Source organism: Mesorhizobium sp. B2-8-5, assembly GCF_006440675.2.
Classification (GTDB): domain Bacteria; phylum Pseudomonadota; class Alphaproteobacteria; order Rhizobiales; family Rhizobiaceae; genus Mesorhizobium.
This window is the reverse complement of the sequence record NZ_CP083951.1, coordinates 735,688-790,798: the sequence shown is the minus strand read 5'-3', so window position 1 is coordinate 790,798 and position 55,111 is coordinate 735,688. Positions and strand designations below refer to the sequence as shown.

General features: G+C 64.1%; 57 protein-coding genes and 1 pseudogene (2 of these 58 running past the window's edge). 24 read left to right on the top strand and 34 right to left on the bottom strand.

What is annotated here, in order from left to right; all coding sequences use genetic code 11:
• Both FJ430_RS03715 and FJ430_RS03710 read right to left on the bottom strand, forming a co-directional pair.
• Positions 1 to 1,055: the 5' portion of an ABC transporter substrate-binding protein gene (locus FJ430_RS03715; protein ID WP_140709259.1), read on the bottom strand. 601 nt of this gene lie to the left of the window's left edge; the window shows 1,055 of its 1,656 coding nt (coding positions 1-1,055); its start codon is at positions 1,053 to 1,055; the stop codon falls past the left edge of the window.
• Positions 1,056 to 1,988 (bottom strand): nucleoside hydrolase, encoded by a 933-nt coding sequence (locus FJ430_RS03710; RefSeq protein WP_226892215.1) that lies wholly within the window; start codon positions 1,986 to 1,988, stop codon positions 1,056 to 1,058. It abuts the gene before it with no gap.
• Between the two features lie 231 nt (positions 1,989 to 2,219).
• Here FJ430_RS03710 and FJ430_RS03705 point away from each other — a divergent pair, with 231 nt between their 5' ends.
• A complete protein-coding gene (locus FJ430_RS03705) occupies positions 2,220 to 3,215 on the top strand; it encodes a LacI family DNA-binding transcriptional regulator (RefSeq protein WP_181175535.1) in 996 nt (331 codons plus the stop codon).
• Between the two features lie 227 nt (positions 3,216 to 3,442).
• Here FJ430_RS03705 and FJ430_RS03700 read toward each other — a convergent pair whose 3' ends face one another.
• The 4 genes and pseudogenes from FJ430_RS03700 to FJ430_RS03685 all read right to left on the bottom strand — a co-directional run bounded on the left by FJ430_RS03700 (position 3,443) and on the right by FJ430_RS03685 (position 7,959).
• Positions 3,443 to 4,507 (bottom strand): glycosyltransferase, encoded by a 1,065-nt coding sequence (locus FJ430_RS03700; RefSeq protein WP_140709253.1) that lies wholly within the window; start codon positions 4,505 to 4,507, stop codon positions 3,443 to 3,445.
• Between the two features lie 64 nt (positions 4,508 to 4,571).
• Positions 4,572 to 4,910, bottom strand: a pseudogene (locus FJ430_RS03695) (glutathione synthase); the annotation flags it as partial.
• Positions 4,911 to 5,120: 210 nt separating this feature from the next.
• Positions 5,121 to 6,863, bottom strand: coding sequence for a putative bifunctional diguanylate cyclase/phosphodiesterase (locus tag FJ430_RS03690; RefSeq protein WP_181175534.1), 1,743 nt, complete (start codon positions 6,861 to 6,863; stop codon positions 5,121 to 5,123).
• A gap of 208 nt (positions 6,864 to 7,071) precedes the next feature.
• Positions 7,072 to 7,959, bottom strand: coding sequence for an MEDS domain-containing protein (locus FJ430_RS03685; RefSeq protein ID WP_181175533.1), 888 nt, complete (start codon positions 7,957 to 7,959; stop codon positions 7,072 to 7,074).
• A 186-nt stretch (positions 7,960 to 8,145) separates the two neighbouring features.
• On the opposite strand from FJ430_RS03685, the gene FJ430_RS03680 reads away from it, so the two are divergent.
• Positions 8,146 to 9,036: a LysR family transcriptional regulator gene (locus FJ430_RS03680; protein WP_140642016.1), complete on the top strand. Its 891-nt coding sequence runs from the start codon at positions 8,146 to 8,148 to the stop codon at positions 9,034 to 9,036.
• Positions 9,037 to 9,084: 48 nt separating this feature from the next.
• Here FJ430_RS03680 and gshB read toward each other — a convergent pair whose 3' ends face one another.
• The 3 genes from gshB to FJ430_RS03665 form a co-directional block, all read right to left on the bottom strand.
• Complete coding sequence (gshB, locus tag FJ430_RS03675) at positions 9,085 to 10,026, bottom strand: glutathione synthase (RefSeq protein ID WP_140709249.1); 942 nt, start codon at positions 10,024 to 10,026, stop codon at positions 9,085 to 9,087.
• Between the two features lie 224 nt (positions 10,027 to 10,250).
• A complete protein-coding gene (locus FJ430_RS03670; RefSeq protein ID WP_140709247.1) occupies positions 10,251 to 10,625 on the bottom strand; it encodes a GtrA family protein in 375 nt (124 codons plus the stop codon).
• Positions 10,625 to 11,629 (bottom strand): glycosyltransferase, encoded by a 1,005-nt coding sequence (locus FJ430_RS03665; protein WP_140709245.1) that lies wholly within the window; start codon positions 11,627 to 11,629, stop codon positions 10,625 to 10,627. The genes FJ430_RS03670 and FJ430_RS03665 overlap by 1 nt, the downstream gene beginning before the upstream one ends.
• Before the next feature lie 126 nt (positions 11,630 to 11,755).
• Between FJ430_RS03665 and FJ430_RS03660 the strand changes: the two genes are divergently transcribed.
• From FJ430_RS03660 to FJ430_RS03625, 8 genes are all read left to right on the top strand, one after another.
• Complete coding sequence (locus FJ430_RS03660) at positions 11,756 to 13,552, top strand: GtrA family protein (protein ID WP_140709243.1); 1,797 nt, start codon at positions 11,756 to 11,758, stop codon at positions 13,550 to 13,552.
• 258 nt (positions 13,553 to 13,810) lie between these two features.
• Entirely contained in the window at positions 13,811 to 15,160 is a 1,350-nt protein-coding gene (locus tag FJ430_RS03655; RefSeq protein ID WP_140642085.1) for a putative bifunctional diguanylate cyclase/phosphodiesterase, read from the top strand.
• A 152-nt stretch (positions 15,161 to 15,312) separates the two neighbouring features.
• Positions 15,313 to 16,080, top strand: coding sequence for an SDR family NAD(P)-dependent oxidoreductase (locus tag FJ430_RS03650; protein ID WP_140709241.1), 768 nt, complete (start codon positions 15,313 to 15,315; stop codon positions 16,078 to 16,080).
• Positions 16,077 to 17,009, top strand: a complete 933-nt coding sequence (locus FJ430_RS03645) for a 2-dehydro-3-deoxygalactonokinase (RefSeq protein ID WP_226892061.1) — start codon at positions 16,077 to 16,079, stop codon at positions 17,007 to 17,009. The genes FJ430_RS03650 and FJ430_RS03645 overlap by 4 nt, the downstream gene beginning before the upstream one ends.
• Positions 17,009 to 17,647, top strand: a complete 639-nt coding sequence (locus FJ430_RS03640; RefSeq protein WP_140654573.1) for a 2-dehydro-3-deoxy-6-phosphogalactonate aldolase — start codon at positions 17,009 to 17,011, stop codon at positions 17,645 to 17,647. Before FJ430_RS03645 ends, FJ430_RS03640 begins: the two co-directional genes overlap by 1 nt.
• Positions 17,647 to 18,519, top strand: a complete 873-nt coding sequence (locus FJ430_RS03635) for an SMP-30/gluconolactonase/LRE family protein (protein WP_140709237.1) — start codon at positions 17,647 to 17,649, stop codon at positions 18,517 to 18,519. Before FJ430_RS03640 ends, FJ430_RS03635 begins: the two co-directional genes overlap by 1 nt.
• 112 nt (positions 18,520 to 18,631) lie before the next feature.
• Positions 18,632 to 19,690, top strand: coding sequence for a D-alanine:D-lactate ligase-like protein (locus FJ430_RS03630; protein WP_140709235.1), 1,059 nt, complete (start codon positions 18,632 to 18,634; stop codon positions 19,688 to 19,690).
• Positions 19,691 to 19,773: 83 nt separating this feature from the next.
• Positions 19,774 to 21,042: a low temperature requirement protein A gene (locus FJ430_RS03625; protein WP_210242111.1), complete on the top strand. Its 1,269-nt coding sequence runs from the start codon at positions 19,774 to 19,776 to the stop codon at positions 21,040 to 21,042.
• A 17-nt stretch (positions 21,043 to 21,059) separates the two neighbouring features.
• Here FJ430_RS03625 and FJ430_RS03620 read toward each other — a convergent pair whose 3' ends face one another.
• The 9 genes from FJ430_RS03620 to FJ430_RS03580 all read right to left on the bottom strand — a co-directional run bounded on the left by FJ430_RS03620 (position 21,060) and on the right by FJ430_RS03580 (position 31,133).
• Positions 21,060 to 21,347 (bottom strand): DUF1330 domain-containing protein, encoded by a 288-nt coding sequence (locus tag FJ430_RS03620; protein ID WP_040986451.1) that lies wholly within the window; start codon positions 21,345 to 21,347, stop codon positions 21,060 to 21,062.
• A 41-nt stretch (positions 21,348 to 21,388) separates the two neighbouring features.
• Entirely contained in the window at positions 21,389 to 22,072 is a 684-nt protein-coding gene (gene pyrF, locus FJ430_RS03615; RefSeq protein ID WP_140709428.1) for an orotidine-5'-phosphate decarboxylase, read from the bottom strand.
• A gap of 23 nt (positions 22,073 to 22,095) precedes the next feature.
• Positions 22,096 to 22,692: an NADPH-dependent FMN reductase gene (locus FJ430_RS03610; RefSeq protein ID WP_140709233.1), complete on the bottom strand. Its 597-nt coding sequence runs from the start codon at positions 22,690 to 22,692 to the stop codon at positions 22,096 to 22,098.
• Positions 22,693 to 22,771: 79 nt separating this feature from the next.
• Complete coding sequence (gene pmtA, locus FJ430_RS03605) at positions 22,772 to 23,374, bottom strand: phospholipid N-methyltransferase PmtA (RefSeq protein WP_140709231.1); 603 nt, start codon at positions 23,372 to 23,374, stop codon at positions 22,772 to 22,774.
• Positions 23,375 to 23,539: 165 nt separating this feature from the next.
• On the bottom strand, positions 23,540 to 24,670 hold the full coding sequence (dnaJ, locus tag FJ430_RS03600; RefSeq protein WP_140641991.1) for a molecular chaperone DnaJ: 1,131 nt from the start codon (positions 24,668 to 24,670) through the stop codon (positions 23,540 to 23,542).
• A gap of 222 nt (positions 24,671 to 24,892) precedes the next feature.
• Positions 24,893 to 26,809 carry a molecular chaperone DnaK gene (gene dnaK, locus FJ430_RS03595; protein WP_140709229.1) on the bottom strand — a complete coding sequence of 639 codons (1,917 nt, stop codon included), beginning with the start codon at positions 26,807 to 26,809 and terminating at the stop codon, positions 24,893 to 24,895.
• A gap of 464 nt (positions 26,810 to 27,273) precedes the next feature.
• Positions 27,274 to 28,242 (bottom strand): substrate-binding domain-containing protein, encoded by a 969-nt coding sequence (locus FJ430_RS03590; protein WP_140709227.1) that lies wholly within the window; start codon positions 28,240 to 28,242, stop codon positions 27,274 to 27,276.
• Between the two features lie 18 nt (positions 28,243 to 28,260).
• Positions 28,261 to 29,556 carry an ABC transporter permease gene (locus tag FJ430_RS03585; RefSeq protein WP_140641985.1) on the bottom strand — a complete coding sequence of 432 codons (1,296 nt, stop codon included), beginning with the start codon at positions 29,554 to 29,556 and terminating at the stop codon, positions 28,261 to 28,263.
• The gene (locus tag FJ430_RS03580; RefSeq protein ID WP_140709225.1) at positions 29,553 to 31,133 is read right to left on the bottom strand and encodes a sugar ABC transporter ATP-binding protein; all 1,581 of its coding nucleotides are present in this window, start codon (positions 31,131 to 31,133) and stop codon (positions 29,553 to 29,555) included. Before FJ430_RS03580 ends, FJ430_RS03585 begins: the two co-directional genes overlap by 4 nt.
• Positions 31,134 to 31,352: 219 nt before the next feature.
• Between FJ430_RS03580 and FJ430_RS03575 the strand changes: the two genes are divergently transcribed.
• A complete protein-coding gene (locus tag FJ430_RS03575; RefSeq protein WP_140709223.1) occupies positions 31,353 to 32,372 on the top strand; it encodes a LacI family DNA-binding transcriptional regulator in 1,020 nt (339 codons plus the stop codon).
• On the opposite strand, the gene FJ430_RS03570 is transcribed toward FJ430_RS03575, so the two are convergent.
• The 5 genes from FJ430_RS03570 to FJ430_RS03550 form a co-directional block, all read right to left on the bottom strand.
• Positions 32,362 to 33,162: an inositol monophosphatase family protein gene (locus FJ430_RS03570; protein ID WP_140709221.1), complete on the bottom strand. Its 801-nt coding sequence runs from the start codon at positions 33,160 to 33,162 to the stop codon at positions 32,362 to 32,364. The two genes, FJ430_RS03575 and FJ430_RS03570, sit on opposite strands and share 11 nt — an antisense overlap.
• 71 nt (positions 33,163 to 33,233) lie before the next feature.
• Complete coding sequence (locus FJ430_RS03565) at positions 33,234 to 34,232, bottom strand: LLM class flavin-dependent oxidoreductase (protein ID WP_140709219.1); 999 nt, start codon at positions 34,230 to 34,232, stop codon at positions 33,234 to 33,236.
• A 3-nt stretch (positions 34,233 to 34,235) separates the two neighbouring features.
• Positions 34,236 to 35,057: an arylamine N-acetyltransferase family protein gene (locus FJ430_RS03560; protein WP_140709217.1), complete on the bottom strand. Its 822-nt coding sequence runs from the start codon at positions 35,055 to 35,057 to the stop codon at positions 34,236 to 34,238.
• Between the two features lie 91 nt (positions 35,058 to 35,148).
• Complete coding sequence (locus tag FJ430_RS03555) at positions 35,149 to 36,318, bottom strand: AI-2E family transporter (RefSeq protein WP_140641971.1); 1,170 nt, start codon at positions 36,316 to 36,318, stop codon at positions 35,149 to 35,151.
• A gap of 440 nt (positions 36,319 to 36,758) precedes the next feature.
• Positions 36,759 to 37,820: an LLM class flavin-dependent oxidoreductase gene (locus FJ430_RS03550; RefSeq protein WP_140709215.1), complete on the bottom strand. Its 1,062-nt coding sequence runs from the start codon at positions 37,818 to 37,820 to the stop codon at positions 36,759 to 36,761.
• Between the two features lie 231 nt (positions 37,821 to 38,051).
• Here FJ430_RS03550 and FJ430_RS03545 point away from each other — a divergent pair, with 231 nt between their 5' ends.
• Entirely contained in the window at positions 38,052 to 38,480 is a 429-nt protein-coding gene (locus FJ430_RS03545; RefSeq protein ID WP_140641967.1) for a DUF6481 family protein, read from the top strand.
• Between the two features lie 117 nt (positions 38,481 to 38,597).
• Here the strand turns inward: FJ430_RS03545 and sugE are convergent, their stop codons facing one another.
• Positions 38,598 to 38,912, bottom strand: a complete 315-nt coding sequence (sugE, locus tag FJ430_RS03540; protein WP_140709213.1) for a quaternary ammonium compound efflux SMR transporter SugE — start codon at positions 38,910 to 38,912, stop codon at positions 38,598 to 38,600.
• Positions 38,913 to 39,105: 193 nt separating this feature from the next.
• A complete protein-coding gene (locus FJ430_RS31560; protein ID WP_095819016.1) occupies positions 39,106 to 39,231 on the bottom strand; it encodes a hypothetical protein in 126 nt (41 codons plus the stop codon).
• Positions 39,232 to 39,454: 223 nt separating this feature from the next.
• Between FJ430_RS31560 and FJ430_RS03535 the strand changes: the two genes are divergently transcribed.
• Both FJ430_RS03535 and FJ430_RS03530 read left to right on the top strand, forming a co-directional pair.
• On the top strand, positions 39,455 to 40,414 hold the full coding sequence (locus FJ430_RS03535) for a cation diffusion facilitator family transporter (protein WP_140709211.1): 960 nt from the start codon (positions 39,455 to 39,457) through the stop codon (positions 40,412 to 40,414).
• A gap of 37 nt (positions 40,415 to 40,451) precedes the next feature.
• Positions 40,452 to 40,856 carry a GFA family protein gene (locus FJ430_RS03530; RefSeq protein WP_140641961.1) on the top strand — a complete coding sequence of 135 codons (405 nt, stop codon included), beginning with the start codon at positions 40,452 to 40,454 and terminating at the stop codon, positions 40,854 to 40,856.
• 56 nt (positions 40,857 to 40,912) lie between these two features.
• On the opposite strand, the gene FJ430_RS03525 is transcribed toward FJ430_RS03530, so the two are convergent.
• Positions 40,913 to 42,166, bottom strand: coding sequence for a DNA recombination protein RmuC (locus tag FJ430_RS03525; protein WP_140709209.1), 1,254 nt, complete (start codon positions 42,164 to 42,166; stop codon positions 40,913 to 40,915).
• Positions 42,167 to 42,269: 103 nt separating this feature from the next.
• Here FJ430_RS03525 and def point away from each other — a divergent pair, with 103 nt between their 5' ends.
• Genes def through truA form a run of 4 tightly spaced genes read left to right on the top strand, consistent with a single transcriptional unit; the run spans position 42,270 to position 45,076 of the window.
• Positions 42,270 to 42,800 (top strand): peptide deformylase, encoded by a 531-nt coding sequence (gene def / locus FJ430_RS03520; RefSeq protein WP_140709207.1) that lies wholly within the window; start codon positions 42,270 to 42,272, stop codon positions 42,798 to 42,800.
• Positions 42,801 to 42,858: 58 nt separating this feature from the next.
• Positions 42,859 to 43,794, top strand: coding sequence for a methionyl-tRNA formyltransferase (fmt, locus tag FJ430_RS03515; RefSeq protein WP_140709205.1), 936 nt, complete (start codon positions 42,859 to 42,861; stop codon positions 43,792 to 43,794).
• Positions 43,791 to 44,297, top strand: coding sequence for a GNAT family N-acetyltransferase (locus FJ430_RS03510; RefSeq protein WP_140641953.1), 507 nt, complete (start codon positions 43,791 to 43,793; stop codon positions 44,295 to 44,297). The genes fmt and FJ430_RS03510 overlap by 4 nt, the downstream gene beginning before the upstream one ends.
• Before the next feature lie 23 nt (positions 44,298 to 44,320).
• Positions 44,321 to 45,076 (top strand): tRNA pseudouridine(38-40) synthase TruA, encoded by a 756-nt coding sequence (gene truA, locus FJ430_RS03505; RefSeq protein WP_140709203.1) that lies wholly within the window; start codon positions 44,321 to 44,323, stop codon positions 45,074 to 45,076.
• Positions 45,077 to 45,178: 102 nt separating this feature from the next.
• On the opposite strand, the gene FJ430_RS03500 is transcribed toward truA, so the two are convergent.
• Both FJ430_RS03500 and dapE read right to left on the bottom strand, forming a co-directional pair.
• The gene (locus tag FJ430_RS03500) at positions 45,179 to 45,784 is read right to left on the bottom strand and encodes a transporter (RefSeq protein ID WP_140642079.1); all 606 of its coding nucleotides are present in this window, start codon (positions 45,782 to 45,784) and stop codon (positions 45,179 to 45,181) included.
• A 2-nt stretch (positions 45,785 to 45,786) separates the two neighbouring features.
• Positions 45,787 to 46,986 carry a succinyl-diaminopimelate desuccinylase gene (gene dapE / locus FJ430_RS03495; protein WP_140709201.1) on the bottom strand — a complete coding sequence of 400 codons (1,200 nt, stop codon included), beginning with the start codon at positions 46,984 to 46,986 and terminating at the stop codon, positions 45,787 to 45,789.
• 176 nt (positions 46,987 to 47,162) lie between these two features.
• Between dapE and FJ430_RS03490 the strand changes: the two genes are divergently transcribed.
• Positions 47,163 to 48,197 carry a 2-dehydropantoate 2-reductase gene (locus tag FJ430_RS03490; protein WP_140709199.1) on the top strand — a complete coding sequence of 345 codons (1,035 nt, stop codon included), beginning with the start codon at positions 47,163 to 47,165 and terminating at the stop codon, positions 48,195 to 48,197.
• Here the strand turns inward: FJ430_RS03490 and FJ430_RS03485 are convergent.
• Genes FJ430_RS03485 through dapD form a run of 3 tightly spaced genes read right to left on the bottom strand, consistent with a single transcriptional unit; the run spans position 48,157 to position 50,131 of the window.
• On the bottom strand, positions 48,157 to 48,873 hold the full coding sequence (locus FJ430_RS03485) for a hypothetical protein (RefSeq protein WP_140709197.1): 717 nt from the start codon (positions 48,871 to 48,873) through the stop codon (positions 48,157 to 48,159). The two genes, FJ430_RS03490 and FJ430_RS03485, sit on opposite strands and share 41 nt — an antisense overlap.
• Positions 48,874 to 48,880: 7 nt before the next feature.
• Positions 48,881 to 49,252 carry a DUF805 domain-containing protein gene (locus FJ430_RS03480; RefSeq protein ID WP_140641942.1) on the bottom strand — a complete coding sequence of 124 codons (372 nt, stop codon included), beginning with the start codon at positions 49,250 to 49,252 and terminating at the stop codon, positions 48,881 to 48,883.
• Between the two features lie 24 nt (positions 49,253 to 49,276).
• Positions 49,277 to 50,131, bottom strand: a complete 855-nt coding sequence (gene dapD, locus FJ430_RS03475) for a 2,3,4,5-tetrahydropyridine-2,6-dicarboxylate N-succinyltransferase (protein WP_140709195.1) — start codon at positions 50,129 to 50,131, stop codon at positions 49,277 to 49,279.
• 144 nt (positions 50,132 to 50,275) lie between these two features.
• On the opposite strand from dapD, the gene FJ430_RS03470 reads away from it, so the two are divergent.
• Positions 50,276 to 51,115 (top strand): LOG family protein, encoded by an 840-nt coding sequence (locus FJ430_RS03470; protein WP_140641938.1) that lies wholly within the window; start codon positions 50,276 to 50,278, stop codon positions 51,113 to 51,115.
• Positions 51,116 to 51,150: 35 nt separating this feature from the next.
• On the opposite strand, the gene FJ430_RS31725 is transcribed toward FJ430_RS03470, so the two are convergent.
• From FJ430_RS31725 to FJ430_RS03455, 3 genes are all read right to left on the bottom strand, one after another.
• Positions 51,151 to 51,258, bottom strand: a complete 108-nt coding sequence (locus FJ430_RS31725) for a hypothetical protein (RefSeq protein ID WP_413467859.1) — start codon at positions 51,256 to 51,258, stop codon at positions 51,151 to 51,153.
• Between the two features lie 24 nt (positions 51,259 to 51,282).
• The gene (locus FJ430_RS03460; protein ID WP_181175532.1) at positions 51,283 to 51,774 is read right to left on the bottom strand and encodes a response regulator; all 492 of its coding nucleotides are present in this window, start codon (positions 51,772 to 51,774) and stop codon (positions 51,283 to 51,285) included.
• Positions 51,775 to 52,032: 258 nt separating this feature from the next.
• Positions 52,033 to 52,674, bottom strand: coding sequence for a sensor histidine kinase (locus FJ430_RS03455; protein WP_181175531.1), 642 nt, complete (start codon positions 52,672 to 52,674; stop codon positions 52,033 to 52,035).
• Between FJ430_RS03455 and FJ430_RS03450 the strand changes: the two genes are divergently transcribed.
• The 4 genes from FJ430_RS03450 to FJ430_RS03435 all read left to right on the top strand — a co-directional run.
• Positions 52,633 to 53,442: a hypothetical protein gene (locus tag FJ430_RS03450; RefSeq protein ID WP_181175530.1), complete on the top strand. Its 810-nt coding sequence runs from the start codon at positions 52,633 to 52,635 to the stop codon at positions 53,440 to 53,442. The two genes, FJ430_RS03455 and FJ430_RS03450, sit on opposite strands and share 42 nt — an antisense overlap.
• A gap of 175 nt (positions 53,443 to 53,617) precedes the next feature.
• Positions 53,618 to 54,070 carry a hypothetical protein gene (locus FJ430_RS03445; RefSeq protein WP_140709189.1) on the top strand — a complete coding sequence of 151 codons (453 nt, stop codon included), beginning with the start codon at positions 53,618 to 53,620 and terminating at the stop codon, positions 54,068 to 54,070.
• On the top strand, positions 54,070 to 54,537 hold the full coding sequence (locus FJ430_RS03440) for a hypothetical protein (protein WP_140709187.1): 468 nt from the start codon (positions 54,070 to 54,072) through the stop codon (positions 54,535 to 54,537). The genes FJ430_RS03445 and FJ430_RS03440 overlap by 1 nt, the downstream gene beginning before the upstream one ends.
• Before the next feature lie 330 nt (positions 54,538 to 54,867).
• A protein-coding gene (locus FJ430_RS03435) for an IS110 family transposase (RefSeq protein WP_226892214.1) crosses the window boundary here: on the top strand, positions 54,868 to 55,111 show its beginning. It continues 683 nt past the right edge of the window; the window shows 244 of its 927 coding nt (coding positions 1-244); its start codon is at positions 54,868 to 54,870; its stop codon lies off the right edge, out of view.

Genomic DNA, 55,111 nt, shown 5'->3' with positions numbered 1-55,111 from the left:
AGCGTCAGCACGGCTTGATTGTCGGTCGCCATTTGCAGGGCGCGGCGCACGCGTATGTCGTCATAGGGCTTGTTGGTCACATTGGTGCGGGCAAGGATCGTCGCCGCCGTCACCACTTCCGACTTCACCAGCCCCAGGCCGTCCATGATCGCGACATAGTCGGCGGTGGTCTCGAAATTGGTGTCGATCTCGCCGGCTTCGAAGGCGCTTACCCAGGCGGCCGGATCGGTGCCGTAGTCGATGAACTCGATGCCGTCGAGATAGGCCTCGCCACCCCACCACTTGCCGTTCTGGCGCCGCTTGACGACAGCCTTGGTGCCGACGTCGTAGGAGACCAGTTCGAAAGCGCCGGTGCCGACCGGATGCGCGATGAGATTGGCGCCGGCCTTCTCGTAGCCGCGATGCACGATCAGCGCCGAATATTCCGTCATCGACGGTATGATCGAGATGTCGGATGAGGACAGTTTCAGCACCACCGTGTGGTCGTCGGTCCTGATGATGGCGCCGTCGCGCGCCTTGCCGGTCTTGGCGTCGATCAGCGCGGTCATGCGGCCGGCCATGGAATTGCCTTCGGCCGCCTTGTCGCACCAGCGTTCGAGGTTGAAGACCACGTCCTCGGCGGTGAAGTCGTCGCCATTGTTCCAGGTCACGCCGCGCCGCAGATTGAGCGTGTATTCGGTGGCGTCGTCATTGACCTTCCAGCTTTCCACCAGCGAAGGCTTGAACGTGTAATCGGTGTCGTAGCGCACCAGCGTGTCGAGGAACTGGCGCGCGATATTGGCCATTTCCGGCCAGTCATAGGCGCGCGGGTCCTTCTGCTCCTTGACGAAGGTGGAAACGCGCAGCACGCCGCCCTTCTTCGGCTCGGCGGCTCGCGCCGGCGTCGGCGCGGCGAGCCCGATCAGGCCATAGGCGGCCACCGCCGATGCGCCAAAAATGCTTGCCATCGCCAGGAACTCGCGCCGGTGAAGGCATCCGCCCCGGACCTCCGCCGCCAGGCCCTCGACCAGCGCATGATGGCGGTCGAATTCGCAATGCTCGCTATCCTGCCCCATTTATCTCCCAGCTCCGAAAAGATCGACGAACCAGTCCCAGAAGCCGTCGACGTCGATATCGACGGCCACCCGCGCGTTTGGCGGCCTCTTTGATACATTGTTGAAATCGGCGATGGTCATGCCGCGGGTGACCTCGCCGCCGGTTTCCAGATGCACGTAATAGCTTTCGAACCTGAACAGCGACGGTTTTACGATCGCGGCGAGCGCAATCACGTCATGCAGGTTCGGGTCGTCGGCGCCGAATTCGTCCTTGCGCCGCATCATGAAGTCCAGCACGCGCGCCACCACATCCGCTTGCGGACCTGATGCAGCCCTTATCCGGTCGAACACATGGCGCGGCAGCTCCGGCTTCAGCGTGACGTCGAGGCCGACCATCGTCAGCGCGCAGCCGGATTCGAAGACGATGCGTGCGGCTTCGGGATCGCAATAGAGATTGAACTCCGAGGCCAGGGTCATGTTGCCGCCGCGGATGGCGCCGCCCATGATGGTGATGCGTTTGATCAGCGACGGCAGCTCAGGGTGTTCGATCAGCGCGGTGGCGATGTTGGTCAGCGGCCCGACGGCGAGGATCTCGAGCCTGCCCGGGTGCTGCTTCGCCGCCTCGTGGATCAATTCCGTTACGCCGCCCTCGGCAAAGCCGCGCCGCGCGGCGGGCAGCACCACGTCGCCCAGTCCGGTCGTGCCGTGGCTGACGGCGGTGCACAATGGCCTGGCGAGCGGGCGAGAAGCGCCGACATGCACGGGCGCGTCGCAGCCGAGAAAATCGATCAGATCCAGCGTGTTCCTGGCCGTCTTCTCGATCTCGACATTGCCGCAGACGGCGCCGATCCCGACCAGCTCGATCCTGTCCGCGCAGAGCGTCGCCGCCGCGATGCAGACGGCATCGTCGGTGCCGGTGTCGACATCCATCACCAGCGGGATTCTGGAAGGCATGGTCACGTCGCGGTCTCTTGCGTTGCCGGGCTTGCACTGTGGGACAGCGGAACGGGCATTGGAAAGTCTCATATATCGAGGGAGTTAAACGTTTACCTACGGCAATGCCAGCCAGCTGTCAACACGATCGACCGGCCGGAGCCCCTGCTCGCCACCTGTGCCGGTCGACTTTGCCGACGTAAGAGGCTACGGGATCAGGACGACGGTGCTTGGCAAGCAATGCGAGGACATGTGGCGGCGACCATCAAGGATATTGCGAGAGGTGCCGGCGTATCCATCGCCACCGTCTCCAAGGTCCTCAACCGCAAGGACGCCTTCATCAGCGAGGAAACGCGCAGCCGCATCTGGTCGCTGGCGCGGGAGCTCAACTACACGCCCAACTCCATCGCCCGCTCGCTGGTCACCCGTCGCTCGCAGGTCCTCGGCATCATCGTTCCGGATATTCTCAACCCCTATTTCACCGAGCTGGTTCGCGCCTGCGACGACGCTGCCCGGCAGCGCGGCTATACAACGATCCTGTGCAACTCGGATGGCATTCCGGATAAGGAGGAGGCGCATCTCGCCTTCCTCGCCGGCCATGGCGTGGACGGCATCGTGCTGGCGGCGAGCGGCGTGATCCCGAATGCCGGCCTGCTGCGGGGCCTGAACATCCCGTTCGTGTCGATGGACCGCGAGGTCCCGGAGCTCGATTGCCTGGCGGCGACCGTCGATACCGACTATCGCAACGGCGCCTTCCAGTCGGCCGGCTACCTGATCGCCAAGGGCCACACCCGCATCGCCTTCCTGAGCGGTTCGGCGGAAAGCTCGAACACCAGGATCAGGCTCGCCGGCTTCGAGGAAGCGCACCGCCAGGCTGGCATCGCCGTCGATCGAAACCTCGTCCGCTGCGGCGAGTTCCAGCACAGTTTCGGGCGCCAGGCGACGCGGGAGCTGCTTGAAAGCACGCGGTTTTCGGCCATCTGCTGCATGAGCGACATGCTGGCCATCGGCGCCACGGTTGCGCTCCGCGAAAAGGGGCTTGTTGTCCCCGACGACTGCGCCGTCATGGGCTTCGACAACATCTATCTGGCGCCGCTGCTGGAACGCCCGCTGTCGACGATCGACCGCCGCATCTTCGAAGCAGGCACCATCGCCATCGACGCGCTGGTCGACTTCCTCGATGGCCCCGACCGCCGCCGCGCGGCGATCGTGATGGAGCCGAGCGTGGTCGTGCGCAAGACGGCGTAATTGGCGCAGTGGGACGACGCCCGGACAGCTACCTGGCCGGCCGCCCCCCTCGCTTCGCATCGCAATGGGTCGCCACCAGGCCGAGGACGATCGGCAGGTCGTAATGGCTGCGTTCCTTGGTGCAAAAGCGGAACATGGTTAAGACAAAATGAAAACGGCTATCGCCGCGTGCTCTCGACCCGTTGAAAAGGTGAGCAGTCCCTCCGGCAATCCGAGGCTGTTCCCGTCTAAGCGGTGATGAAGGCATCGACCGTACCTGAAAGCGATCGATCGATTGCGATGTGGGGTGGAAGCCACTCCATGACAGGAAATCGGAAAGGCCAAGGCATGGCGATCCGGCGCAAAGAGCCGCTTTCCAGAAAAATCTCATTTACAAGGTCTATGAACCGCCCGCGGTCTCGTTCAACTCGTTTCAAAGTTTGCGAACGAATATAAGCCCGGGGGATTCGTCGCTCCTTCAGCGCTAAGACAGCCTCCGCGATGGATCGAGGATCGGGTGGAACTGTAAGCGAATAATCGTCATCCAGATAAAGGTCTCGGCCACCATGGTTCGGGGTCGTGACAACAGGTAGCCCAGCGAGAAGATATTCTGTGCTGGCGAACATTGGTCCCTCCATTTCAGAGAGACAAATTCCCACGGCTGCACGATTTAGATGCATGTTCACGTGAGCCGGCGCCAATCGGACAGGCTTGCCGGTGCTGTCAAACTCATTGATAAACACGTGACCCGGCGCGAACTCCTTGTGCCGATTTATTCGCGCCCTTTCCGACTCCGTCGTAGATGACCCGACTAAATCACGATAAAAGATAAATGCGCAACGCTCGATGGCAAGAGACAAGTCGTGGCGTTTCCACGAAGCCAGTTGCGCATTGTAGATTGCATCAAATTCTACAGGGACGTTCTTGAGAGGCCTGAATATGTATTCGGAGGTTGTTGAAGTCTTGTTGTGCAGGACGGCCGCCTCACCGGACTGGTTCAAGAGGTCAGCCTCGGCTTGTGTGTTGCATAGGAAGATCAGCGAGTGACGGGGGTTCCTAAGTCTATGCAGAACGGCATAGGTCCGGATCGTTTTGACGCTGGAATTGTTTTCGATGGACCAGGTTGGCGAGATGAGAAACCAGGCACGGTGGCTGCGTGGAAGGAGAGGCATGTGACTTGCCAATCCGAGGGGCGTACCGGACATTCCCGAATAGGATATGAACGGATCGTCCGACAGCAAACTTGCCTGAAGAGCAGGTTGCGACTTCGCCGAAGGGTACCCTTTCCGGAAATAGCGGCGATGACGCAGCATTGCTCCGACAATCTCGAATACGGTAGGAGGGCGATACCCGTGCTGTAGAGTCAACATGCGGCAATTACGCGGCCGACTTCAGCCGCTTCTCCTCCACGCAATCCCAGAACAGGGCAGCTATATCGGCGCCGCCGAAACGCTGCACCTCGCGCACGCCGGTCGGCGAGGTCACGTTGATCTCGGTCATGTAGTCGTCGATCACGTCGATGCCGACCAGGATGAAGCCGCGTTCCCTGAGCGCCGGCCCGATGCGGGCGCAGATCTCGCGCTCGCGTTGCGTCAGCTCAGTTTTTTCGGCGCGGCCGCCGACATGCATGTTGGAGCGGGAATCGTGATCGGCCGGCACGCGGTTGATCGCGCCCACCGGCTCGCCGTCGATCAGGATGATGCGCTTGTCGCCCTTGAGTTCCGAGAACTCGGTGACGAAGATCTTTTTCCGGGCGACCGTGCGAATCCGCGCCACCATCTTTTCTCAAGCCCCCGGATACCGGCTCGCTCGCGGCCCTGCGTCAGGTTGCGAGCGAGATCAAGCCAGACAACCACAGATTTTTGCTTTGGGCAAGAACATTACGGGAACATATCGACGCTGAGGTTATGCCAGCCACGCACGATCCTAACGGTGTCCAAGCTGGGGCGGGAGGCACGCGAAAGTCGCGGCATCAACGGCCTCGCCAAAGAAAAACCCTTGTCCGAAGCGGCAATTCATATCCCGTAGACGTGCGCAGTCATCGCCCGTTTGTATCCCCTCCGCTACGACACGAAATCCGAGTTCGTTCGAGATCCTGATGATCGATTCGACGATGATCTGCTTGGAGCGGCTCTCTCCAAGCCCCGTGATAAAGGTGCGATCGATTTTGATCTCCGTAATTGGAAGCTCTTCCAGGTAGCGCAGGTTCGCGTAGCCCGTCCCGAAGTCATCGATCGAGAGCCCGACCCCAAGTTGACGAAGGTCTCTCATTATCGACAGCATTTCAGCGGAGCTTTCGACCATCAAGCCCTCGGTAAGCTCAAGCGTGATCCAGGCGGGATTGACCTCGCGTTCCGACAGAACCTCGGAAACGAATTGCGGCATATCGCGAAGCTTGAATTCGATCGCCGAGACGTTCATCGAGAACTTGAGCGCAGTCGACCGGCCGTCGTTTGTCCGCTGCGCATAGTCCACGACTGCCCGCAAACCGCGGAACCCGATGTCAAGTATGAGGCCCGTATCTTCGGCGTGCTCGATGAATCTACCGGGCTGCTGAGTTCCGAACAGGCCGTGATGCCATCGCAACAAAGCCTCACCACCGACCAGAGTTCCCGTGTCCAGCTCGACCTGCGGCTGATAATAAAAACCGAATTCGTCATTGGCCAATGCCTGCTGCATTTCGCGGGTCAGGCGCAGCCGATTGCGGGCCTGCCGCTCATCCTCGGGTTTGAATTCGCGAACCTCCAGGAAAGCCGATGATTTTGATCTGCGCAAGGCAACGCCGGCTTGGCGGGCCAGAGTCATCGCATCGGCCTTCGGGTGTCCGACGACATAACCCATGGCGAACCGCATGTTGATGGTGGCGCCGGCAACGACGAAGCTTTGCGAAAGGACCGACCGGATCGTCGCATTGGTGGTCTCAGCACTTTGGCCGGGTGTCAGCGGATGCGCGACGCCAAATTCGTCTGAGCCGGTCCGCGAGACGACGGCGATGCTCGCTCTGGCGAGCCGCTGCGCAATCTGTTTCAGGACCTGATCGCCGACGTCGTAGCCGTAGCCTTCGTTGATGTCATGGAACCCTGCCATGTCGATCTTGGCGATCAGGATCTGTTCCTGCCGGCCAACCAGGAGATTTCCAATTTCCTCGATAAAGGCATACCGATTGAGGGCCCCGGTCAGAAGGTCTGAGCGCGCACTATGCTCGATCTGCTCAGCGGCGTTCTTCCCTGCGGTCACATTGCGGATCAATCCGATGTAGTGCGTTGCCTCCTGCCCATCCGCACTGACCGGCACGAGCCGAAGATCATTCCAGAACAGACTGCCGTCTTTGCGATAGTTCCTCAAAGTGACGGATATGCTCGTCCGCCTCGCAATTGCCTCGCTAACCGCATGTATTTCAGGCTGGAGCCGATCGCTACCTTGCAGAAAGCGGCAGTTTTTCCCGACAAGCTCGCTGCTGACGTAGCCTGTAATCTCCTGGAAGGCCCGGTTGACGTACACCAGCGCGCAATCCTTGTCGCGGAGATCACTGATGGCCACGCCGTCTCGTGAGAGATCAGGCAGCCTATTCGTGATTGTTTCCGGTAAGTGGTCGCGAAGCCAGTCCGAGCGTTCATTCCCTGTCGAGGTAACCAGCGCGCCGAAACCGGCCTTGAATTTTGGTGGCATGGCTCGCCTGCAAGACATGTGGGTTCAGGCAGAAAGTATCAGCCGCCGTCACACTTTCTACTGGGAGGAATAACAGGGCAGATGTTCACGTCCAGCGTAGCGACGCCAGTCTGGTGCGCCACGTGGTGAGGCGGGAGCGCGAAAAATGAGTACTCCGCTGGCAGACTGGCGGAACTTCCGAAGTCCGTCCTTGCTGTGTTCGTTCGCGCTAATCGCTCAGGACGATGCGAAGCAGGTCGACGGTGCTCCTCGCCCCGGTCTTCTTGATGAGGTTCTCGCGGTGAAACTCGACGGTTCGGGGGGCGATGTTCAAGATGCGGGCGATCTCCTTGCTTGAGTGCCCTTTGACGATCTGGGCCAGCACCGTGCGCTCTCTTGACGTCAGCGCATCATGTCCCGGAAATGAATTCGGCAGCATGTCCGGCGCGCCGTTGGGCTTCTTTCCGCCCTGGTGTTTTGGTTGCCTGAGCTCAGGGGACTCAAGAAACTCCCAATCATTGTTTTGCCTGATAATCGTGCCCTGATGGGCGCGCGCCACCTCGAGAAGGTCCACGATCCCGCTTTTCGCCATGGAATAAGTGCACAAGACGAGCATTTTCTGGCCCTCGACGGACCGGTCCAGGTCGCGCTCATATTCGCAAAACTTCTCCCAATGGTCGGTGCCGAGCCAGAATGCGTTCCCGCTGATCCGTATTCCGTCATAGCCTTTCGTCAGTGCGTTCCCAAGCTTTTCGTTCCAGCTTCGGATAATCCGTTTCAGGTCAAATTCACCGCCGGGCAGGTACCACTCGGCAGCACACACCATTTCGATCTGGCCGGCAGATAGGCGCGCGTCGATATCGGGAATGGAACCTCGCAGCGCGTTTCTGGCTTCTTCCTCTGTGATCGGCTCGGAGATCGCCCATAGGCAAAACTCGTTGTTCTCCAACCCGGCCTGAAAGTATGCGGCGTTGGCATCTAGCAAATCTTGTGCGGCTTCGTAGAAAACGCACATATGCATGCCCCAAGAAATCTCGCCGAAAACGCCTATCCCTGACTTGCGCTGTGGGCCGGTCCCATCGTCGTCATGCCATTCTGAGGAGTGCCTGGAGGTCATCGGAAAATCACCTGCAGCGCAGGCGTTGCATATCCTTAATCGCAACATAGGGTCGCACATGGACCGGAAAGCGACGAGGCGCTCGCCGCGACATGAAAACCCAAGATGGGCATCCCTTGCCTATCACTCAAATAGATTATACTAATGCCATTAAGCGATTTGATAGCTTAATTAAAGGACGCTTCCTTGGAAATTCGACAGCTGCAGCATTTCGTCGCCGTGGCGGAGGAAAAGCACTTCACCCGGGCCGCGCAGCGCGTGAACATCGTGCAGTCGGCGCTTTCAAATTCGATCCGGTTGCTCGAGGAAGAACTCGACGCCAAATTGTTTATCCGGAGCACGCGTCAAGTAAGGCTGACCGACGCTGGACGAATGTTGCTCGACAAGGCGAGGAGTGCGCTGGATTCCATCCGGGATGCGCGCGAGTCTGTTGCAGCTGTCCGCAATCTGGAACGAGGAACATTGAGCATCGGTACGGTCCAAAGTCTGCCGGCGTTTCTTGATCTGCCCTCGCTCATCGAAAAATTCCACGCCTTGCATCCCGGCGTTGAGGTCAAACTCCGCCAAGGCAGCTCTTCGGAACTCATCGAAAGAATGAGGAACGGTCGTCTCGATCTGGCGTTTTTCCCCCTCAGCGAGTCACCAGCCGATATCAAGACCGATATGATTGCCTGCGAGCCTCTCGTCCTGGCATGTGCTCCAGGGCATCCCCTCGCGGGGGCGCAAGGCGTCTCTTTTGCTGCTCTGAAAGATGAGCCCTTTGTCGATTTCGAACCGACCTGGGGGACGCGATGGCTGGTTGACCAAGGATTTCTCGGCGCCGGCATTGGCCGACACATTGCCTTCGAGGTCAGCGATCTCGAAACTCTCTTCGAGTTGGTGAGGCGAGGCATGGGCGTGGCTCTTTTACCCGAAGCGATCGCGGAAGCTCGTCTCCCCTCGCTCGGAATTGCTCAACTCGCCGGGCCGGAGATTTGCTGGGAACTCGTGGTGGCCTACCAGACAGTAGAAGGCGACGATGAGGGACCGCCAGATCATGCTGCGCGAGCCTTTTTGAATCTATTGGATATGCCATAGGGTCGGTCGAATGCCACTGCCCGAACTGACCCATAGCGCAGGCCGAAGCTACCCCCGCTTGCCTTCCACGCAATCCCAGAACAGGGCAGCTATATCGGCGCCGCCGAAACGCTGCACCTCGCGCACGCCGGTCGGCGAGGTCACGTTGATCTCGGTCATGTAGTCGCCGATCACGTCGATGCCGACCAGGATGAAGCCGCGTTCCCTGAGCGCCGGTCCGATGCGGGCGCAGATCTCGCGCTCGCGCTCCGTCAGCTCGGTTTTTTCGGCGCGGCCGCCGACATGCATGTTGGAGCGGGAATCGTGAGCGGCCGGCACGCGGTTGATGGCGCCCACCGGCTCGCCGTCGATCAGGATGATGCGCTTGTCGCCCTTGCGTACGTCCTTGAGATAGCGCTGCACGATATAGGGCTCGCGGAACAGCTGGCCGAACATCTCGAGCAACGAGGCGAGATTGCGGTCGGCTTCAAGCAGATGGAAGATGCCGGCGCCGCCATTGCCATAGAGCGGCTTGACGATGATGTCGCCGAATTCCTTGCGGAAGGCGGCCACCTCCTGAGGGTCCTTGGTGATCAGCGTTTCCGGCATCAGGTCGGGGAATTCGGTGACGAAGATCTTTTCCGGGCTGTTGCGCACCCAGGCCGGGTCGTTGATCACCAGCGTCTTCGGATGGATGCGCTCCAGTATATGCGTGGTGGTGATGTAGTTCATGTCGAAGGGCGGGTCCTGCCTCAGCAGCACCACGTCCATCTCGGAGAGGTCGGTGCGCACCTTCTCGCCGAGCGAGTAGTGGTTGCCCTTCTCGTCGCGCACCTGCATCTCCTCGATGCGCGCGAACACCTTGCCGCCCAGCATCGACAGCCGGTCCGGCGTGTAGTGGAAAAGCTTGTGGCCGCGCCGCTGCGCCTCCAGCGACAGCGCGAAGCTGGTGTCGCCGGCGATCGACACGGTGGAGACATGGTCCATCTGGACGGCGATCTTCAGCGGCATTTGCGGTCTCCGGGGAACTCAGACGCCCGATATAGGGAAATCGGCGGCGCCTGCCAATCGTGCTCGCTTGGTGCAGAAGCTCAGAGACCCGTTTCGAACTTCGCTCTGGCGAGTCATATGGTGGTGGTTTCGAGAACCGGAGCGGAGCGGACGTTTGGTTCGTGAGCACCGGAAGCGCAGAAACCGCCATCAGATGGCCGCCAGAGTAGAATTTCCAAACGGTCTCAGCGGTCGAAGACCAGCCTGGAATAGCCCAGGAACGACAGCGCCATCGCGACGACCGAGGCGACGCCAAGGGCCGCCAGCGGCGTCAGGGCAGGCAGTGCGAAGAGCAGCGCGCAATAAACCAGGTAGTTGACGATGCCGGTGGCGATGCCGACGCCGCCATAGCGCGCGCCTTCCTGCGCCAAGCCTCGGCTCGACGGCGAGAAGGTCAAATGGCGGTTGATCTGCCAGGTGACGCAGAGCGCGAAGCCGATCGACAGCACGCGCGCCGCCATCGGGCCGAGCGGCGTCGCGGCAAGCAGCAGCCAGAGCGCCGCCGCGTCGGCGACGAAACCGATGCCGCCGGTAAGGATGAAGCGGATGAGGCGGCCCACTATGCCGCCCGCGAGGCCTTGCCCGGCTCGCTTTTCGATGAGGCCTGCCCGGATATCCCGCGCTCGGCCCGGCCGGAGGAAATCGACAGGTAGAAGATGCGCTTCTGCTCGGCCCGGCCGCGCGACACCGAATCGAGGATCAGCCCGGTCATCATCGAAAGCATGGCCAGAAGCAGCATGCCGATCGACAGCACCCAGGTCGGCATGCGCGGCACCAGTCCCGTCTCGGCGAATTCGACCAGCACGGGTATCATCAGGCCGATGCTGGCCGCCAGGAAGAACAGCGCGAACGTGCCGAAGAAGCGCAGCGGCTGCGTCTCCTTCACCAGCATGGCGAACATCCACAGGATCCTGGCGCCGTCGCGGAAAGTCGACAGTTTCGACGACGAGCCCTCCGGGCGGCGGCCGTAATCGAGCGCCATCTCGCTCACCGGCAGCTTGAGCTGCGAGGCATGCACCGACATCTCGGTCTCGATCTCGAAGCCGCCGGACACGGCCGGGAAACTCTTGACGAAGCGGCGCGAAAACACCCGGTAGCCGGAGAAGATGTCGGTGAAGTCGGTCCCGAACAGGCCCTTGTAGAGGCGGTTGAAGACGCGGTTGCCGAAGGCGTGGCCATTGCGGCCGGCATCGTCGGTGACGCCGCGCCTGGTGCCCACCACCATGTCGGAGCGCTCCGTCTGCAGCACATTGATCAGCTGCGGCGCATCTTCCGGCGCGTAGGTGCCGTCGCCGTCGGCCATCACATAGATGTCCGCGTCGATGTCGGCGAACATGCGCCGCACCACATTGCCCTTGCCCTGGCGCGGTTCGCGCACGACGGTGGCGCCGGCGGCGCGAGCTTTCAGCGCCGTGAGGTCCTTGGAATTGTTGTCGTAGACATAGATCGCGGCCGAAGGCAGCGTCTCGCGGAAGCGCAGCACGACCTCGCCGATCGTCAGCTCCTCATTGTAGCAAGGCAGGAGCACGGCAATAACCGGCTCGTGGCGGACTGCATGCGGCATGTCTGTCTCCGGACGCTCGACCAGCCTCCGGCCGTCCCTGTGCCGGCCCCTCGAGCCGTTTTACTATTTATTGAAGCCGTTAAGGCTAGGTTTAAAACCGATCCTCTCCCTGCAAAGGCCACCGCAATGGGCACAGCCGAAACCGGCGCCGCCACCTGGAAGTCCGATCTGGTGCTGGCGTTGCTTGCCGCCCTGCTCGCCTTCGCCGTCGATGCGTGGGCCGGCTTTGGCCAACTGACCGATGCCGGCGGCGACAACGACAATCTGCTGCGCCTCGTCGAGGTCCGCGACCTGCTGGCCGGCCAGGGCTGGTTCGACCTGCACCAGTACCGGATGGGGCTGGAAGGCGGCTTCGTCATGCACTGGTCGAGGCTGGTCGATGCGCCGATCGCCGCCATCGCGCTCGCCGCCTCGGCGCTCACCGGCAGCAGGCCGCTTGGCGAGGACGTGGCGCAAGTGCTGTGGCCGGCGCTGCTGCTCTGGTCGACCTTGTTCTTCACCGCCCGCGCCGCGCGCAGCTTCGGCGGCGGCGGCGCGGTGCTGCCCGCCATCCTGATTGGCGCGGCCGGCTACTATTTCATCGGCATCTACGATCCCGGCGCGCTCGATCATCACAACGTCCAGCTGATGCTCACCATGGCGAGCCTCGCTTTGCTGCTCGAGGCGCCTTCCCGGCGCTGGGCCGCGCTGTTGTCCGGCCTCTGCGCCGCGCTGACGCTCGCCGTCGGCATGGAAACCGTGCCCTACGTCGCCACCATCGGCCTTTGCGTGTCGTTGTTGTTCGTCGCTGATCCGGGCGGCGAGCGGGCGATCGCGCGCGATTTCGGGCTCGGCTTCGCCGGCGTCGCGGCGCTTGTCTTCGTCGCCACCGTCTCGCCTTCCGCATGGGGCGCGGCGCAGTGCGATGCCTTCTCGGTGGCGCAGTTCGCCGTCGCGGCTATTGCCGGCATCGGCCTGGCGGCAATCGCCGCTGCCGAGCCCGCCGCAGGCAGCTGGCGGCGCAGGCTGGCGTCGCTTGCCGCGCTGGGCGTCGTGCTCGGCGTGGTCGTGGCGGTGCTGTTTCCGCAATGCCTCTCGGCGCCCTACGCCTCGCTCGACCCGCGCCTCAAGGAATTGTGGCTCGACCATATCGACGAGGCCCAGTCGCTGTTCACGCTGGCTGTCCGCGATCCGGCGCGTGTCGCGGCGCGTTACGCCACGCCGCTGGTCGCGATCGTCCTGATGGCGCTGCATCTGCGCCGCGGCGGCTGGCGGCGGCAGGACAGCCTCGTCGCGGCACTGCTCGCCGTCGCTTTCGTGGTCGGCGCCTGGCAGGTGCGCGGCACCACCTTCTCGATCGCCTTCGCGGTCGTCCCGCTGTCGGCCTGGATCGCCAAATGGCGGGCGCGGGCCGAAACCAGTTCCTCGCTTGGCGTGGCGCTGCGCCTTGCGGCCGTCTGGCTGGTCTCGATCAATCCGGTATGGACAGGCGTCGCTGCGGCCGCCTCGGTCGCGTTCGAAAAAGGCAAGGCCGTCGCAGACGGCACCACGACGGACAAGACCTGCGAGAAGAAGGCCACCTTCGCGCCGCTTGGCGCCATGGCCGATACCACCGTGCTCACGATTTCCAATCTTGGAGCGCCGGTCCTCGTCTATAGCGACCATCGCGTCTTCGCCGGTCCCTATCACCGCAATGTCGCCGGCAATCTCCTGGCGCTGGACGCCTTTCTCGGCTCGGCTGACAACGCGCGCGCAATCGTCGAGGCGCATCGCGTCGGCCTCGTCGCCGTCTGCCCCGGCAATGTCGAGACCCTGATCCTGACCCGGAAAGCCCCGCAGGGCTTCCTTGCCGGCCTGCTGCGCGGCTCCGTGCCGGACTGGCTCGAGCCGGTCAGCGGGAAAGGCAGCCCGATCGGGCTCTACCGCGTAAAGCAAGCCGGCTAAAGCAATGTCCCGAAAGGTGCGAAGCGGCCATCCGTTCGCCTCAAACGGGAGCATCCCGGAAAAGGTCGTTCGATATTTCTATTAGAGATTACGCATGAACGACTCTATTTGGGCTAGATTACCGTTTTTTGCCCGAAGCTGAACAACCGCCGGCGAGGCAAGCAACTTCTGCATAACGGAAAATCGATTTTCCGATACTTTTCCTAAACGCTTTGCTGCCAGTGTGGCCGAAAATACCGACATTAGAACAGAGGCATGATGCAAACGACGTTTGGCACCGGTCAGCCAGGCAAGGAAAATACGGATCTGGCCTTCACGGATTCGTTGACCGGGCTCGGCAACCATCGTCGCTTCTTCGACAAGGTCGATCGCCTGATCAGCGACCGCGCCGACGATCCCGCGCCGTTCACCGTCGGCATCCTCGACCTCGACGGCTTCAAGCCGATTAACGACCTGTTCGGCCACAAGGCCGGCGACGACATCCTGATCCAGGTGGCGATGCGGCTGCGCGCCTCGATGGATGGCTACTCCACCGTCTGCCGCATCGGCGCCGACGAGTTCGCCTACCTCTACCCGATGGTGTTCTCGGAGGAGCAGGCGGCCGAGAAGTCGCGCATGCTGATCGAGATTCTGTCGGCGCCCTATGATGTCGGCGAACGCACCGCCAGGCTTTCGGCCTCGGTCGGCTGCTCGCTGTTCTATTCCGGCGACGAGACCACCGAGATCCTCATCAACAAGGCCGAGACCGCCCTCTATCACGCCAAGCGCTCGGGCCGCGGCCGCGTCGTCGTCTACACCCGGGAGATGGAAGAGGCGGCCAAGCGCGTCACCCGCATCGAGCAGGCGCTGCGCCGCGCCGTCTCGGCCGGCGAGGTCGAACCGCATTTCCAGCCGATCGTCGACTTGAACAGCCGCCGCACCATCGGCTTCGAGACGCTGGCGCGCTGGACCGACCGCGACCTCGGCGTCGTGCCGCCATCCGTTTTCATCCCGATCGCCGAGGAACGTGGCATCATCGGCCCGCTGTCGCAGCTGGTGCTGCGCAAGGCGACCGAGGCGGCGCGCAGCTGGCCGAAGGAATTGTTCCTGTCCTTCAACCTGTCGCCGTCGCAGCTCGTCGACCAGAACACAGGCCTGCATATCCTGGCCATTCTCGACCGCACCGGCTTCGATCCGCGCCGGCTGGAGATCGAGATCACCGAGACCGGCCTGATGAACGATCCGGCCTCGGCCGAGAAGATCGTCGAGGATCTGCGCCGTGTCGGCATCCGTGTCTCGCTCGACGATTTCGGCACCGGCCAGTCGTCGCTCGGCCGCCTGCGCGAGTTCCATTTCGACAAGCTCAAGATCGATCGCGCCTTCGTCTCCTCCATCCTCGACGACCGCCCGTCCGAGCACATCATCCGCGCCATTCTTGCCATGTGCGAGGGGCTCGGCATGGATGTCGTCGCCGAAGGCATCGAGGACGAGGCGCAGGCCGACCGCCTCGTCCAGTTCGGCTGCGCCGGCGGGCAGGGCTATCTGTTCGGCAAGCCGGCCGACGCCGACGCCACGCTCGGCTATCTGCGCGATTCCTATCGCGGCGCGCTGCACGCCAAGGCGATCTGACCCCGGCTTTCCGGCCGTTCGCAAGACCGGTGGCTGCCGCTCCGGCACAGCGCCGATCATTTGTCTGACATTTGGCCGGAAATCGGACGGTCTCCCCTTGCCCCCGCGCTTTGTCTGGCTAGGATGCGCGCCGGCCAAAGGGAGAAGAGATCATGATGCCATCGGCGCGTTTCGCCGACCTTGACGGTGCCTCGGTGCTGATCACCGGCGGCGGCTCCGGCATCGGCGCCGCGTTGACGGAAGGCTTCATGCGGCAGAACGCGAAAGTCGCCTTCATCGATATCGCCGACAAGCCAAGCACTGCCCTTGCCGACCGGCTGGAGAAGGAGATCGGCCGCCGCCCGCTCTATCTCAAGGCAGACCTGCGCGACATCGAGGCGCTGCGCGCCGCCGCGACCAGGGCGGCTGAAGCGCATGGCGATGTGACGACGCTGGTCAACAATGCCGCGCTCGATGACCGTCATGCGGTCGAGGACGTCACCGTCGAGTTCTGGGACAACAACCTCGCCGTCAATCTGCGGCCGCATTTCTTCACCGCGCAGGCCGTGGCGCCCGGCATGAAGCGCGCTGGCGGCGGCTCGATCATCAACTTCACCTCCACCTCCTATCTGATCAACCACCCCGACATGCCGGCCTACACCGCGGCCAAGGCAGGCATACTCGGCCTGACCAAGGGCCTTGCCGGCAAGCTTGGCGGCGACCGCATCCGCGTCAACGCGGTCGCGCCAGGCTGGGTCATCACCGAACGGCAGCGCGAGCTTTGGGTCACCGATGCGGGACTTGCCGCCCATGTCGCCAAGCAATGCATCAGGCAAGTGATGCAGCCCGACGACATGGTGGGCACGGTGCTGTTCCTGGCGTCGGATGCTTCGCGCATGCTCACCGCGCAGATGTTGATCGTCGACGGAGGTTTCCTGTGAGCCTGGCACCCGCGGTCGCCGCGCTCGACTGGGGCACGACCAGGCTCAGGGCCTGGCTGCTCGATGGTACGGGCAAGGTTCTTGCCGAGCGGCGCGGCGACGACGGTCTGATCACCGCCCGCGAAAAAGGTTTTGCCAAGGTGCTGGAAGGCCATCTTGGCGCCATGGGCGCGCCGGACACGCTGCCCGTCATCATCTGCGGCATGGCCGGTTCCCGGCAAGGCTGGATCGAGGCGCCCTACGTCACCGTGCCGGCGCCGATCGGCGCCATCTTGCGCGGCGCCGCCCGCATCGAGGGCTCGAGCCGCGACATCCGCATCGTGCCAGGCCTCGCGCAGCGCCTGGCCGAAGCGCCGGATGTCATGCGCGGCGAGGAAACCCAGCTTGCCGGCGCCGGTTTGCCGGCAAAGGGACGCCATCTCGTCTGCATGCCCGGCACGCATTCCAAATGGGTCGCGGTCGAGGATGGCGCCGTCGAAGGTTTTGGCACCTGGCCGACCGGGGAATTGTTTTCGGTGCTCGCCACGCACTCGATCCTGAAACATTCGCTGGGCGAGCATCCCGCTCCGGTCGCCGCGGCCAGCCCATTCTTCCGGCAATGGTGCGAGCGGGCCTTGGGCGAAGGCGGCGACATCACCTCGAAACTGTTTGCCATCCGCGCCGCCGGACTTTTGCAGGATCTGCAGCCCGCCGACGCGGCGGCATGCCTGTCCGGACTTCTGATCGGCGGCGAGATCGCCTCGGCAAGACACCGCTATGGCGCGAGCGACGCACCGGTGGCGCTGGTCGCTTCGGGCGCGCTGGCCACGCTTTATGGCGCGGCGCTCGGCCTTGCCGGCCTTGCTTTTCGCACTGTCGACGCCGATGAAGCGGTGCGCGCCGGTCTCGTCGAGGCCGCGCGCGAGAACGGCATGATTGGAGGCGCTTGATGAGCCAGACCGCACCCTTCCCGAAGCTGAAACGCGGCCTTGTCGCCATCCTGCGCGGCCTCAAGCCGGCGGAAGCGGTGGCGATCGGCCGAGCGGTCCACGACGCCGGCATCGAGGCGATCGAAGTGCCGCTCAATTCGCCGGAGCCGTTCGTCTCCATCGCCGACCTGGTCCAGGCGCTCCCGCAGACCGCGCTGATCGGCGCCGGCACGGTGCTGACGGCGACGGACGTCGATGCTTTGCACAAGGCTGGCGGACGCCTGCTGGTCAGCCCCAACATCGATGCCGAGGTCATGGGTCGCGCCATGCATCATGGCATGGTGACGATGCCAGGCGTGTTCACGCCCACCGAGGCTTTCCAGGCGATCCGGCTCGGCGCCTCGGCGCTGAAATTCTTCCCCGCCAGCGTGCTTGGATCGAGCGGCATCGCGGCGATCCGCGCCGTGCTGCCGGCAACGACGCTGGTCGGCGCCGTCGGCGGCGTTTCCGACAAGGATTTTGCCGGCTACAAGGCGGTCGGCGTCAGCGTCTTCGGCCTGGGATCGAGCCTCTACAAGCCGGGCGCGACGGTCGAGGACGTGGCGCAGCGCGCCCGCGCCGCGGTCGCCGCCTGGGATGAAGCTTTCGGAGTGGCGTGATGGACGGCGTTTCGGTTTTTTCCGACCATATCTGCGAGCTCGGCGAAGGCCCGAGCTACGATCCCGCCACCGACACGCTGTTCTGGTTCGACATCGTCAACGGCAAGCTTCTGGAAAAGCCGCTCGCCGGCGCGCTGAAGGTGCATGATCTCGGCACCATGGCCAGCGCCATCGCCGTCATCGACGACGACCGCCAATTGATCGCCACCGAGATCGGCCTGCAGGTCAGGGACGTCAAGACCGGCAGGCTGACGCTGCACACGCCGATCGAGGCTGACAACCCGCTGACGCGCTCCAACGACTCCCGCGTTCATCCCTGCGGCGCCTTCTGGACCGGCACGATGGGCAAGGACGAGGAGAAGGGCGCCGGCTCGATCTACTGGTTCTTCAAGGGCGAGCTGCGCCGGCTGTTTTCGGGCATCACAGTCTCGAATTCCATCTGCTTCTCAGAAGACGGCAAGATCGCCTACTACACCGACACCGCGACCGGGCTTCTGATGCGCGTCGCCTGCGATCCGGCGACCGGCCTGCCCGCCGGTGAAGTGAAAGTGTTCGTCGATCATCGCTCCTCGAAAGGCTATGTCGACGGTTCGGTCGTCGACCGCGACGGCGTGCTGTGGAACGCCGTCTGGGGCGGCAGGGCGGTGAAGGCCTATGCGCCCGACGGCACGCTGCTGCGCGAGATCGCCATGCCGGTGACGCAGGCGTCCTGCCCCGCCTTTGTCGGCCAGAAAGCCGACCGCCTGGCGGTGACCTCGGCCTGGAAAGGCAAGGACGAGAAGCAGCGCGCGCTCGATCCGCAGGCCGGCATGACCTTCCTGCCCGACATTCCGGTCAAAGGCCGCTTCGAGCCGCGCGTGCTGATCGCCTGAGCGGAACGGCGCGCAGCTGTCGCGCAACCGTCCGGCCCGGTCGGTTTCCCGCAAGCCAATCATGGGCGCCATGCGATGGTGGCGGCCGACGTCCCTCCAGAGCAGTCCACCCATGCCGCGTAGCAATCCCAAGCTGATCCTCGTCCATGAGCCCGAGAAGACTTGTTTCGACCGCTTGGTCGCGGACGGCCATGCGCCGGATCGCGCCGCCGAGATATCGTCCTACCTGGCGCAGTCGACCGATCTCGCGCCCGATTTCGATGCGCTGGCCGTCGCCTGCGACAAACGCGGCCTCGCCTTCGTACCGGTGGAACTGGATGCCGCCGCAAACGCGCTCGCCGGGGCTGACCCAAACGTCACGCTGGTCTGGACGCTGACCGACGGCATCGCCTATTTCCGTGGCGGCGCGGCCCCTGCGCTGGCGCGGCTGAATGGCCTGCGCACCATCGGCGCCGACGATTCGCTGTTCGCGCTTTGCCAGGACAAGTTCCGCTGCGGCGCCGTGCTTGGCGCTCTCGGTCTTCCGGCGCCGCAAGCAGGCCTTGCCCGCCACCGCGAATGGCTTGTCGAGCCGCCGCCGTCGCCTGCCGGTTGGTTCGTGAAACCCAACCGGCTCGGCGCCAAGATCGGCATCTGGCCGGATTCCCGCGTCACCGATCTCGGCCATGCGTTGGAGCTTAGCCGGCGTGTCTTTTCCCATTATCGCGACGATGTCGTCGTCCAGCCCTATGTCGCCGGCCGCAACGTGCGCGCGAGCTTCCTCGGGTTGAAACCCGAAACCGGCGTCGAGGCTTTGGGCATCTTCTTCGTCGACTCCGGCGGCGACTTTCAGACCATGGCCGATAGCATGGCGCTCTATGGCGAAACCGGCCAGGCCGCGAAGGATGCGGGCACCTATGCCGAGCCGGAGCTCGAGCCGGTCGGCTCGAGCCAGCCGGCGGCCGACCGGAAAATCCGCGCCATTGCGCAAAAACTGATAGGCGGTCTTGGCCTTCGGGATGTCTTTTCCGTCGATTTCAGGGTCGAGGCCGACGACACCGTGCATCTCATCGAGTTCGAGGTGTGCCCCGGCCTGCCCTGTTTCGATTTTCGCGACTATTGCCGCAGGCAGTGGGGCCTGAGCCTTGCCGATGCGATGGTGGAGACAGCGGCCAACAGGCTCTTTGGTTGAGACAGGCTCTCGGCGCAATAGCCGCGCCTTGACGCTTGATTCATCGCCTCTACTGTCGCGGCTGTGTCAACCAGAGCCGCGCAATGAACACAACGCCCGTCAGCGTTCAAAGTCTTCACCATCATTTGAAGCGCATGAGCGGCCGCGACCCGCATGAGGAGCATCGCGTCGCCACGCCGCTCGAGCTGCTCTTCGACCTGACTTTCGTCACCGCTTTCGGCCTTGCCGCCTCGCAGCTGGCGCATGCCCTGGCCGAGGGCCATTACGCGGCCGGGCTGCTCGGCTTCGGCTTCGCCAGCTTCGCCATCTGTTGGGCCTGGATCAATTTCTCCTGGTTCTCCTCGGCCTATGACACCGACGACTGGGTCTTCCGCCTCATCACCATGGTGCAGATGATCGGTGTGCTGGTGCTGGCCATCGGCCTGCCGCGCATGTTCGCCTCGATCGAGCATGGTGAGCATCTCGACAATTCCGTCATGGTGCTGGGCTACGTCCTCATGCGCGTCGCCATGATCTTCCAGTGGCTGCGCGCGGCCAGGCAGGATCCGGCGCGGCGCGGCATCTGCCTCACCTATGTCACGGCCATAGCCATCGCCCAGGTCGGCTGGGTGGTTCAGATCCTGGTCGATTTCTCGATCGAGACCAGCGCCGTGCTTGCAATCATCCTGCTGCTGGTCGAGCTTGCCGGGCCCGTGCTCGCGGAGCGCAGGAATGGCGGCACGCCCTGGCACGCGCATCACATGGCCGAACGCTACAGCCTGTTCGCCATCATCGCGCTCGGCGAAGGGGTTGTCGGCACGTTGGCCTCGTTGTCGGCCGTCGTCGAGGAGCAGGGCTGGAACCTCGATGCCGCGCTTGTCGGCGTCGCCGGCACCGGTCTCACCTTCGGCATGTGGTGGTGCTACTACATGCTGCCGTCGGCGCCGGTCCTGCATGCGCACCGTGACCGCTCATTCGTCTGGGGCTACGGCCAGATGCTGATCGTGGCCGCGATCGTCGCCACCGGCGCCGGCCTGCATGTCGCGGCCTATTTCCTCGAGCACAAGGCCCATATCGGGCCGCTGGCGACGCTGCTCTCAACCGCGATCCCGCTCGCCATCTTCCTCGGCATGATCTATGCGCTCTACTATTATCTCGTGCGGCGCTTCGACCCGTTCCACATCTGGCTGCTGCTGGCCACGGCGGCGGTCGTGGCACTTGCCGTCGCCGCCGCCATTGCCGGCGTGGACATGGCGGTGTGCCTGATCATCCTGACGCTGGCGCCGGCGGTCACCGTCGTCGGCTACGAGATCCATGGCCACCGGCATGAGGCGGAATCGCTCGCCATCGACCAGCGGCACGCGCTGCACTGACGGGTTTTCGAGGCTGGTCAGATGCCTTCGACCAGAACGATCTCGCCGTCGGCCACTTTCTGGCGGATCGCGACGGCGCGCTGGTATTCCGGCGAGTGGTAGCAGTCATGCGCCGCCGCCAGCGATTCGAATTCGATGATGACGTTGCGGGCGCGGCCTGGCCCTTCGGCCTTTTCGTGCTCGCCGCCGCGCGCCAGGAACTTCGCGCCGAAGCGGTCGAAGGCGAGCTTCGCGGCGGCGACATAGTCCTTGTAGCCCTCGGCGTCGCGCACATCGACACGGGCGATCCAATATCCCTTCGGCATTCTCTTTCTCCTGTCTTTCTTTCGCGACCGAGGACCGGACCTCAGGCCGACTGCATTTCGGCGAGTATCGCTTCGGCCGCGGCGCGCCGGTCCGGCGCCGCGACGATCGGCCGGCCGACGACCAGGTGGCTGGCGCCGTTGCGGATCGCCTGCGCCGGCGTCACCACGCGTTTCTGGTCGCCATGGTCGCTGCCCGCCGGCCGGATGCCCGGCGTCACCACCGCCATGTCGGGTCCGACGATCCGTCGCACCGCCTCGGCCTCCTCGGCCGAACAGACAATGCCGCCCATGCCGGTGTGCAGCGCCTGTTCGGAGCGTCTGAGCACCAGCGTGTGCGGGTCGTATTCATAGCCGGCGTCGATCATGTCCTGCTCGTCCATCGAGGTGAGCACGCTGACCGCCAGCAGGCAAAGCTCGCTTCCCCTGGCCGCCTCCACGGCGGCCCGCATGGCTTTCGGATAGGAATGGATGGTGAGCATCGTCATGCCCATCCTGACGATGTTCTCGACTCCCTTGGCCACCGTGTTGTCGATGTCGAGCAGTTTCATGTCGAGGAACACCTTGGTGCCGCCGCTGGCCAGTTCCCGCGCGAAGTCCAATCCGCCGGCGAAGGCGAGCTGGTAGCCGATCTTGTAGAAGGAAACGGCGCCTTCGAGCTCGCGCACCGCCTTCTCGGCCTCCTTCAGCGTCGGCAGGTCGAGCCCGACGATCAGCCGCTCCCGCATTGCATCGGCCTCCGCGAAATTGATCACGCCTCGATCCGGGTGGACAGCATGCGCGAGGTTTCGATCAGTGTACGGCATAGGCGCTCCATCGATTGGTGTAGTCTGGCGTCCTTGAACTGTCCGTCCTCGGCGAACGCCGTGTCGGCCTCGGAGACCGAGCATTCCGGCGTGATCACCTCCATCTGGCAACGCACCAGCACCGCGCGCAGATGATTGATGCAGCGTATGCCGGCGAATTTGCCCTCCGATGACGAGCAGAGTCCGACCGGCTTGCCGGCAAGCGGTCTGTACGCGCGGCTGCCGTCGCGCCGTATCCGGCTCACCCAGTCGATGCTGTTCTTGAGCAGGGGCGGGATCGAGCCGTTATATTCGGGCGTCGCGATCAGCAAGCCGTCATGGGCGGCGATCTGCCGGCCGAGCTTGACCGCGTTCTCGGGGAGGCCTTTTTCCTTTTCCAGGTCCTCGTCCATGATCGGCAGCGGATAATCGCCGAGCGAGATGCGCGTCACCTCGGCGCCCTGCATGGCCAGTTCCTTCTGCGCCGCATCGGCGGTCCGGCCGCTGAAGGCGCCGGTCCGGACCGAGCCGGCGAAGACGAGGATTCTTGGGATCACGGGCATTGCTTCGCAAAAGGCAGTAGGGAATAGGCATTAGGCACTAGGCACTAGGAGAGTGGTTTCCTGACTATTCCCTACTGCCTTATCCCTCCCTTCGGTAGATCCAAAGCTGCGTCGGCGGGATGTTGCGGATGATGAAATCGAAATGCTTGACCATGTAATTGCCGCGGCCGGGCGGGATCGGCGACAGCGGACCGTAGGTCAGCTGCACGATCGGCCTGCCGGCGGGAATGCGGTCGAGCAGGCTTTCGATATAGGCGATGCGCTGGGCGACCGGGAAGTTGAGCAGCGGCACGCCGGAAACGACCGAATCGAACATCATGTCGCGCTTGTCGCCGAGCGTGGCATTGAGATTGAAGGCGTCGCCCTCGATCACGTTGACGCCCGGATAGAGCCCGCGCAGATGGCGCACGAAGTCGGTCGAGTATTCGACCGCGTAGAGGTTTTCGGGCTTCACGCCCTGGGCCAGGATGGCGCGGGTGATGACCCCGGTGCCGGGCCCGACCTCGAGCACCGGCAGGCCCGATCTCGGATTGACGATCGACGCCATCTTGCGGGCGGTGATGGAACTGGTGGGAACGATCGAGCCGACGGTTTTCGGCTTGTCGATCCAGCCTTTGAAGAACTTCAGCTCGTCGTCGAATTTTTCCGCCAGCGCTTTGCGCAACCCGGGACTACGTGCCATGCGAGCTCTCCTCAATGCTCACCCCCCGATCCGCTACTTAGCAGTTGGGTGGAACAAGGCAAGGCGTCAACCTGGCATAAGGTGTTGACGACGCTTGGGAAGCCGAACGCAAGTCGCTCAAAAGCGCGAAGCGGTTTTGGGACAACGACTTGCGTCAAAAAGACCTCAGCCTTCGCCGAACGACTCGAAGAAGTCCTTCATGCGGGCGAAAAAGCCGCTCGACTGGGGCGAATTGTCCTTCGAGGAGAGTTGCTCGAACTCTTCCAGCAATTCGCGCTGCCGGCGCGTCAGGTTCTGCGGCGTCTCGACCGCCGTCTGGATATAGAGGTCGCCGACATTGGGCTGGCGCAGCACCGGCATGCCCTTGCCCTTCAAGCGGAACTGGCGCCCGTTCTGCGTGCCTTCCGTCACCTTGACCTTGGTCTGCGTGCCGTCGAGCGTGGTGACCTCGAAGGAGCCGCCAAGCGCTGCCGTCGTCATCGAGATCGGCACTTTGCAGTAGAGATCGGCGCCGTCGCGCTGGAAGAATTCATGCGGCTTGACCGCCAGGAAGATGTAGAGGTCGCCGGACGGTCCGCCGCGCAGGCCGGCTTCGCCCTCATTGGCCAGCCGGATGCGGGTGCCGTCCTCGATGCCGGCCGGGATGTTGACCGACAGCGAGCGCTCCTCGGTGACGCGGCCCTGTCCGGCGCATTTCGGGCAGGGGTCCTTGATCGTCTGGCCGCGGCCCTGGCATTGCGGGCAGGTGCGTTCGATCGAGAAGAAGCCTTGCGTGGCGCGCACCTTGCCGTGGCCGTGGCACATCGAGCAGGTCACCGGCTGCGTGCCGGGCTTGGCGCCACTGCCGGAGCATTCCGAGCACGAGATCGAAGCCGGCACGCGGATCTGCGCCGTCTTGCCGGCAAAGGCTTCTTCCAGCGTGATTTCCATGTTGTAGCGCAGGTCGGCGCCGCGTTCGCGGCCGCCGGAGGAACGGCGCTGGCGGCCGCCCATCATGTCGCCGAAAATATCCTCGAAGATGTCGGCGAAGCCGCCGGCGCCGAAACCGTGTGCTGCGCCGTTCATGCCGCCCTGCTCGAAGGCGGCGTGGCCGAAACGGTCATAGGCGGCGCGCTTCTGCGGGTCCTTCAGCGTCTCGTAGGCTTCGTTGATTTCCTTGAACTTGTGCTCGCAGGCACCGTCACCCGGGTTGCGGTCGGGATGGAACTGCATGGCGAGCTTACGGAAAGCGCTCTTGAGTTCCTTGTCGTCGGCGCCTTTTTGCACGCCCAGCGTTTCGTAGAAATCAGCTTTCATTTTTTCCCGCTGTCCGGATGCTCAATGTCTTCAAGCATTGTTGGCGACGTTTGCCGGCACGTTCTTGGATTTAGGAGCGATGTTTCCCGGATGCTAGTACCAAGCCGGCGCCACTCCGGGTTTTTCCGTCACATTTTCAGGCAGGTCCGCACTTTTTCAACGAAGGTTGCAAAAAAGCCCGGTCTTGCGCCGGGCTTTTGCACTTATTCGCCGTCAGCCGGCTCAAGCCGACTTCTTCTTGTCGTCGTCTTCGTCGATTTCCTCGAAGTCGGCGTCGACCACGTCCGAATCCTTGGCGGCATCCGCCTTGGCGTCGGCTTCGGCCGCTTCCTTCTGCGAGGCCTCGTACATGGCCTGGCCGAGCTTCATCGAAGCTTCGGCAAGCGACTGCGACTTGACCTCGATATCGGCCGGGTCGTCGCCTTCGGCCGCGGCCTTCAGCGCGGCGATGGCGTCGGCGATCGCGGTGCGGTCAGCCTCCGAGACCTTGTCGCCATAGTCCTTGAGCGACTTCTGGGAAGAATGCACCAGCGCTTCGGCCTGATTGCGCGCCTCGACGAGGGCACGGCGCTTCTTGTCCGCGTCGGCATTGGCCTCGGCGTCCTTCACCATCTTCTCGATGTCGGCGTCGGACAGGCCGCCCGAAGCCTGGATGCGGATCTGGTGCTCCTTGCCGGTGCCCTTGTCCTTGGCCGAGACGTTGACGATGCCGTTGGCATCGATGTCGAAGGTGACCTCGATCTGCGGCACGCCGCGCGGGGCCGGCGGGATGCCGACTAGGTCGAACTGACCGAGCATCTTGTTGTCGGCCGCCATTTCGCGCTCGCCCTGGAAGACCCGAATCGTCACCGCCGACTGCGAATCCTCGGCGGTCGAGAAGGTCTGGCTCTTCTTGGTCGGGATCGTCGTGTTGCGCTCGATCAGCCTGGTGAACACGCCACCCAGCGTCTCGATGCCCAGCGACAGCGGCGTCACGTCGAGCAAGAGCACGTCCTTGACGTCGCCCTGCAGCACGCCGGCCTGAATGGCGGCGCCGAGAGCGACGACCTCATCCGGGTTGACGCCCTTGTGCGGCTCCTTGCCGAAGAACTGCTTCACGATCTCCTGGATCTTGGGCATGCGCGTCATGCCGCCGACCAGCACCACTTCGTCGATCTCGCCGGCCTTCAGGCCGGCATCCTTGAGCGCCGCCTTGCAGGGCTCGATCGTGCGCTGCACGAGGTCCTCGACCAGGCTTTCGAACTTCGCCCGGGTGAGCTTCATCGTCAGGTGCTTCGGGCCGCTGGCGTCGGCGGTGATGAAGGGCAGGTTGATCTCGGTCTGCGTCGTCGACGACAGCTCGATCTTGGCCTTTTCCGCGGCTTCCTTGAGGCGCTGCAGGGCAAGCTTGTCGTTCTTCAGGTCGATGCCCTGTTCCTTCTTGAACTCGGCCGCCAGATACTCGACGAGCCGCATGTCGAAGTCCTCGCCGCCGAGGAAGGTGTCGCCGTTGGTCGACTTTACCTCGAACACGCCATCGCCGATTTCCAGCACGGAAATATCGAAGGTGCCGCCGCCAAGGTCATAGACGGCGATGGTCTTGCCGTCCTTCTTCTCCAGGCCATAGGCGAGCGCCGCGGCCGTCGGCTCGTTGATGATGCGCAGCACCTCGAGGCCCGCGATCCTGCCGGCGTCCTTGGTCGCCTGACGCTGGGCGTCGTTGAAATAGGCCGGAACGGTGATGACCGCCTTCTCGACCTTCTCGCCGAGATAGGCTTCCGCCGTCTCCTTCATCTTCTGCAGGATCATGGCCGAGATCTGGCTGGGCGACTGCTTCTTGCCGCCGGCCTCGACCCACGCGTCGCCATTGTCGCCCTTGACGATCTTGTAGGGGACAAGCTTCTTGTCCTTCTCCGTCACCGGGTCGTCATAGCGGCGGCCGATCAGGCGCTTGACCGCGAAGATGGTGTTTTCCGGATTGGTGACCGCCTGGCGCTTGGCCGGCTGGCCGACGAGACGTTCGCCGTCATTCGAGATGGCGACGATGGAAGGCGTCGTGCGCGCGCCTTCAGCGTTCTCGATCACCTTGGGGTCTTTGCCATCCATGATGGCGATACAGGAATTGGTGGTGCCGAGATCGATACCGATAACTTTTGCCATTGTTCTAGTCTCTCCTCTAAGCAGGCTCTCAGGACCCTTCAAAAGGCGTTCCGACGAAAGCCCCTGTTCACAAGAAATCCCATCGCGGTCCCCGCTTTTCGAGGCCGGACGGCTGGCGCGTATATAAGAACAGGCGACACAAGGCGCAAGCATTCTGCGCAAGGTGTCCGTCGTCTCGGCACGGGCCGGAAGGCGAGCCGCCGCGCCTTGCGGCAGGACCGGCGCGAGATCGCGCTATCGCATTGTTCCGGATCGCTTTTTTGAAACAGGCGCGGTTGACGGCGCGCGGATAGGCCTTCCGGGCAGGGCACGGCTTGCCCTGGCGGGCGTGACTTTCGGTCGCGAAAGAGCCGGAGATCCGCGTCGCCGCCATGGTTTTCGGCACCTGGCGACGAGATTTGAAGAGCGCCCGGCGCCCGGGCAAAAGCCCTGCCGGGCGCGTGGCCCGGCAGGGTATCCCGGGCTTAGAGCCCGTTGTCCTTGAGAATCTTGGCGGCGTTGTCCTTGGTGACCTTTTCCGTCGGCAGCGTGATGGTCTTCTCGACCTTCTCGCCGTTTAGGAACTTGATCGCCTGGCGCAGGCCCTCGGCGCCCGGCGTGACATAGGTGAAGGTCGCCGTCAGTTCGCCCTTGTTCACCATCTGCACGCCTTCGTTGGGCAGGCCGTCGATGCCGATGAACTTGATGTCCTTTTCGCGCCCGACGTCCTTGGCCGCGAGATAGGCGCCATAGGCCATCGGATCGTTGTGGCCGTAGACGAGGTCGATCTTCTCGTTGGTCTTCAGCGCGTTGGCCATGATGTTGTAGGCCTGGTCCTGCTTCCAGTCGCCCGACTGCTGGTCGAGCAGGTACTTGATGCCCGGCTCCTTGTCGGTGAACTCATGGAAGCCGTCATGGCGGTCATGCGCCGGCTGCGTTCCTATGCCGCCCCAGATCTCGACGACATTGCCCGCGGCCTTGCCCTTGCCGCCGAGGAGCTCGACGGCGTATTCGCCCGCGGCGCGGCCGATCAGCGCGTTGTCGCCGCCGACGAACTGCGTGTAATCCTTGGTGTCGACATTGCGGTCGAGCACGAAGACCGGGATCTTGGCGTCGATCGCCTGCTGCACCACGCCGGTGAGCCCGGCCGATTCCTTCGGCGACACCAGCAGCGCGTCGACTTCCTGGCGGATCAGGTTCTCGACATCGGCGACCTGCTTTTCGGTCTTGTCCTCGCCGTCGGTGATGATCAGCTCGACTTCCGGGTGCTTGGCGGCCTCCGCGATGATGTCCTTGTTGAACTGGGCGCGCCAAGGCTCGATGGTCGTCACCTGCGAGAAGCCGATCTTCCACTTCTTGTCCTGGGCAAAGGCATGGTTGCCGGACAAGATTGCGGTGGTCGTCAGCAGTGCCGCCGCGAAAGTGGCGAGCTTCAGCATATCACGTCGTTTCATGGTCCTGTTTCCTCCGGATTATAGAGACGAGGTCTCCTGTGACGGTCGCTTGGCCGCGGCCGTTTCCTTTTGCGCCGCCCGTCCGTTGGGCAGGCGCAGATAGCTGAGAAGGTCGCCGGCGTTGCGCTCCTGCACGAGCACGGTGCCGATGATGATCGCCCCCTTCAGCACCAGCTGAAGGTTGGAATTGATGTTGTGCAGTTGCAGGATGTTGGACAGCAGCCCGAAGATCAGCACGCCGCAGAAGGTGCCGATAAGGCTGCCGCGCCCGCCCATCAGGCTGGTGCCGCCGATGACCACGGCGGCGATGGCGTCGAGCTCGAGCCCCGCGCCGGCATCGGGCTTGCCTTGCCGGTACTGCGCCACGTAAAGCACCGCCGCGATGCCGGCGAGCAGGCCGGACACGGCATAGGTGGCGATCTTGACGCGCCCGGCGGCGATGCCCGAAAGCCGCGCCGCCTCCTCATTGCCGCCGATGGCGTAGACATAGCGGCCGAAGGGCGTGAAGCGCAGCACCGCGCCGTAGATCACGATCGCGCCGAGGAAGAACAGGCCCGGCATCGGCACGACGCCGAACACCAGCGAGCGCAGGATCTCGAATTCGGCGGTGGCGTTGGAACCGGTATAGACCGGCAGCACCGCATTGTTCTGGCCGGCGGTCAGCCTGGCGATGCCGAGCGCCGTCACCATCATCGCCAGCGTGACGATGAAGGGCTGCAGCCGCCCGGCGACGATGATGAAGCCGTTGATGGTGCCGAACAGAAGGCCGACGCAAGGCGCCACCAGAAGCACGCCGAGCACACCGAACTTGGTCTCGACCTGCGGCAGCAGGTACCACAGCGAAAGGCAGCATAGGATGACGCCGACCACGCCCGGGATGACCAGCCCGCGCGCCTTGTCCAGCCGCACCTCGCGGCCGGCTTCGGCGCCGGCGCGGGATTTCTCGATGTTGAGCAGGATGAAGCGGGTGACGAGCGCGCCGAGGCACAAGGCGACCAGCGCGGTGGTCGGCACGCCGAGCGCCGCCGACGGCGTGACGCCCGGCACCGTCAGCAGCATGGCGCAGACGACCGAGCAGATCGCCATCAGCGAGCCGACGGAAAGATCGATGCCGCCGGTCAGGATCACCGCCGTCATGCCGGTGGCGATGAGGCCGGTGGTCGACACCTGGCGCAGCACGTCGAGCAGGTTGCCGTAGGACAAAAAGATGTTGTTGCCCTTGGAACTGATCGGCGAGCCGAACACGCCGATCAGGAAGATGGCGATCAGCCCCCAGTAAAGCTTGGTGCGGGAGAGAAGGCTGATGAGGTTCATGCGGCGGGCCTCGCGGTCCTTCTTGGTGCGGCAAGCCGCATGATCGCCTCTTCGCTGGCTTCGGCGCGGGACAGGATGCCGCGCTGGCGGCCCTCCGCCATGACCAGGATGCGATCGGCGAGATGCAGAAGCTCGGGCAGTTCGGAGCTGATCACGGCAATCGCCAAACCGTCGCCGGCGAGCTTGAAGACGAGGTCGTAGATTTCGCGCTTGGCGCCGACATCGATGCCGCGCGTCGGCTCATCGAGCAGAAGCACGCGCGGCCGCGTCGCCAGCCATTTGCCGATCACCACCTTCTGCTGGTTGCCGCCCGACAGCGTGCCGGCGGCCTGCTCGATGCTTTCGCAGCGTATGCCGAGCGCGCTGACCGCCTCTCGCGCAAGGCCTTGCTCGCCTGAGCGCGAGCGCAGGCCGAAGCGCGCCAGCGCGCCGACCAGGGGCAGGGCGACATTGTCGGTGATCGAGGCCTGGAGATGCAGGCCTTGCGTCTTGCGGTCCTCGGTCACCAGGGCGATGCCGAGCCGGCGGGCCTCGCGCGGCGAGCCGATCTCAACCGGTGCGCCGTCGAGCCGGATCTCGCCGCCGGTGCGGCCGCCGCTGGAGCCGAAGATCGCTTCCAGGATCTCGGTGCGGCCGGAACCCAGCAGCCCGCCGATGCCGAGGATCTCGCCGGCTGCAAGGTCGAAGCCGACGCCGTCGATGACCGTGCGCCAGCCATGCCGGTCGGGCTTCGACAGCGACAGGTCCCTGACCGAGAGCACCACCTTGTCGCCGGGGCCGCGCTCATGATCGGAGGAAGCGAGGAGGTCGCGCCCGACCATGGCGGAGATGATGGCGTCTTCGCCCAGCCCCGCCATGTCGTCAGTCATCACATGGCGCCCGTCGCGCAGCACCGTCACTCGGCTGGCCAGGTGCATCACCTCGTCGATGCGGTGCGAGATATAGACGATCGCGACGCCGCTCGCCGCAAGCTGGCCGATGATGCGGAACAGCCGCTCGCACTCGGCCGGCGACAGCGCCGAGGTCGGCTCGTCCATGATCAGGATGCGTGCCGATTTCGACAGCGCCTTGGCGATCTCCACCAGTTGCTGCTCGCCGACCCTGAGCGTGCCGACCCGCGCTTCCGGATCGAGCTCGATGCCCAGCCGCCGCAGCAGCGCGCTGGCTGCGCGGCTGCTCGCCTTGCGGTCGACGACCAGCCCGGCGATCAGCTTTTCGCGGCCGAGGAAGATGTTGTCGGCGACACTGAGCTCGGGGACGAGGTTGAGCTCCTGGTGGATGATGGCGATGCCGGCGTCCTCGGCGTCGCGGACACCGGTGAAACGCACCGGCTGGCCATCGATAGCCACGGCGCCTTCGTAATCGGTATAGACGCCGGAGAGAATCTTCATCAGCGTCGACTTGCCGGCGCCGTTCTCGCCCATCAGCGCGTGCACCTCGCCGGGCCTGAGGTCCAGGCTCACATCGGACAGCGCGGCGATGCCGCCAAATCGCTTGGAAATGCCGGTCGCGCTCAGGACGACGGCGGGACCGTCGGCGGTCGCGTTGCCAGTCGTGATGGACTCAGCGCGCTGCATGGCAAAAGGACGGCCTCCCTCCGTCGTCTTCGACTGTCCGAACGCTAATCTAAACGTTTCGAATGTGTCAAGCGCCTATCTCCTCACCGAGGATTGATGCATTTCAATTCTTGCGAAAAACGCCGGGTTTACGTAGGTTTAGCCAAATAGGGGCGGCTAAACGTTTCGAAAATGACGGTGTCAGGGCGGAAAAAACAGCGGAAATCCACAGCGCCGACCATGCTGCATGTGGCGGAAGCGGCGCGTGTGTCCGTGGCCACCGTGTCGGCATTGCTCAACGGCACCGCCACCGTCAGTCCGGAGCTTACCCGGCGCATCGAGCAGGCGATCCGCGACATCGGCTACAAGCGCAACGCCATTGCCCGCAGCCTCAAGATGGGCACCACGCGGACCATCGGGCTCACCGTGCCGCACATCACCAACCCGTTCTTCACAGATGTCGTCTCGGTCATCCAGCAGGCGTTCGACCGCGCCGGCTATGCCGTCATGCTGTGCTGCACGGATGAGGATCTGAACACGCAGGACGAGCAGATACGCCTGCTGCTCGACCGCATGGTCGACGGGCTGATCGTGGCGCGCGTCGGCGACGGCGGCATTTTGAAGAGCATCGTCGAGGACGCCAACGTGCCGGTGGTGCTGCTCGACCGCCTCTGCGAAGGCGTCGACACCGACGCGGTGGTGCTGGACAACCAGCGCGCCGTGTTCGACGCCGTCACCTATCTGATCCATCTTGGCCACCGGCGCATCGGCTACATCACCGGCACCTCCGACATATCGCCCATGCATGACCGCATGATCGGCTACCGCGAGGCGCTGCAGGCCGCCGGCCTGCCGGTGGCTGAGGAGCTCGTTCGCTCCGGCAATTTCCACGAGATCGACGGCTACAACGCCACCATGCAGCTTTTGTCGCTGCACGACCGGCCAAGCGCGATCTTCTCGGCCAACAACCCGATGGTGATCGGCACCATGAAGGCGATCCGCGACATCGGCCTATCCTGCCCCGAGGACATCTCGGTCGCCTGTTTCGACGATTTCCCCTGGTCGGACGTGTTCGTGCCGCAGCTGACCACCGTGGCACAGCCCGTGCAGGCGATCGGCGAGCAGGCGGCGAACCTTCTGCTCGACCGGCTGGCCGGCAACCGCGACGCGCTGCCGCGCAAGCTCGTCCTCAAGGGCCGGCTGATGATCCGCAATTCCTGCCGGCCGCTGGGCGCGGTCGCGCAGACCGTCAGCGCGTAAATCCGAAGGCGGTCTCGCAAAGCAGCTGCAGCTTGGGGAAGATGTGTTTGCCGCCGGTGATCACGCGGGTGCCTTTGCCGATCACGGTCTTGGGGTCCGCTTTCAGCACCGTGCCGCCGGCCTCCTCGACCAGCAGCATGCCGGCCAGGCAGTCCCAGGCATTCATGTGCTCCTCGACATAGCCGAGCAGCCGGCCCGAGGCCGCATAGGCAAGCATCAGCGCGCCCGAGGCATTGCGGTAGAAGACACCGCCCTCCCCCAATATCAGGATGATGAGCACGACGACGTTCTTGGTCGAAGCGCGGTTGGAGAGCCCGGTCCCGACCGAACCTTCCGAAAGCGAGGTGGCATCGCTGGCCTTGATCGGCTTGCCGTTGAGGAAGGCGCCGCCGCCGAGCCGGCCGTAGAAGGTCTCGTCGGTCAAAGGCTCATGGATGACGCCGACCTCTGTCTCGCCATCCCTGGCGCAGGCGATCACCACGCACCAGGCGGGAATGCCACGCACGAAATTGGCGGTGCCGTCGATTGGGTCGATCACCCAGATATGACCGGTTGTTCCGGCCACGGCCGCGTGCTCCTCGCCGACGATGCCGTCTTGCGGATAGGCCTTGGCGATCGCCGCGCGGATGAACAGCTCGACCTCGCGGTCGCCTTCGGAAACCAGGTCCTGGTGGCCCTTGCTCTCGACGGTCAGATTGTCGAGGTCGCGAAAATATTTCAGTCCAAGCTCGCCGGCGCGCCGCGCCAGGTCGATGGCAAAATGCATGCGGTCGTCGAGGTCGTGGGTCACGGGGAACTCTTTGTTGAGGAAAGGTCGTCCCCGCCCTTAGCAGACCGGTGTGTCATTCAAAAGCGGCCCTCTCAGGCGGCCTTCGACATCGATTTGTGCACGTCGGCGAGGATTTCGAAGGAACGCACGCGCGCCGCGTGATCGAAGCACTGCGCCGTCACCATCAATTCGTCGGCGCCGGTGCGGCGGATGAAGGCGTCGACGCCCTGGCGCACCGTTTCCGGCGAGCCGACGACGGCGCAAGACAGCGCCTGGGCAAGCATGCTCTTCGCGACGGAATCGAGATCACGGTCGTAATTCTCGACCGGCGGCGGCAACTGGCCGGGCCGCCCGCTGCGCAGATTGACGAAAGCCTGCTGCAGCGAGCTGAACAGAAGCTTCGCTTCGGCGTCGGTCGGCGCGGCAAAAACGTTGAGGCCGAGCATGACATAGGGCTTGTCGAGCTGCGCCGAGGGCTGGAACCGCGTGCGATAAACCTCCAGCGCATGGTCGAGCTCGGCCGGCGCGAAATGCGAGGCGAAGGCGTAAGGCAGGCCAAGAAGTGCCGCTAGCTGCGCGCCATAGAGGCTGGAGCCGAGGATCCAGACCGGCACGGTCTGGCCTTCGCCGGGCACCGCGCGAATGCGCTGGCCTTCCTCGGCCGGCTGGAAATAGCCCATCAGCTCGACCACGTCCTGCGGGAAGTTATCGGTGGACTCCAGGTTGCGGCGCAGCGCTCGCGCGGTCAGCATGTCGGTACCCGGCGCGCGGCCGAGACCGAGGTCGATGCGGCCGGGAAAAAGCGCGGCCAGCGTGCCGAACTGCTCGGCGATCACCAGTGGCGCATGGTTGGGCAGCATGATGCCGCCGGCGCCGACGCGGATCGACTTGGTGCCGCCGGCGACATGCGCGATCACGACCGACGTCGCGGCGCTTGCAATGCCCGGCATGTTGTGGTGCTCGGCCAGCCAGTAACGCTTGTAGCCCAGCCGCTCGGCATGGCGGGCAAGGTCGAGCGAATTGGCGAGCGACTGCGTTGCGGTGCTGCCTTGCGTGATCGGCGACAGGTCGAGAACCGAAAGGTCCGTCATTGGTCAAATCTCCACGATGCGTTTTTCCCGCAGCCTCGTCTCGAAGGCGGCGCGGTCGGGAACGACGATGGCGAGCTGGTTCTCCAGCACGTCGGCGAGTTCGGCGGCCGTCGCGATCTCGCGCTGCTCGCTGCGGCCGCCGGCATGATGCGTCGACAGCCGGTTGTTGCGCAGCGCATAGCGCCGGTCGGGCAAGGCGAGCGCGGCCACCAGCGTGGTCAGGAAATGCGAGCTCGGATGCGTCGACAGGAAATGGCTGGCGACCCGGTAGTCGACCTCATAGGCTTGGCTCATGTCGAAGCGGTAGAGCGTGCGCCAATCACCGCCGATATTGGCCTGCAGGCGGAATTGTCCGCCGGTCTCGACGAGACGGAAGGCTTCGTGCGGCGTCCGCTGCTCCAGCCCGGCTTTCAAAAGCAACGGCGCCGTCAGCGTCAGGCCGCCGAAGCCGACATCGGCGATATAGGCACGGCCGCCAAGCTCGATGCGCAGCAGCATATGGCTGCGCGCCGTAATCGCGTCATCAGGCTGGCCCCAGAGCACGCGGGCGGCAAGTCCGCTGACCGTGAACCCCAGCGCGTCAAGCGCATGCATGAAGATCAGATTGTGCTCGAAGCAATAGCCGCCGCGGCCTTGGCTGAAAATCTTGTCCTGCAGCGAAGCGACGTCGAGGCCGACGGAAACGCCCATCAAGGCCTCGATGTTCTCGAACGGGATCGCCTGCGGGTGGATTGCGTGCAGCGCCTGCAGCGTGGCGAGCGAAACGTCGGTTGGCCCGTCATAGCCTATGCGGGCGAAATAGCCATCGAGATCGAAGTCGCTCATTCAGGGGACAGGTCCGGCTTGACCGGTCCGATATAGGCACTCGCCGGCGGTGCCGCAAACAATGTGCGAGGTTTGAGATTATGCCAGGGTTTCAGGGCGCGGATTTGTGATTGTTCTCGGTCGCTTCCTCGTCCACGGCCATGGACTGCTGCGCCGCGAGGAAGTTGCCGACATGGCTCAAGCCCTCGAAATGGTCGCAGAAGACCTTGATGACGACCAGCAACGGCACCGCCATCAGCGCGCCGACGAAGCCCCATAGCCATGACCAGAAGGCGATGGCGATTAAGATCGCCACCGCGTTGATCTCGAGGCGGCGGCCGACCACCGTCGGCGTCACGAACTGGCCTTCGACGATATCGCACAACACCACGAAAGCCGGCGGCAGCAGCGCATAGGCGATCGTGTCGAAGCTGATCAGCGCGATGATGGCGACGAGCAGGACGGTCATCAGCGCGCCGACATAGGGCAGGAAATTGAGCAGCGCCGCCGCCGCGCCCCACACCAGCGGGGTGGGCATGCCGAGCCCCCAGAGGCCCAGCCCGATTGTCGTGCCGAGGCCGGCATTGATCAGGGCAACGGTAAGCAGATAGTGCGAGATTTCGTGCTCGACGTCATAGACCACGCGCAGCGCCCGCTTCTTCTGGGTCATGCTGGTGAAGGACTGCACGATCTTCTCGTAGAACAGCGTGCCCGAGGCGAGCAGGAACAGCGACAGCACGAAGACGATGGTGATCGAGGTGCCGGCTTCCAGGATATTGCTGGCCGCCGTGGACAGAACGCCGGAAGGCGCCACCGCGACCCGCTGCACGCCTGGCTCCTGCGAAGTCTCGGTCAGCGCTTCGAGCTGATGCGCGAGATCCATCACCCGTTCGAGCGGCCGCTTGAACGGTGCCAGCCGCTCGGTGAGCTGCTGGCCGATCGAATAGGAGTTGTTGATGAGGTCGATGACCGGACCGCTGAGCAGATAGCCCGCGACGACGAAAACAAAGATGGAAAGCAGCACCAGCAGCGTCGCCGAAACCACCTCCGGTACGCCGTGCTTGCGCAGGAAGCGCACGATCGGCGTCAGCGTCAGCGCCAGCAGGAAGGCGAGGATCACCGGCATGAAGAAGTCACGGGCGAAGTAGAGCGCTGCGATCGTCAGCAGAATGAAAATCCCGATCACCAGCGACCGCGTCAAGCGCATGTCCGCCCGGGCGTTGGCACGCGGATCAGGGCTTTCGGCAACGCTCGCGCCCGAAGCAATCGGTTCGGTTTTCATCGGTTCCCCTTGCAGCCCGTCACCCAAACAATGAATGCATGGCAGGCTTCTGCGCGAAACGCGGGAGTTCCGGGCAAGGTTCCATGAGCCGGCTTTCCCCGGCATCGCTCATGCGGTCGCGCTATTACATGACGTGTAATTGAGCCGCCGCGCCGGCCTGGCCTAATACGGGGCAGGCTTTCGCGACGACAGATCGAGCCGCAAACCGTCGCCGCCCAGGAACCGCGTGTCGAGTGCATGTTCCCGGCCGATGAGACAACCGAGACGCTCCATGCCGAAATGGCCGTCGGCGCCGGGCATCCAGAGGCCTAGCGCGTTTCACCGTTTCACGGAAACGGCGAACCGCTCTATCTCTTTGTTTCTACGCAATTCCGGACGGAAAACCGCTCACACTTTTCCTGGAGTTGCTCTAGCATCTGGAGACCGGCTTCGACTGCCGCTCAGGCGACGGGCGCCAAGATGGCGGGCGCGGCCTTCGCCGTCTCCTTGCGCACGATCGGCGCCACCCTGGTGCCGTAGAGCTCGATCGCCTTCATGATCTTGGCATGCGGCATGGTGCCGATCGCCATCTGCAGCAGGAAGCGGTCGTTGCCGAAGATCTTGTGCTGGGCGACGATCTTTTCCGCCACAGTTTCAGGATTGCCGACGAAGAGCGCGCCGTTGGGTCCGCGCGCCTGGTCGAAATGGGCGCGCGAGGTTGGGCCCCAGCCGCGCTCGCGGCCGATGCGGTTCATTACTTCGGCCTGCGGTCCGTAGAAATCGTCGGCCGCCTGTTCGGTCGTCTCGGCGATGAAGCCGTGCACGTTTATGCTGGTGGCAAGCGTTGCGGGGTCGGTGCCGGCGCGCCGCGCCGCCTCGCGATAGATATCGAACAGCGGCGCGAAACGCGCCGGCTCGCCGCCGATGATGGCCAGGGCCAGCGGCAGGCCGAGCACGCCGGCGCGGGCGGCGGATTGCGGCGTGCCGCCAATGGCGATCCAGACCGGCAGTTTTTCCTGCAACGGTCGCGGATAGACGCCGCGGCCGTTGATCGGCGCGCGCAGCTTGCCCTGCCACGTCACTGTCACCTGGTCGCGGATGGCGAGCAACAGGTCGAGCTTCTCGGCGAAGAGCTCGTCATAGTCCTCGAGATTGTAGCCGAACAGCGGGAAGGATTCGATGAAGGAGCCGCGCCCGGCCATGATCTCGGCGCGGCCGCCGGACAGAAGGTCGAGCGTCGCGAATTGCTGGAAGACGCGCACCGGATCGTCGGAGGAAAGCACCGTGACCGCGCTGGTCAGGCGGATGCGCTTCGTGCGCTCGGCCGCCGCGGCCAGCGCCACGACCGGAGCCGAGGCGGCATAGTCGGGGCGGTGATGCTCGCCGAGGCCGAACACGTCGAGGCCGACCTGGTCGGCCATCTCGATTTCCTCGATGAGGTTGCGCAGCCGCTCATGCGGGCCGATCGCGCCGACACCCGGCTCCGGGCTGACATCGGCGAAAGTGTAGAGACCGAGTTCCATCTGGTTTTATCCTGAAGTGTTCATATGGGTGTTGCTTGTCGGCACTAGAGGTAGCCATCTACCGTTCTGCCCGCCAGAGGTGCGATCTGTGAACAGTGCATCGCGCGCTGCCGAGCCGTATCCCTTCGGCAACAAGCCCGGATTTTTCATGGCTGGTATACCGTTTTGGCGCTTGAACTTGCCGCTTTCACGCGTATGTAAGCGTCGCGAATAGACTGCAGGGAAGTGCACTTGGCTATCTACAGGGAAAAAGACATTTTCGAGCGGCGCAATGCCGCGAACGAGGCAAAGAAGGCGCTGCTCGAGCGCTTCAAGGCAAAACCGGCGGCGGATGATCCGACAGTGCTGGCTCGCCAGGCCGAACGCAAGGCTATCCTTGAGGCCCGCGCCATCCGCGAGGCGGAAAAGGCAAGGCTGAAGCAGGAAAAGCTGGCGCGCGAAGCGGCCCAGAAGGCCGAGCGCGAGGCGATTGCTGAAGCGGCGCGTCTTGCGGCGGAAGCTGCGGCGGCCGAAGAGGCCAAGCGCCGCGAGGCCGAGGACTCCGAGCGCATCGCTTTCGAACTTGCCGATGAGGCCGCGCGCAAGGCCAAGCGTGACGCACGCTACGCCGCTCGCAAGGCACGCGTCGGCCGCACGCCTCCGGGCTTCTCCGCCCGCTAGAGCAATTCCAGGAAAAATGGCTCAGGGTCGCCGAAAGCGGCCCTGAACGCGTTTGTGCTGCGGATAACGGGCTAATTTAAAGCGCATCGCGTGAATCCGTTTCGACGCGACGCGCTTTTAGGCGACCAGTTTCAGCCCGACGATGCCGCAGACGATCAGGCCGATACAGGCGAGCCGGACAATCGTCGCGGGCTCGCCGAGCAGCCAGATGCCGAGCAGCGCCGTGCCGACGGTGCCGATGCCGGTCCACACCGCGTAGGCCGTGCCGACGGGCAGGGTCTTCAGCGCCAGCCCGAGCAGGCCGAGGCTGACGATCATCGAGGCAATGGTGAGAAGGGTCGGCAGCGGCTTCGAGAAGCCGTCGGTATATTTGAGGCCGATCGCCCAGCCGATCTCGAACAGGCCGGCGAAGAAAAGAAGAATCCAGGACATCGAAGACACTCCGTCATTCCGGCATCGCTTGAGATGCCTGGTGGCGGGTCGTCCCGGCCGGTTTTCGGGGAAGCGAGGTCGTCCTCGCCCTTGATATGGGGTGGCCTGTTTCCCGATCAACAAAACACCGGCAGCACTGTCATGCCGCCGGTTCAAAGTCTGCATTGAGCCGGATCGACCGAATTTCGGCCGCTTACTTTTCCTTTATGCGCATCGCCTTGACCGGCGGCGCCTTCGGAGCCGGGGCCGCAGCGGGCTTCTTGGCGTCCTTCTTCGGCTTGCGGGCTTCCTTGCCCGCCTTCATCGCACCTTTAGCCATGATTCGCTCCTCCGATTGTGGACGTGCAAGTGAAACAAGAGAAATGCCGGACCGCAAGAGGCCCCGCCTCGCTTGCGAAGCCGTCCAGCCGGATGTCAACCGGTTTCCCGACGCCATGCTGGCTCGAGCGCGCTATGGTGGCTTGAACTTCGGACTGCCTGGCGCATTGTCTGTGGAGTTTCGCCTGGGCGGGCATCAATGCTCGGGCGCGCCGGGAGATCGAATGGCAGGACATAGCGGGTCAAGACGAGTGATCTATGCCGCGCTCGCCGGCAATTTGGCGATCGCGCTGACCAAATTCGCGGCGGCGTTCTTCACCGGTTCGTCCTCCATGCTGTCGGAGGGCGTGCATTCACTGGTCGACACCGGCAATGGCGGGCTCCTGCTCTATGGCATGCACCGCGCCGCGCGACCGCCCGACCGCACCCACCCGCTCGGCCACGGACGCGAGCTCTATTTCTGGAGCTTCATCGTGGCGCTTCTGGTGTTCGCGCTCGGCGCCGGCGTTTCCTTCTATGAGGGCGTTATCCACATCATGGCGCCCGAACCGGTCGTCAATGCCAAGGTCAACTACATCGTGCTTGCTCTCTCCTTCGTCTTCGAGGGCAGCTCATGGCTGGTGGCGCTGAAGGAGTTCCGGCAGCAGAAGGGTAAGCAAGGCTGGCTGCAGGCTGTGCAGTCGAGCAAGGATCCGAGCGTCTACACGGTGCTGTTCGAGGACAGCGCCGCGCTGCTTGGCCTTATCGTCGCCTTCGCCGGCATCCTGTCGGCCGAACTTCTGGAAGTCCCCGAGCTCGATGGCGTCGGCTCGATCGGCATCGCCATCATCCTCGGCGCCACGGCCATCTTCCTGGCGCGCGAGAGCAAGGGCCTGCTGCTCGGTGAACCTGCCTCGTCCGAAGTGCAGAAGAAGGTGCTGGCGATCGTCCAGGAGGATCCGGCGGTCCAGCGGGCGAACGGAATCCTGAGCGTCCATATCGGGCCGGAGGAAATCGTCGCGGGTTTGAGCATCGAATTCGAGGATCATCTCACCGCGCCCGAGATCGAGGCCTGCGTCGAGCGCCTGGAGGCAACGCTGAAGCAGGAAATGCCGCAGATATCCAGGCTCTTCGTCAAGCCGCAAACGACTGGCACATGGGAGCAGCGGCGCGAGGCCATCGCCGAGGCTTCGGACGAGAGTTAGGCTTGAGGCGGCGAAGTTTTTCTAGGGAGAAAAGGCAATGAAAATCGACGGCGGATGCCACTGCGGCGCGATCGCCTATGAGGCGGAAGTCGATCCGCAAAAGACCTCGATCTGCCACTGCACCGACTGCCAGCAGCTGACCGGCACGGCCTTTCGGGTGACCGTTCCGGCGCCGGAAAGCGACTACCGGATCACCAGGGGCGCGCCGAAGATCTACATCAAGGTCGTGGCAAGCGGCGCCAGGCGCGCCCAGGCTTTTTGTGCCGACTGCGGCTCGCATCTTTATGCAACGTCGGTCGGCGATGGTCCGAAGGTTTATGGGATCAGGGTCGGGACCGCGCGGCAGCGTCAGGACTTGGTTCCCAGACAGCAGAAATGGCACCGGTCGGCCCTGCGCTGGCTTCCGGAATTCGAGGGCATGGCGACGACGGAAGAGCAATAGCGCTATCGGATCGGCCAGCTGGCGCGAGCCTTGGCGATTGGCCGAATCTTCCGCGACTACTCGTCGCCTTCGACGACGCGCAGCCTGAGCTGACCCGTCTTTGAATCGGCCACGCGCGCCCCGGCCTCGACCTTGGCCGGCCCGTTGCGCGGCGGCTCGGCCTCGCCCTCGGCAAACTCCAGCGCCTCGATCTTCTGGCCGCGCTTGGTCACTTTCGACGTCGAGACCAGGATGTCGTCGATGTCCTTGGTCGCCTGGCCGAAATGCGTCTGCAGCCGGCGCACCCGCTCGTCGACCCGCGCCACGTCCTCCATCAGCCGGATGACCTCGCCCTGGATCAGATGCGCCTGCTCGCGCATGCGGGCGTCCTTCAGGATCGACTGGATGACCTGGATCGACAGCATCAGCAGCGAGGGCGAGACGATGACGACGCGGGCGCGGTGCGCCTTCTGCACCACCGCCTCGAAGTTCTCATGGATTTCGGCGAACACCGATTCCGACGGCACGAACATGAAGGCGGTGTCCTGCGTCTCGCCCTGGATCAGGTATTTTTCGGCGATATCGCGGATATGTATCTCGATGTCGCGCCGAAAAGCCTGCGCCGCCGCCTTCTGCATGTCGGCGCCCTCGGCGGCCCGGATGGCGTTCCAGGCTTCGAGCGGGAACTTGGCGTCGACGGCCAGCATCGGCGCGCCGTTCGGCATCCGCACCAGGCAGTCGGGCCGGCTGCCATTGCTCAGACTGGCCTGGAATTCGTAGGCGCCGTGCGGCAGGCCGTCGGCGACGATCGCCTCCATCCGCGACTGGCCGAAGGCGCCGCGCGTCTGCTTGTTGGAGAGGATTGCCTGCAACTGCACGACCTGGCCGGCCAAGGACTGGATGTTGCCCTGCGCGGTGTCGATCACCGCCAGCCGTTCCTGCAGCTTGGCCAGGCTCTCATGCGTCGACTTGGTCTGCTCGGCCATGGTCTGGCCGAGACGCCCGGTCATGGCGTCGAGCCGTTGTCCGAGCGACTGGGTGAGCTCGGCCTGCCTCGCCCCAAAAACTTCGGCGATCGCGCCCATGCGCCCCTGCATCTCGGCCTGCGCCTGCATAATGTCGGCCATTCTCGCCTCGGCATCGCGGGCATGGTCGGCGGCTTCGGCGGCCGCCACCGCGCGCGCCCCGGCCGCGCGCCACAAGGCGACCACGAGCGCCACGAACAGCGCAAGCAGGAGGATTGCGCCGAAAGCCAGCGCCTGGCCAAGCGTGATGGTCGTGGCGCCAAGCCGCGCGATGGGCTCGGAAAGCATGGAGGTCATGTCGTTCATTTGGCCAGCATAACCGATTCGGCCGCCTGGCACAGATCAAAACGTGAACAAGCCAAAGATGCCCCGGTTGACGCTTTTCAAGCGAGGTCTTAGGTGAGACGCCATGTCGATCAAGCCTCTCATCATCCTTCCCGATCCCGTCCTGCGCCAGGTTTCCGAGCCGGTCGAGCGCGTCGATGCCGATTTGCGCAAGCTCGCCGACGACATGCTTGACACCATGTATGACGCGCCGGGCATCGGCCTTGCGGCGATCCAGGTCGGCGAGCCGCGGCGGCTGCTGGTCATCGACCTCGCCAAGGAAGGCGAGCCGCCGGAGCCGCATGTCTTCATCAATCCGGAAGTGCTCGAAAGTTCCGACCAGCGTTCCGTCTATGAGGAAGGCTGCCTGTCGATCCCGGACTATTATGCCGAGGTCGAGCGCCCGGCTTCGGTGCGGGTGAAGTATCTCGACCGCGACGGCAAGCTGCAGGAGATGCAGGCGGAAGGCCTGATGGCCACCTGCCTGCAGCACGAGATCGACCATCTCAACGGCGTGCTGTTCATCGACCACATCTCGAAGCTGAAGCGCGACATGGTGGTGAGGAAGTTCAAGAAGCTCGCCAGGGACAAGGTGCCGGGCAAGATGGTAGGGTAGGGGCGGTCTGGACCGCGCGAGCACCTGGAGCTGCCACGAGACAGGATCGCAGGACGTCATGCCGCTTCGCGTCATCTTCATGGGCACGCCGGATTTTTCCGTGCCGACCTTGCGCGCCATCGCCGAGGCCGGCCACGAGATCGCGGCCGTCTACACCCAGCCGCCGCGCGCCGCCGGCCGGCGCGGGCTGGAGCTGACGCCCTCGCCGGTGCAGCGCGAGGCGGAGCGGCTGGCGCTCGACGTTCGGACGCCGACGTCGCTGAAAAGCGAGGCCGAGCAGCAGGCTTTCGCAGCCTTGCAGGCCGATGTCGCCGTGGTCGTCGCCTACGGGCTGCTGCTGCCAAAGGCCGTTCTGGACGCGCCGAGGCTGGGCTGTCTGAACGGCCACGCCTCGCTTTTGCCACGCTGGCGTGGTGCTGCTCCCATCCAGCGCGCGATCATGGCCGGCGATGCGGAGACCGGCATGATGATCATGCGCATGGAAGAAGGTTTGGACACCGGGCCGGTGGCAATGGTTGAAAAAGTCGCCATCGCACCCGATATGACGGCCGGCGAATTGCACGACCTGCTGATGGTTCAGGGCGCTTCGCTGATGGTTGAGGCGCTCGCCCAGTTGGGGATAAATTGTCTGACATTTGCCCAACAGGCGACGGCAGGGGTGACCTACGCCCGAAAGATCGATAAATCGGAGACACGCGTAGACTGGACGCGGCCTTCTGGCGAAGTCCACAATCACATTCGCGGCCTCTCGCCCTTTCCGGGCGCGTGGTGCGAGGTCGAAATTGGCGGCCGCACGGAGCGGCTGAAACTGCTTCGCTCGACGCTCTCGGATGGCGTCGGCGAGTCGGGAGGAATTCTCGATGACCGGCTGACGGTCGCCTGCGGGTCGGGCGCGGTCAGGCTGGTCGAAGTTCAACGGGCGGGCGGAAGGCCTGCCGCCGCGCAGGAGTTTTTGCGCGGAGCCAAGATCGAAAAAGGAATGAAACTCACATGAGCATGATGTCGATACGCGCGGCGACGCCGCGGGATCGCGAGGCGATCCGCCTCGTCGAAGAGCATGCCTTTGGCCAGCAGGCGGAAGCCGGCCTGGTCGACGCGATTGTCACCGGCGGCGATGCCGTCGTCGAACTGGTTGCCGAGGAAGACGGCCAGGTCGTCGGCCATATTCTTTTCTCGCGGCTTTTCGTGCAGAACGGCGCCAAGCAGTTCGCCGCTGTCGCGCTGGCGCCGCTGGCGGTCGAGCCCTCCTTCCACGGCACCGGCATCGGCGGCGCGCTGATCCGCGAGGCGCATGTGCGGCTCAAGGAAGCCGGCGAGACGCTGGCCGTGGTTCTGGGCGATCCGGTCTATTACGGCCGCTTCGGCTACACCCACGCCCGCGCCGGAAAGTTCGAAAGCGAGTACCAGGGCGAGGCGCTGCAGGCGCTGGCCTGGGGCGACTCGCCCGAGACCGGCAAGCTGGTCTACGCTTCAGCCTTCACCGCTTTAGCCGCCTAGGTTAAGGCGAAAGCACAGCTGGCATGCCGCGTTTTCGGCTCGATATCGAATATGACGGCAGCCAGTTCGCCGGCTGGCAGCATCAGGCCGACCAGCCCTCGGTGCAGCAGGCGATCGAGCAGGCGATCGAAAAGTTCTGCGGCGAGGCCGTGAGAATACGTGCCGCCGGCCGCACCGATGCCGGCGTGCACGCCACTGCCCAGGTGGCGCATGTCGACCTGGCCAAAGCGTGGTCGGGCGACAAGGTGCGCGATGCGGTGAACGCCCATCTGCAGGCGGCCGGCGCGCGCGTCGCCGTCCTGAAAGCGGCCGTGGTCGCCGACGGCTTCGACGCGCGCTTTTCCGCCACCGGCCGCCACTATCTCTATCGCATCCTCAATCGCCGGGCGCCGGCGGCGCTGGAAAAGGGCAAGATCTGGTGGGTGCCGAAGAGCCTCGACGCCGAGGCCATGCATGAGGCTGCCAAGGTGCTCCTCGGCCGGCACGATTTCACCACCTTCCGCTCCACCCAGTGCCAGGCCGAAAGCGCGGTTCGCACGCTTGACCGCCTCGACGTCAGCCGCGATGGCCACTTCATCGAGGTGCGCAGTTCGGCCCGCTCTTTTCTGCACAACCAGGTTCGCTCGATGGTCGGCTCGCTGAAGCGCGTCGGCGACGGCTCCTGGGGCGCCGCCGATCTCAAGGCGGCGCTCGAAGCGCGCGACCGCGCCGCCTGCGGCCAGGTTGCGCCGCCGGATGGACTGTTTCTCGTCGGGGTGGATTATCCGGAGGACGCCTGAGGGCGGCGCTTCACGGCTTCTTCTGCGAGTGGGTCTCGTGGTGCTTGCGCGCCCGTTCGGCCATTTCCGCAGGCGAAATGACTTTGCCAGGGTTTGCAAAGATCAGCCCGTCGTGCCGTCCGGTATGTCGATGCCGAGCAGTGCCTGCAAGCCAAACAGGACGAGCAGCGAGGCAATGAACATGCCGACGAACACGGTGGTGCCCACGGCGGCGCCCCTGCCGATCGATGCATTGGTCATGCGCCATGTCAGCACCATCGAGAGCGCGAACAGGAACAGCGACACGAGGCTGTTCACGTCGCTGGTCGAAGGCAGGAAGAGCCTGAGCAGCGCCGAGGGCAGCATCAGCCAGGCGATGATCGCCGACGTCCAGTTGGAAGCGACGACATAGTGGACGAAGCGGCCGCCGATGCCGGCGCGCGGCGCGACCAGCGCGAGCGCCACCAGCGGCAGCACCCAGGAGCCGATATCGACGGTCGCCAGCCGTATCAGCATGCCGAGGCGTCCGGCGAAGGCGTCCGGATCGCCGATCTCATTGGCTATCCCGACCCAGCCGACGATCAGCGCCGGCGCCGCCACGACAATGGCGAAGAAGGAATTCCAGAAACCGTCGGCCGAAAGGTCGAGCAGGCGCAAGCCGTCGGCCTTGCCGAACATCAGCCGCCAGGCGCCGGCCAGCGAAGCATAGGTTTCGTCCGCCGAAAGCATGGTCACGAAAGGCCTTGTCCGAACCAGTCTTCGATGAAGCGTTCGTAGATTTGCGTCAGCGTCTCGAGGTCGGCAAGCGCGACGCGCTCGTCCACCATATGCATGGTCTTGCCGACCAGGCCGAACTCGACCACCGGGCAAAAATCCTTGATGAAGCGCGCGTCCGACGTACCGCCGGAGGTGGAGAGCGCCGGCGTCTTGCCGACCACCGCCTTGACCGAGCTGCCCAGCGTATCGATCAGCTTTTCGTCACGCGTGAGGAAGACATGGCTCGGCCGATCGCGCCAGACGAGCTCGTACTCGACCGGCGCCTTCTTGCCCGGCCGGTATTTCTTGCGCCCGGCGGCCTGGTCGAGCCGGTTGTGGATATCGGCCTGGAGGGTCTCCGCATCCCAGGTGTCGTTGAAGCGGATGTTGAAAATGGCCGTCGCCTTGGCCGGGATGACGTTGGTCGCCGGATTGCCGACATCGATCGACGTCACTTCGAGGTTGGTCGGCTGGAAATCCTTGGTTCCCTTGTCGAACACCGGATGGAGCAGCGCGTCGACCAGGCTGATGAGCCCGCGCACCGGGTTGTCGGCAAGCTGCGGATAGGCGGCATGGCCCTGGCGTCCATTGACGGTCACGCTGCCCGACAGCGAACCGCGCCGGCCGATCTTGATCATGTCGCCGAGCGCATCCGGATTGGTCGGTTCGCCGACGATCGAGGCATCCCATTTCTCGCCCTTGGCCGCCGCCCAGTCGAGCAGCTTCGTCGTGCCGTTGATGGCCGGTCCTTCCTCGTCGCCGGTGATCAGCAGCGACACCGAGCCCTTTGGCCCGCCATTCTTCGCGACATGGCGCGCCACCGCGGCAATGAAGCAGGCAATGCCGCCCTTCATGTCGACGGCGCCGCGGCCATACATCTCGCCATTGGCGATTTCGGCGGCGAAGGGCGGATGCGTCCAGGCCGCCTCGTCGCCCACCGGAACGACATCGGTATGGCCGGCAAACATCAGATGCGGGCCGTTGCCCGAGCGCCGCGCATAGAGGTTTTCGATGTCCGGCGTGCCGTCTTCCGAGAAGACCGGTCGCTCGACCGAGAAGCCGAGCGGCTTCAGCATACCCTCCAGCGCGGCAAGCGCCCCGCCTTCGGCGGGCGTCACGGAAGGGCAACGGATCAGGGCGGCAAGATTCGCGGCGGGATCGGTCGGCAATGTCATGGGCAAAGCGATAGTCGAAAGCGTTTGTCGTGTCACGATGGCAGATCATCGCCGGTCATGCCGCCGACAATATGGTTTTCATGGCGTATAAATGCATGTCGCCCGGAAGTGTGGGCAGCGGTTCCGGGAAAACGACATGCATAATAGCAAGTTGCGGGCCAAGCCAGGACGAATGCATGGCCAGTGAAACAAGCACCATCGCGATAGCCGGCGCCGGCAGCATTGGCTGCTATGTCGGCGGCTGCCTGGCGCTCGCCGGACGCAAGGTCGTCTTCCTCGGCCGCGGCCGCGTCGTCGAGGCCATGCGCGAAAGCGGGCTGCGCGTCAGCGATCTTGACGGCCGCGACCGCCGCGTCGAAGCGCGAGCGATTTCGGCCACGGACGATCCGGCGGAAGCACTCCCCGATGCGGACGTCATCCTGGTGACGGTGAAGAGCGGCGCAACCGCGGAGATGGCCGGGCTGATCGCCGCCCACGGGCGCCCGGATGCCGTAGTGGTCAGCCTGCAGAACGGCGTCGACAATGCGGACAGGTTGCGCGCCGCGCTCCCTGGACGGCGGGTGCTGACCGGCATGGTCATGTTCAACGTCGTCCAGTCGCCCGACGGCGAGGCGCCGTTGCGTGCGCATCGCGCTAGCCAGGGCAAGGTGATGATCGACGATGGCGTCGATGGCCTTGCCGGTCTGCTCGACGTCGACGGGCTTGCCGTCGAAGCGCGCGCCGACATGAAGGCGGTGCAGTGGAGCAAATTGCTGATGAACCTCAACAATGCCCTGGTGGCGCTCTCCGACCTGCCGCTGGCGAGGCAACTGGCCGACCGAAGCTGGCGCGTCGTCCTCGCCGCCGAGATCGACGAGGCGCTCGCCGCGATGAGGGCGGCGGGCATAGCGCCGGCGCGCATCACCGGCCTGCCGCCGGCGCTGCTGCCGAAAGTGCTGCGGTTGCCCGACTGGCTGTTCGGGCTTCTGGCGCGCCGCATGCTGGCGATCGACCCTCGGGCGCGCTCGTCGATGTGGGACGACCTCAAACGCGGCCGCCCGACCGAGATCGACGAGTTGCAGGGCGCGGTCATTCGCCTAGCCAGGCGAACGGGCGCCCCGACGCCGGTCAACGAACGCGTCACCGCGCTGGTGCGTCAGGCGGAAGCGGTAAAGCGCGGTCCGCCTGGTCTTAGGCCGGAAATGGTAAGCGGCGGTCCTCGATCAGCGTGATCTTCTGCCAGATCTTGCGCGACAGGTTGGAGGACAGGTTCTCGATGTCGTTGACCGCGTTGACGACGACATCGTCGTTGACCGACTGCGCGAACAGCGCCGCGATCTTGCCGGTGATCGACAGCATCTCCGAGCAATAGTCGAGATAGCGCGCCAGGTCGGCGGGGTTGGTGATGCGAGCGGGCGAGTGCGAGGTCGGCTTGAAGTCGGCCGACAGCGTCGCCGGATCCTTGGTCAACTGGTGCATGTCGATGACATGGATCAGCGAGCGCAGCCCGTGCAGCTGCCGGAACACTTTCTTGCGCTTGATCCGCTCCTCGGCGCGGATCAGCGCCAGCAGGCCGAGCACCGCCAGGATCACGGTGTTGATCGTCGCCTCGATGCCCTGCATCGACTGCACGGCATCGTCGGCGCCCGAAATGCGGTCGAGCGGCAGGATGGTGCCGACGAACAGGAACATCGCCACGCCGGCAATGAAGGCCGCGACGATGACACCGCGCAGCCACCAGATCGGCGCTTCCAGCTGCTTGGCGGCCTTGGCGAGGTCCCGCGACAGCGACACCAGTTCGGCGGCGACGGCGCGCAGGCCCCTTTCCGGGAACCGCTCGGCGACACGCTCCTCCAGCCTTTGGGCGGTCTCGATGATCCGCGTCGGATCGAGCGTGCGGTAGCGCATGGCGACTTCAGCTATCGCCCGGCGCGTTGGTGCGCCTGCCGTAGCGGTTCGGTCCGGGATCGCTGCGGAAACAGGCGAGGATGATGAGCAGGATGGGACCGATGATCAGCGAGATCAGCGCAAAATAGGTCGGCTTGCCGAAATCATGGAAGCGCTTCGCCGTCACCGCGAACGTGGCCCAGGCCGAGATGAGCAGCACGCCCCAGCATATCATGGCCCAGTTCTGGCTGGCGCTCGTGTTCAGCTCCACCCGCGCGAACTGGTAGAACGGGAAAAACTGGACAAGCACCAGCAAAATCCCGGCCAGCGCATAGGCGACCGGGCTCAGCCGTCCCGAAAGGCTGAAGAACAGCCAGAGGAATTGCGATCTTTCAGACACTAGCGTCCGCTCTGTGGTGGAGGATCAATCGCGCAGCAATTCGTTGATCGAGGTCTTGGAACGGGTCTTGGCGTCGACGCGCTTGACGATGACGGCGCAGTAGAGACTGGGACCTGGCTCGCCATTGGGCAGCGGCTTGCCCGGCAGCGATCCGGCGACCACCACCGAATTCGGCGGCACTTCGCCGTAAAAGACCTCGCCGGTGGCGCGGTCGACGATCTTGGTCGACTGGCCGATGAACACGCCCATGCCGAGCACCGAGCCTTCGCGCACGATGCAGCCCTCGACCACTTCGGAGCGCGCGCCGATGAAGCAATTGTCCTCGATGATGGTCGGGCCGGCCTGCATCGGCTCCAGCACGCCGCCGATGCCGACGCCGCCGGAAAGATGCACGTTCTTGCCGATCTGGGCGCAGGAGCCGACCGAGGCCCAGGTGTCGACCATGGTGCCCGAATCGACATAGGCGCCGACATTGACGAAGGACGGCATCAGCACGGCGCCCGGCGCGACATAGGCCGAGCGGCGCACGACCGAGGACGGCACGGCGCGGAAGCCGGCCTTCTCGAAGTCGACTTCGCTCCAGCCGTCGAACTTGGATGGCACCTTGTCCCACCACACCGCCTGGCCGGGACCGCCCTTGATGATCTCCATCGGGTTCAGCCGGAAGGAGAGCAGCACTGCCTTCTTCAGCCATTGGTTGACGTGCCACTTGCCGTCGTCCCGCCGCTCGGCGACGCGGGCGACGCCGCGGTCGAGCAGGTCGAGCGCCGCCTGGATGGCGTCGCGCGTCTCGCCGCGCGTCGCGGTCGAAATCGTGTCGCGCTCCTCGAAGGCCTTTTCGATGGTCTTTTCGAGGCTCGCCAGATCGGGCTTCGACATGATTTCGCTCCATTACCAAGCTGTTAAGGGGCTGCGCCTTAACCTGTTTAAAAGTCGCGCGGACCCTATGTTAAGGCTCAATGGGGGTCAATCGCGCCTGCGTCACGGGACGGCGCAAGTAAGGGAATTGGACGGGTGGATTCGATGACTCCCATGGAAAAGGCGGGATGGACGCCGCTGCCGCATTCGGACGAGGATCTGGAACGCTCAAAAGGCGTGCCGGATACCCCGCAGACACGCGCCGAGACCTACCGGCTGGCCTGGAACGATCCCGAGTTCATGACGCGTCGCGAATTGCGCGCCGTACGGCTGCAGCTCGAGCTGCTCAAGCCGGAAATGATCCTGGCCGAACGCGGCATTCGCTCGACCGTCATCCTGTTCGGCGGGGCCCGCCTGCCCGAACCGGGTGGCGAGGCCTGGGCGGCGAAGAACGAGACGCAGAAGAAGAACCTCGAGGCGAACAGCAAATATTACGAGGAAGCGCGCAAATTCGCCCGCCTGTGCTCGCAGCAGTCGGCCACCTCCTATTATCGTGAATATGTCGTGGTGACCGGTGGCGGGCCTGGCGTCATGGAGGCCGGCAACCGCGGCGCCGACGATGTCGGCGCGCCGTCGATCGGCTTGAACATCGTTCTGCCGCACGAACAGGCGCCCAACGCCTATGTCACGCCGGAGCTCTGCTTCAACTTCCACTATTTCGCCATCCGCAAGATGCATTTCGTCATGCGCGCCAAGGCGGTCGCGGTGTTTCCGGGCGGCTTCGGCACGATGGACGAGTTCTTCGAGACGCTGACGCTCATCCAGACGGGACGCATGGAGCGCGTCCCGGTCATCCTGTTCGGCAAGGCGTTCTGGCAAAGGGCGATCGATCTCGACTTCCTCGCCGAGCAGGGCACGATCTCGCCCGGCGATCAGGACATCATCGATTTCGTCGACACGGCCGACGAAGCCTGGGACATCATCCGCCGCTTCTACAAGCTCTGAAAGCGCGGCCCCGGAAGCGCAACCTGCCGGTTCGCCTACACCGGCAGTTCGATCAGCCAGCCATTCGAGTGCGCGAAGCGCACGATGGCGGCGCGGGAGTGAAGTTCGAGCTTGTCGGTTGCCCTGGTGCGATAGGTTTCGATCGTCTTTATGCTGAGGCTGAGCCGCTACGAGATTTCCTTGTTGCTGTAACCGAGCGCCACCAACTGGATGACCGACCGCTCCCGTTCGCTGAGATTGCCCGGATCGCCCTGCGCGGCGCCGCGTGGGCTCAATATGCGCGCCGCAAGCGCCGGATCGACATAGTTGTCGCCGGCCAACACGCATCGGATGGCCTGCAGCAGGTCCGTCGCGGTCGACCGCTTGACCACGAAGCCGCGCCCGCCCGCCGCCAGCACCTGGCGCAGGCAGCCCGGGTCCTCATGCGCCGTCAGCGCTATGCAGCTGACCTCGGGAAAGCGTTCGCCAAGCCGTTCGATCAGCGTGACCCCGTTGATGCCCGGAAGCGATATGTCGACCACCGCGACGTCGGGCAGCGACTTGCCGATCCCCTCGAGGGCATCGTCGGCATTGCCGGCCAGTCCGACGATCGTCAGATCGTCCTGGCTGCTGATCATCGCCCCGACCCCCGACAGGATGATCGGGTGGTCATCGACCACAAATATCCGTCTGCAGCACACCTTTAACCTCCATCAGTCGATGAAAGAGCCTCTCGCCTGGAGCGGGCCCTCTTGTACTTGATGGTCTAGGCAACTGCCCCGCCTGGCGCGGGACGCCCGTCTGTCCTGGCAGGCCTAAACGGCCGCAACGGGTAAGCCATCCCCCGCCTAACCCAATGATGCCGCACTGTAAGCCGCGGCTAATGTCCGGGATGTGCAGCGCTTCACGTAATCCCACCTGACGCCGAAGATGCCGTTTCAGACCCGATCGCATCGTTGCCGGCTCGAAGCCGCCGGGCAGCCGGCGAGGGGCACGTCAGCGTAAATGGTGGTCCCCTTGCCCCAGGCGGTTTCAACCGACAATTTGCCGCCGACCAGCGCCAGCCGCTCCCGCATTCCGGCAAGTCCCAAATGGCCCGGACCAGGTTCGGCGCTGCCGTCAAAGCCGCGGCCGTCATCCTCGATCGTCAGGCGCATCCGATCGTCCTGGATGTGCGCCGTGACGCTGACGCGGCTCGGCGCGGCATGCTTGCCGATATTGGTGAGCGCTTCCTGGGCAATGCGGTACAGCGTGAGCGCGATCTCGGCAGGCGGCGGGCTCGACAGGGCTTCAAGGTCCATCTCGCATGCAATGCCGAGTTGACCGCAAAGCATGGTTGTCAGGTCCTCGACCGAAGCCTTGAAGCCGAGGCGATCGAGGTCCGCGGGTCGCAGGCTCCAGGCGGCGTCATGCACCCTGGCGCTCAGCTGGTCGATAAGCATCGCGGCGCGCTCGAGGCGGGCGTCCATCTCCGGCGAGCCGGCGCGAACGATGTGCAATTCGAGCGAGACGCTGGCGAGCATCTGGCCCAGATCGTCATGCAGCTCGCGCGACAGGCGCAGGCGCTGCTCTTCCTGCACGGCAACCAGATGCCGCGCCAGGCCACGGCGCTTTCTCGAGCTATCGTCTTTGCCGGTGTCGATGCCACCCTCCATCGACTTCTTTTCCGTCAACGCCGCGAAGTGCCGGCCCCGCGAGAAGAGGCACAAGGGGTTGATGCTCCGCGCAATATACACCCGGCATATGCCTTTATGCCTGTCAGTTTTTTCCCGATTACTTCAACTTTCCCTGACACGGGGATCAGCAGAAAAACCGACGGCACCTGCCGATCAGCCCGAATTCATGGGTGCTATTTCTGCGTGCATCCTTGGAGCGTCCTCTCGGTCATCTTGAACTGGCCGGGAAGCTCAACACAAACCAAGGAGAACGTCATGAAAAAGATCATCCTGGCCGCGGCTGTCCTGTCGGCTCTGACTGGTTCGGCATCCGCATTTTCGGTCGGTAGCGGCAACGGCAACGGCAACGGCAATGTCGGCGTCGGCAACGGCAACGGCAACGGCAACGCCAACACCGGCGCCTTCAACGGCAACTTCAACGGCAACGGCAATTTCGGCGCTGGCAACGGCAACGGAAACGGAAACGCCAACATGGGTGCCTTCAGCGGCAACTATAACGGCAACCTCAATGCCGGCGCCGCCAACGGCAACGGCAACGGCAACGGGAACTTCGGCCTCGGCAACGGCAACGTGAACGGCAACGGCAACTTCGGCCTCGGCAACGGCAATGCCAACGGCAACGGCAACTGGGGCGCCGGTAGCGGCAACGGAAACGGCAACGCCAACCACTAGCGTCGCCAACTTCAGCGTCGCCAAGCTTTAACTTGGAAAGACGCAGACGTCTCTGGGATCGCCGAGCCACGCGCCCGTCCCCCGCGCAAGGCTATCGCGACATGTCGCCGGCGGTCCCAGTCCTTTTCGAAACAGGTGCAATTTCAAAAAGCTAAGCCATGGAAGGAGCTCGCAGATGAAACGCTACGTCATATCGGCGCTATGCCTGGGGTTGTTGAGTGCAACCGCGGCGAAGGCTGACACCGCGACGGGCAGCCAGGCCTTCGGCATGTCGGCTGTCCAGGGGGCGGTCGGCAAATACGGCCAAGCCCTCGGTTCGAACGTCAGGAGCATGAACCCGCTCGGCAACTTCGGCGGCAATGTCGGCTACAAGAACAGCGGTACCGGTAATGTCGGCGCGTTCAACAGCGGCACCGGCAATGTCGGCGCCTTCAACGGCAACAGCAACACCTCGCCGACAAGCGGCAACAGCAACATCGGCGCCTTCAACGGCAACTCCAACACCGGCCAATATAACGGCAACAGCAACATCGGTGCCGGCAACGGCAACTTCAACGGCGGCAACTTCAACGGCAACGGCAATGTCGGCGGCTTCAACGGCAACTCCAACGGCCGGGGGAACCGCTGATGACCAGCTTGAGATCAGCCGCGCCCGTTCGGCCTCGCCAGCGCGGCGTGGCGGCGAGGCTGCTTGACGGAAACCGCCTCGCGCTCGGCACGCTGCTTGCCGCGATCCTGGCTGCCGACGCCTCGACCCTGGTCAGGATTGCCGACCTTCCGATCGGCGTCGGCGTGACCAACGCTCTCGGCAACACCGGCAATTTCAACGGCAACGGCAATGCCGGCAACTTCAACGGCAATGGCAACAGCGGCAACTTCAACGGCAACGGCAATGCCGGAAGTTTCAGCGGCAACTTCAATGGCGGCAGCTTCAACGGCAACGCCAATTGCGGCAACGGCCACGGCAATGGCTACTCGTCCGACGGCAATGGCAACGGCAGGGGAGCCGGAGGCACGCCGGACTGGTGCCGGTATCTGAAGGAACTGAATGGCCGGCTGGGGCTGCCGCCCGGCACGATTCCGGATTTCGATTAGGTCCTCGATACAAGATTGCAGGCCCATCGATAGGCCAGATATTCACCGCTCATTCGATGAAATCAGGGCAAACGCTGGGGATTGGCCGAAGCCTCCCAGCCTCGTCATTCTAGGGCGGAGCAGCCGCGAAGCGGCGTCGCGCAGACCCTGGAATCCTGTGTGTTGGTTCTGGTGTATGGTTTGAAGTGGGAAGGAGACCGAATGAATCCTGGTCGTCCTTTCGGACAGGCCGTGGCATGGCCCGGTCCCTTCCCACCGGTGAACCATCAACCTGAACAGTTGCACGGGGCTGTTCTAAGCAGACCCCGCACCACAGGAAGAGGCGTGGACATGATAGCCCAGAACTATGTCGGCTGCGACATCTCAAAGCAGTGGCTCGATTTTTTTGATGAGACAAGTGGCCGTCTTCGGCGCATCGACAACCAGGCCGACGCGATCGCGGCGTATGTGGCGGGCCTTGATCCCAGTCGGGACTTCGTCGTCATGGAGGCGACAGGCGTCCATGACCGGCTTCTGCGCCATGCGCTGGCCAAGGCCGGCGTGCCGTTCTCGCGGCACAACCCAGCGCATACCC

Coding starts and splice junctions, on each gene's coding strand:
- FJ430_RS03710 (WP_226892215.1), bottom strand. CDS start 1,988: ATGCCTTCCAGAATCCCGCTGGTGATGGATGTCGACACCGGCACCGAC.
- FJ430_RS03700 (WP_140709253.1), bottom strand. CDS start 4,507: ATGCTGCGTCATCGCCGCTATTTCCGGAAAGGGTACCCTTCGGCGAAG.
- FJ430_RS03690 (WP_181175534.1), bottom strand. CDS start 6,863: ATGCCACCAAAATTCAAGGCCGGTTTCGGCGCGCTGGTTACCTCGACA.
- FJ430_RS03685 (WP_181175533.1), bottom strand. CDS start 7,959: ATGACCTCCAGGCACTCCTCAGAATGGCATGACGACGATGGGACCGGC.
- gshB (WP_140709249.1), bottom strand. CDS start 10,026: ATGCCGCTGAAGATCGCCGTCCAGATGGACCATGTCTCCACCGTGTCG.
- FJ430_RS03665 (WP_140709245.1), bottom strand. CDS start 11,629: ATGCCGCATGCAGTCCGCCACGAGCCGGTTATTGCCGTGCTCCTGCCT.
- FJ430_RS03660 (WP_140709243.1), top strand. CDS start 11,756: ATGGGCACAGCCGAAACCGGCGCCGCCACCTGGAAGTCCGATCTGGTG.
- FJ430_RS03655 (WP_140642085.1), top strand. CDS start 13,811: ATGCAAACGACGTTTGGCACCGGTCAGCCAGGCAAGGAAAATACGGAT.
- FJ430_RS03650 (WP_140709241.1), top strand. CDS start 15,313: ATGATGCCATCGGCGCGTTTCGCCGACCTTGACGGTGCCTCGGTGCTG.
- FJ430_RS03640 (WP_140654573.1), top strand. CDS start 17,009: ATGAGCCAGACCGCACCCTTCCCGAAGCTGAAACGCGGCCTTGTCGCC.
- FJ430_RS03635 (WP_140709237.1), top strand. CDS start 17,647: ATGGACGGCGTTTCGGTTTTTTCCGACCATATCTGCGAGCTCGGCGAA.
- FJ430_RS03630 (WP_140709235.1), top strand. CDS start 18,632: ATGCCGCGTAGCAATCCCAAGCTGATCCTCGTCCATGAGCCCGAGAAG.
- FJ430_RS03625 (WP_210242111.1), top strand. CDS start 19,774: ATGAACACAACGCCCGTCAGCGTTCAAAGTCTTCACCATCATTTGAAG.
- FJ430_RS03620 (WP_040986451.1), bottom strand. CDS start 21,347: ATGCCGAAGGGATATTGGATCGCCCGTGTCGATGTGCGCGACGCCGAG.
- pyrF (WP_140709428.1), bottom strand. CDS start 22,072: ATGCGGGAGCGGCTGATCGTCGGGCTCGACCTGCCGACGCTGAAGGAG.
- FJ430_RS03610 (WP_140709233.1), bottom strand. CDS start 22,692: ATGCCCGTGATCCCAAGAATCCTCGTCTTCGCCGGCTCGGTCCGGACC.
- pmtA (WP_140709231.1), bottom strand. CDS start 23,374: ATGGCACGTAGTCCCGGGTTGCGCAAAGCGCTGGCGGAAAAATTCGAC.
- dnaJ (WP_140641991.1), bottom strand. CDS start 24,670: ATGAAAGCTGATTTCTACGAAACGCTGGGCGTGCAAAAAGGCGCCGAC.
- dnaK (WP_140709229.1), bottom strand. CDS start 26,809: ATGGCAAAAGTTATCGGTATCGATCTCGGCACCACCAATTCCTGTATC.
- FJ430_RS03590 (WP_140709227.1), bottom strand. CDS start 28,242: ATGAAACGACGTGATATGCTGAAGCTCGCCACTTTCGCGGCGGCACTG.
- FJ430_RS03585 (WP_140641985.1), bottom strand. CDS start 29,556: ATGAACCTCATCAGCCTTCTCTCCCGCACCAAGCTTTACTGGGGGCTG.
- FJ430_RS03580 (WP_140709225.1), bottom strand. CDS start 31,133: ATGCAGCGCGCTGAGTCCATCACGACTGGCAACGCGACCGCCGACGGT.
- FJ430_RS03575 (WP_140709223.1), top strand. CDS start 31,353: ATGCTGCATGTGGCGGAAGCGGCGCGTGTGTCCGTGGCCACCGTGTCG.
- FJ430_RS03565 (WP_140709219.1), bottom strand. CDS start 34,232: ATGACGGACCTTTCGGTTCTCGACCTGTCGCCGATCACGCAAGGCAGC.
- FJ430_RS03560 (WP_140709217.1), bottom strand. CDS start 35,057: ATGAGCGACTTCGATCTCGATGGCTATTTCGCCCGCATAGGCTATGAC.
- FJ430_RS03555 (WP_140641971.1), bottom strand. CDS start 36,318: ATGAAAACCGAACCGATTGCTTCGGGCGCGAGCGTTGCCGAAAGCCCT.
- FJ430_RS03550 (WP_140709215.1), bottom strand. CDS start 37,820: ATGGAACTCGGTCTCTACACTTTCGCCGATGTCAGCCCGGAGCCGGGT.
- sugE (WP_140709213.1), bottom strand. CDS start 38,912: ATGTCCTGGATTCTTCTTTTCTTCGCCGGCCTGTTCGAGATCGGCTGG.
- FJ430_RS31560 (WP_095819016.1), bottom strand. CDS start 39,231: ATGGCTAAAGGTGCGATGAAGGCGGGCAAGGAAGCCCGCAAGCCGAAG.
- FJ430_RS03535 (WP_140709211.1), top strand. CDS start 39,455: ATGGCAGGACATAGCGGGTCAAGACGAGTGATCTATGCCGCGCTCGCC.
- FJ430_RS03530 (WP_140641961.1), top strand. CDS start 40,452: ATGAAAATCGACGGCGGATGCCACTGCGGCGCGATCGCCTATGAGGCG.
- FJ430_RS03525 (WP_140709209.1), bottom strand. CDS start 42,166: ATGAACGACATGACCTCCATGCTTTCCGAGCCCATCGCGCGGCTTGGC.
- def (WP_140709207.1), top strand. CDS start 42,270: ATGTCGATCAAGCCTCTCATCATCCTTCCCGATCCCGTCCTGCGCCAG.
- fmt (WP_140709205.1), top strand. CDS start 42,859: ATGCCGCTTCGCGTCATCTTCATGGGCACGCCGGATTTTTCCGTGCCG.
- FJ430_RS03510 (WP_140641953.1), top strand. CDS start 43,791: ATGAGCATGATGTCGATACGCGCGGCGACGCCGCGGGATCGCGAGGCG.
- truA (WP_140709203.1), top strand. CDS start 44,321: ATGCCGCGTTTTCGGCTCGATATCGAATATGACGGCAGCCAGTTCGCC.
- FJ430_RS03500 (WP_140642079.1), bottom strand. CDS start 45,784: ATGCTTTCGGCGGACGAAACCTATGCTTCGCTGGCCGGCGCCTGGCGG.
- dapE (WP_140709201.1), bottom strand. CDS start 46,986: ATGACATTGCCGACCGATCCCGCCGCGAATCTTGCCGCCCTGATCCGT.
- FJ430_RS03490 (WP_140709199.1), top strand. CDS start 47,163: ATGGCCAGTGAAACAAGCACCATCGCGATAGCCGGCGCCGGCAGCATT.
- FJ430_RS03485 (WP_140709197.1), bottom strand. CDS start 48,873: ATGCGCTACCGCACGCTCGATCCGACGCGGATCATCGAGACCGCCCAA.
- dapD (WP_140709195.1), bottom strand. CDS start 50,131: ATGTCGAAGCCCGATCTGGCGAGCCTCGAAAAGACCATCGAAAAGGCC.
- FJ430_RS03470 (WP_140641938.1), top strand. CDS start 50,276: ATGACTCCCATGGAAAAGGCGGGATGGACGCCGCTGCCGCATTCGGAC.
- FJ430_RS03450 (WP_181175530.1), top strand. CDS start 52,633: ATGCAGCTCGCGCGACAGGCGCAGGCGCTGCTCTTCCTGCACGGCAAC.
- FJ430_RS03445 (WP_140709189.1), top strand. CDS start 53,618: ATGAAACGCTACGTCATATCGGCGCTATGCCTGGGGTTGTTGAGTGCA.
- FJ430_RS03440 (WP_140709187.1), top strand. CDS start 54,070: ATGACCAGCTTGAGATCAGCCGCGCCCGTTCGGCCTCGCCAGCGCGGC.